Genomic DNA, 56852 nt, shown 5'->3' on the forward strand with positions numbered 1-56852 from the left:
CCCGCCGAAAACACCCGAGCAATTGCTGCAATGGTGCAAGGCGCATCCCGACAAGCTGATCTATGCGCGGCCGGCCAATTCCGGTCCGGGCCGCACGTTCCTGATGGGCTTGCCCTACATACTCGGCGACAAGGATCCGCAGGATCCGATTCACGGCTGGGACAAGACGTGGGCCTTCCTCAAGCAACTGAACGATTGCATTCCTTACTATCCGGGCGGCACGTCGGCGGTGATGAAGGAACTCGGCGAAGGCACGCGCGACATGACCGTGACGGTAACCGGCTGGGACATCAATCCGCGCGCGCTCGGTATCGTGCCCGCCGAATTTCGCGTACAGGCGTTCGACAACATGACGTGGGTGAACGACGCGCACTACATGGTGATTCCAAAGGGCGTGCCGAAGGAAAAGCTCGACGTGCTCTACAAGCTGATGAACTTCATGCTCGAGCCGGCGCAGCAGGCCATGACCTATGACGACGGCTATTTCTATCCCGGTCCTGCGATCAAGGGCGTGAGCGTCGAGCAGGCGCCCGCGCACAGCCAGGACGTGCTGAAGAAATACGGCCGGCCGGAGTACGCGAAACTGCTCGCCGAGCGTCCGCACGTATTGCCGCTGAATGCCGCGGCGATGGTCGCGGCTTTCAAGAAATGGGACACCGAGGTCGGCGCGCAGAAGACCAAGTAGCCTTCGCACCCGCCGTGCACGCACGCAGGCCGTCTCGATCCCACGCGATCTATGACGGCGCACGCCTCGCGCGTATCAGGAAACCGCCATGAAGCATCACTTTGAACAGTTGCGGCTCGATTCGGTGAGCCGCAGTTTCACGAATGCGGAAGGCCAGGCAATCGCGGCGCTGCGCGGCCTCGATCTGACCATTCAACGGGGCGAGTTCATCGCGTTGCTGGGGCCTTCCGGTTGCGGCAAATCGACGGCGCTCAATTGCATCGCCGGGTTGCAGCCGTTGAGCGGCGGCGGCATCTGGCTCGACGACAAACGCATCGACGTGCTGCCGCCGGAGAAGCGCGGCTTCGGCATGGTGTTTCAGAACTACGCGCTGTTTCCTCATATGAGCGTGCTCGAGAACGTCGGCTTCGGTTTGAAAATGCGCGGCGTCGCCAGGAGTGAAGCCATTCGCCGCGCGCGCGAAGCATTGCAGCTCGTGCAACTGGTCGGGCATGAACGTAAACTGCCTGGCCAGTTGTCCGGCGGCCAGCAGCAGCGCGTGGCGATCGCGCGCGCGATCGTGATCGAGCCGCCGCTGATTCTGATGGACGAACCGCTGTCGAATCTCGATACCAAGCTCCGAATCGAAATGCGCGCGGAGATTCGCCGTATCCATAGCCAGCTCGAGCGCGCAACGCTGTACGTGACGCACGATCAGGACGAAGCGCTATCCATGGCCGACCGCATCGTCGTGATGAGGGAGGGCGTGGTGCAGCAGGTCGCCACGCCGAAAGAGGTCTATACGCGGCCGCAGAATCTGCATGTCGCGCGCTTCATGGGCTATCGCAACGTGGCCGAATTCGAGCTCGAAGGCACGCAGGGCGAAGGCGTGCTGGTGAGCGCGAACGGTGTGCGACTGCTCGGCACGCCGATGGCCGGCTTCAACAGCAAGCGCGTGAGCGTCGCGCTGCGTCCCGAGGACATGGAGCGCGCCGTGCCCGGTGCGGAGAATACCTTCGACGCGTTGGTGACGACCGTCGAATACGGCGGCCGCGATTCGCTGCTGCGCGTGAAGACCGCGTTCGGCGATATCTGGGCGCGCGTCGGCGGAGAATTCGCGGAAGGCGAGCGCATCAGCTTGCGCGTGCCGCCCTCGCGCACGCTCGTCTACGACGCTGAGGCGGCATGAACACGCCCACGCTGTCGCCGCCGCTCGCGCCGCGCGACGCCAAGGCGTGGCTCGTCGCGCCGGCGTTGCTCTTCATTGTCGCGTTGTTCATCTATCCGTTCGCGTATGGTCTGGTGCTGTCGTTCCGGCCGATGAACGGCGGCGGTTTGTGGGCCAACTATCTGACGTTCTTCACCGACACGTCGATGTGGCCGACGATTCTCGTCACGCTCAAGCTCGCGGTGCCCGCCACGCTCATCAACGTGGGCGTCTCGGTGCCGGTGGCGTTCGCACTGCGCCGCTACTCGCGCTATCAGAAGTTCGTCACGACGCTGCTGGTGATTCCCGTGACCCTCGGCACCGTGTTGATCGCCGACGGCATGCTCACGTACTTCGGCCCGAACGGCTGGTTTCCGCAAGCGCTGCAGGGCCTGCATCTCTATACGCATGAAGTGCGCCTCACGCATAACTTCTGGGGCGTGCTGATCTCGCTGATCGTGTCGGGTTTTCCGTTTGCGTTTCTGTTGACGCTGTCGTATGTGACCGGCATCGACCCGACGCTCGCGGCCGCGGCGGCGACGCTCGGCGCGAGTCCGTGGCAGCAGTTTCGCCGCATCTATCTGCCGCTGCTGGTGCCGGGCTTGACGATGGCGACGTGTCTGTCGTTCGTGCAGGCGTTTTCGGTGTTTCCATCGGCGGTGCTGCTCGGCGCGCCTGCCGGCCCAACGCGGGTGATGTCGATCGCCGCCGCCGAAGCCGCGTTTGAAAGCTACGACTATTCGCTGGCGTCCGCGATCGCGATGGTGATGGGCTTCGTGCAGTTGCTGGTGGTCGCCGCGCTGCTCGGCGCGCGCCGCTTCTTCTACAGCGGTCCGGCAACGGGAGGCAAAGGCTGATGACGACCGAGCATCGCGCGGCGCAGCCATCGTGGTCGGCGAGCGCATCGAAAGATCAGGATGACGGCGCGCGTGAGCCGGACAAGCGCGTCAGGCAGCGCGCCAGCGTGCCGGGCCGCGTCTGGCGCGTGCTGGTGTGGGGCGCGATGGTGTTCTTCCTCGTCAACGTGGTGCTGCTGATCGCGACGGTCGCGGTCAATTCGGTGGCGACGCGCTGGTTCGGCACGTTGTTGCCGCAAGGCTTCACGCTGCACTGGTATGCGCAGGCATGGAGCGACTTCCAGTTGGCGAGCGTGCTGTGGGTGACCGTCGAAGTGGTCGGTGCAGTGGTGCTGCTGTCGGTCCTGCTCGGCGTGCCGGCGGCGTACGCGCTCGCGCGTGTGCAATTTCCAGGCAAGCGCATCGCCATGCTGATCTTCCTGTTGCCGCTGATGGTGCCGCCCGTGACCTACGGCATTCCCATGGCGACGGTAATGTACAAGGTCGGACTCGCCGGCACGCTGAGCGGCGTGATTCTTGCGAACCTCGTGCCCGCACTGCCGTTCGTGATTCTCGTGATGACGCCGTTCATCGAACAGATCGATCCCAATCTCGAAGCGGCGGCGCGCATTTTCGGCGCCAATACGTTCCGCTATTTCCGCTACGTACTGCTGCCGCTGCTCGTGCCCGGCATGCTGGCGGCGGCCTTGCTGGTGCTCGTGCGCACCATCGGCATGTTCGAGCTGACTTTTTTCACCGCGGGCCCCGCCACGCAAACGCTCGTGGTCGCTCTGTACTACGCTGTATTTTCAACCGGCGTGCGCGCGCCGCAATCGATCGATGCGATGGCGATGATCTACATGGCGATCACGCTGATCTGGGTGCTGATCGCACTGCAATTCGTGAGCCCGACGCAGATCGTGTCGCGCGTGAAGGAGCAGAAGCGCTGAAGCACGTCCCGAGGGAAGTCCCTTGAGGGACCGCGAAAAGACACCGTGGAGCAGACGTTGACGAAGAGAAAGAAACCCGAGGAACTGCGCAGCCACCGCTGGTACGGCGTGAACGATCTGCGCTCGTTCGGCCATCGCTCGCGCACCGCGCAGATGGGCTACGACCGCGAGGAGTACGCCGGCAAACCGGTGATTGCGATTCTCAACACGTGGAGCGAGATCAACGCGTGTCATACGCACTTCAAGCAGCGTGTCGAGGAAGTGAAACGCGGCATCTGGCAGGCCGGCGGCTTTCCGGTCGAGCTACCGGTGCAGACACTCTCCGAGCCGTTCCAGAAGCCCACCACGATGCTGTACCGCAATTTCCTCGCCATGGAAGCCGAAGAAACGCTGCGCTCCTATCCCGCCGACGGCGTCGTGTTGATGGGCGGCTGCGACAAGACTACGCCGGCTTTGCTGATGGGCGCGATCTCGATGGACCTGCCGGCGATCTTTCTGCCCGCTGGCCCGATGTTGCGCGGAAACTGGAATGGCGTGACGCTCGGTTCCGGTTCCGACTCGTGGAAGTACTGGGCCGAACTGCGCGCGGGAACGATCACGCAAGATGACTGGCAAGGTATCGAAGGCGGCATTGCGCGTTCGCCGGGGCACTGCATGACCATGGGCACCGCATCGACCATGACGAGCGCGGCCGAAGCGCTCGGCTTCACGCTGCCCGGTTTCGCATCGATTCCCGCGGCGGATTCCCGTCATGCGCAAATGGCGGCGAAAACCGGCATGCGCATCGTCGAGATGGTGTGGGAGGACCTCAAGCCTTCAGACCTGCTTACCGCCGGTTCCGTCGACAACGCCGTGACCACGTGCCTCGCGCTGTCCGGTTCGACCAACGCGATCGTGCACATGATCGCGCTCGCGCGCCGCGCCGGCATCGAACTGACACTCGATCGCTACGACGACATCTCGCGCCGCACGCCGGTGCTGGCGAACGTTCGCCCGACCGGCGCGTATCTGATGGAGGACTTTTTCTACGCGGGCGGTTTGCGTGCTTTGCTCGCCGAACTGGGCGAGTTGATCGACCGATCGCAGAAGACCGTCAACGGCCGCACGCTCGGTGAGAATCTCGAAGGCGCGGAGATTTTCAACGACGAGGTCATTCGTCGGCGTGACAAGCCGCTTCTGCCTAACAGTGGCCTTGCAGTGCTACGCGGGAACATTGCGCCCGACGGCGCCGTGATCAAACCCGGCGCAGCCGAGCCGCATCTGCTCGTGCACACCGGCCGCGCGGTGGTGTTCAAGGACTACAACGACATGGCCGCGTGCATCGACGACGAGACGCTCGACATCGACGAGACCTGTGTGATCGTGCTTCAGCATGCCGGGCCGGTCGGTGCTCCGGGGATGCCTGAATGGGGGCAGTTACCCATACCGCGCAAGTTGCTGCAAAAAGGTGTGCGCGATATGGTGCGTATATCGGATGCACGGATGAGCGGGACGAGCTACGGCGCGTGCGTGCTGCATGTCGCGCCGGAGTCGTTCATCGGCGGACCGTTTGCGCTGGTGGAGAGCGGCGACATGATCGAGCTCGACGTCCCGCAGCGCAAACTCAATCTACTGGTGACAGACGAGGAGTTCGCGCGCCGCAAGGCCGCGTGGGTCAAGCCGGCGCCGCGTTTCACGCGCGGCTACGGCGCAATGCATCAGGTGCATGTGATGCAGGCGAATCAAGGCTGCGATTTCGACTTCCTGCAACGCGGCGGCGCGCACACATCGCCGGATGCGGACGCCAGGGGCGAGCCGGAGATTCACTGAGTTACCGAGGCTGTCCGGAGAGTGACGCAGCCGCCGTAGAGCGTGACACCGCCGGGAAGGCCGCATCGCGTGAATTTCAATATCCCACGCGATACACGCGGCCGGTCTGCGCGCCTTCCACGCTGCGCAGATAGGCCATCGCCGCGCGCTGGGCTGTCACCGGTTCGAAGCCACGGAAGTAGGGCGCATAAGCGTCCATTGCTTCGGTGAGCACGGTCGGGCTCACCAGGTTGATGCGAATGCCGCGCGGCAATTCGATCGCCGCGCCACGCACGAAACCTTCGAGCGCCAGATTGACGGTGGTCGCGCTCGCGCCTTGCAGAATCGGTTCGTCTGCGAGGATGCCGCTCGTCAGTGTGAACGAGCCGCCGTCGTTCACGTACTGCTGAGCCGCGAGCACCACGTTGATCTGGCCCATCAGCTTGTCGCGCAGGCCGACCCAGAACTGTTCGATGCTCATGTCGGGCAGCGGACCGAAATGCACCTTGCCGGTCGTGGTGACGACGCCGTCCACTTTGCCGATCTCGCTAAAGAGCCGCTCGACACTCACCGGGTCGGTGCTGTCGACGTGATACTGCCCACGCGTTGCGCCCACTTCGATCACTTCATGGCGCGCTTTCAGTTCCGCGCTCACCGCCTGGCCCAGCGTGCCGGTGGCGCCGATCACGACGATCTTTTTCATTTGCTGCTCCGTTGAGGGTTGACGTGCCGTCGATTCTGCCCGCGTTCATCAGAAGGAAAAAGCCGCTTCCACGTTTAGGTCCTGCAACCCTGAGTTTCTAATCGGCGTAAAAGCGCGCACCGTGAGTCAAACGGTGCGCGCTTCGCAATACACGGATTAATTGGGGCCCGCGTATGAATTCAAACGCGAACCCAAATGCAGACACTGCGCAAATGTTTATTTCGCCCGATGTAATTCGATCAGACGGGTGGGCCGCAAATGATTAAGGGCGTAATGAATGCGGCCGCGTTCCTGACGACTGCCCACGGGGCGCGGATCGTCATACTGATGATCCGCTGAATACGCGCCCTGCGGCGCGACCATGCCTTTGTCGATCACCGTGTAGCCCGGCTCGAGCGCCAGCAGCAGATGGTTGCCGCCAACCCGGCTGTCGAAGCCGGCCATGCCGTCGAGCGACTCGGGCACGCTGTTCGTGAGGGTCGCATTGCTCGTGGTGATTTCGTCGGGCGAGATCGGGCTGTGGCCCGCAATGCGGGCAGCTTCGAGATTCTTGCCGTCGGTGTCGACGGTGCTGTCGTGGGTGCGGTCGTTGTGCAGTTCCGCCGAATGCGGGCCGCGAGTGGCCGATGTCTGGTTCGCGTCTGCTGGCTTGTTGATATCGCTGTTCATCATGCGTTCTCCTTTGAAGAGGACATGGTGTGACGTGCAGCAAAACCCGTTCCGCCTCGCACAAACCCTGATTCACCTGCTCGCACTGCGCTTTGTCCGCGGTTGCATGCGCAGTTGCATGTGAAGGTATTCGGCTGGCGATTGCGTCCGCGATTCTTTTCGTTTTTTTTTAATGGACGCGCATTTTCTACAGAGTATGATCTTACTCCGACGAGCGAAGCGCGTTTAAATTGACGACATTCGGTCCGACTATTTCTTGATGGTCGGCGGGCACCGTCTGCGCCACTCAAAACATTTTACGGGGCCGTCAGGGCGGGTGACACATGCACTTCGATGCTGCATTCACACATCGCGGCTATTTGTTGAATTGCGCGCCGGCGCGCGCGGTCGATGGCACTTGGCAACCTTACGTGGTCATCTCCCGCTCGAGCGACGGCGAACTGGTCGCCAACCGTTTTTTCCCCACTGACTTGCGCTTTCGCGACGAAGCGGCCGCCATCGCCCATGCGCGCGATTGGGCGGTGCGCTGGATCGACGCGAGCAGCGTGACCATCTGAGCGCCTCCGGCGCGCCATGCCGCATATGCCGCGCCGTCGCGCGGCGCTGCGCGAGCCGCGGCAAAACGCGGTAATCTCTCCACATAATCACTTCGAACCGTGCTCACTGCGCGGCGCTGTCCTTTTATGCCTAACGTGCCTTCCCAGAACTGGGGCCTCGAACAGATCGTCGCCGACCTGCGTGCATCACGCGAAGAATTGCATCGCACGCGGCATCCGCTCGGCATTCGTGAGCTGCCGTCGCGCGAGGCAGTGGTCAACATCGTCGCCGGCCTGCGCGCGGCGCTGTTTCCCACGCACTACGGCGCGCCCGATCTGACTGACGAAACCGTCGACTACTACGTCGGCCATACGCTCGAAAGCACATTGCGTGTGCTCGCGGAGCAGATTCGCCGAGCCTTGCGGTTCTTGCCCGAGTTCGGCGAAACACCCGATGCCGATCTGCAGGCGCGCGCGTTCGACGTCGCGCGTGAATTCGGCACGCAATTGCCGGGCATTCGCGCGTTGCTGGTCAGCGACATTCAGGCGGCTTTCACCGGCGATCCGGCTGCGCAGCACATCACCGAAATTCTGCTTTGCTATCCGGGCGTGTGGGCGATGACACATCATCGGCTCGCGCATGCGCTGCATCGCCTGGGGGTGCCGTTGCTGGCGCGTTTCATCAACGAGATCGCGCATTCGGCGACCGGCATCGACATTCACCCTGGCGCGACGATCGGGCCGAGCTTCTTTATCGACCACGGCACGGGTGTCGTGATCGGCGAGACCGCGATCATCGGCGAACGCGTGCGCGTGTATCAGGCCGTGACGCTCGGCGCCAAGAGTTTCGCCGCGGATCTCGACGGCACGCTGGTCAAGGGCAACGCGCGCCATCCGATCGTCGAGGACGATGTCGTGATCTATGCCGGCGCGACGATTCTCGGGCGCGTGACGATCGGGCGCGGCTCGGTGATCGGCGGCAACGTGTGGCTCACACACAGCGTGCCGCCGGGCAGCAGCGTGTCGCAAGGCAAGATCCGCGAAGGCGAGCGTACTGACGAGGGCCGGCAGTGATACGCGGCTTCGTCCGCGCAGCTTCGCGTGTCCTGATGCGCGAACTTCTCTTTCGCTGTTGAGCGATGACCATCCCGCGCGGCCGCGTTCACATGCCTCGCTGCGCGATTGCCGGCGTCGAAGCGACCGTGGCCGAAACGGCGCATGTGTTTCCGCGTCATTCGCACGATCGGTTCGGCGTCGGTGTGATGGTCAGCGGCGGGCATCGGTCGGCGAGTGGACGCGGGCTCGTCGAAGCGCGCGTCAACGACGCGATCATGGTCAATCCCGGCGAAGTCCACGACGGCAGTCCGCTCGATGAGCGCGGCCGCGCGTGGCGCATGTTGTATTTCGAACCGTCGATGTTCGTCACCGCCGCGAGTGAACTGACCGGCGCGGCGGCGCGCGAGATCGAACTCACGCGGCCGGTGGCGCGCGATTCTTTGCTGAAGCGTTTGTTCGAGCGGCTCTTCGACGTCGCGGTGAAAGTGCCTTGCCTGCCGGACGATCTGGCGCGCGAGGAGGCGTTGCTCGAACTGCTCGGGCATCTCGTCCGCGTGCATGCGGGCCGGCCAATACGAACGTGGTCGGCTCGCGCATTGGGTCCGATTGCGCGAGCGAAAGCACGCATCGACGATGATCCTTCCTCTGCGCTCACGCTGGCGGATCTCGCCGCCGATGCCGGCATGAGCCGGTTCCAGCTGTTGCGTGGCTTCGCGCATGAAATGGGATTGCCGCCGCATGCCTACAGAATGCAGCGTCGCGTGGTGCTCGCGAGGCAGTGGATCGCGCAGGGCGCGACGCTTGCGGATGCGGCGGCCGCAGCGGGCTTTGCCGATCAGAGTCACATGACGCGAGCATTCGTGCGCCTGCTCGGCGTGACGCCCGCGAACTACGCGGCCGCGCGGCGGTGACGGTTATCCGATTCGAAAATGCTGCAGCAAAGCAGCGCCATGCACGCCATGCAACCAGACGTGTTGCCCGATAAACCACGCCGCCGCCCACGAAGCCGCCACCACGATCAGATCGCAGTGCCCGCTATTCCAGAGATGCAACGAATGCCTGCCGGCAATCCACGGCACGCCTAATGGATTCGGCCAATCGGCGAACAGATGCATCAGGCCGCCGCAGGCAAATCCGAACGCCGGCGCGGCATAGACCGAATGCCCGAGCCAGTGAAACGACACCGCGAGCAACGCGAGCCATCCCACGCCCCAATGCGTCAGCGTGCGATGCGTGATCCACAGACGCCGCGCGCGCGACCACCAGGCGACTTCGAGCCAGTCCGGCGCCGTACTCCCTGCGACGCCGGTGATGAAACTCAACAGCACGCCGAGATGAAATGAGCCGCCGCCGCCAATGCGCGCGACGATCGCCGCCGCGATGACGCCGGCCGCAAAACCGGTAGCGTGATGTGCTTTGCTGGATGCCATCGAAACTCGCGGCGGAGCGCCGCATCAGGAACAAAGGGCGGCTATGTTCGCAGATGAGCGGATAAAAAAATAGCCGACACGCGAGTTAAAAAATCGCGTGTCGACATGGCCCTTCAAAACGCCAGCGTGTGACCGAAGCTCAGGTCGCGCAGCGTGCAATATCGAAGCGCATTTCCGGTTCCGGCGGATCGTCCGGCGCGTTCGCGGGATGCATCACCTTGATGATCGAGCCTGCGTTCGACGGCGTCAGCGTGACGAAATACGAGTTGTTCGAATCCGGGCCGACGGCGATCTCCGTCGCGCTGCCGACGCGCGACGTACGCACCCGTGACAAATGGCTTTCTAGGCAATCGGCGATATAGGCAGGGGCGCGTTGCGAAGACACGTAGATCATGGGCAGGGACGCGTCGCGGGCGGGGCCGCTGGAAGAACCGCAAGCGGCGAGAGCAGCGAGCGCGGCAGCAGCGGGGGCAAGCAGGAGAAGTCTTTTCATGGTCCGATCGTCGGCGTCCCCGGTCGTACGCGGGAACTTGAGGCGCGGGCGAAGCGCAACGCGATGCGGCGCAACGTCATGCTTCGCGACGAAGCCGCCGTTCAACCGCAACGACATCGCGATGTTGCGACGTTGCGGCAAGGAAGGCAGCCGCGCTCAGTATACCCACCGTGCATGCGCGTCGTCACTATCCGCGAACGTCGGCGTTGTGTCCAAACGTAAAGGCCATAAAAAACCCGCGACGTGATCGCGTCACGCGCGGGTTTGTCCGCAGAGCGAATCGATACATTCGATTCGCAAGTATCACCTGAAACCTAGAAGCGGTGACGCAGGCCGACGGCCGCTGCGAGCTGATTGCCGGTCGACGAAGGCGCCAGCGTGTTGATCGACGCGACGTTCGCGCCGAAGTTGCCGAGTTCGCCCGATGCATGCTGGTACACGCCTTCCACATACACGTCAGTACGCTTGCTCAGCGAGTAGTCGCCTTGCAGCGACACCGTGTGCCACTTCGGATCGCCCGAACCGTTCGAGCCGGACATCTTGCCGTCGGTGAACGTGTACGCGGCGGCGAGGCTCAGTGCCGGCGTCAGCGCATACTTGCCGTTCAGTTCGTAGTTATCCAGATGCAGGTTGGTGCCCGCGATGCCGGGCAACGTCGCGCCGCCGACGTCCACGCCGGTGATGCCGTCCAGTTGCGTATGCGTGTAGACGAAGCCGGCCGTTGCCGGGCCGTACGTGTAGTTGATGCCGGCGCCGTACGTGCGTTGCAGTTGGGCTGCGATCTCCGCGGTGCCGTCGCCTTGCGACACAGCGCCGCTCAGGTTCGAACTGCCCGAATTGTTCAGTTGCAGGTAAGCCGCGGCCACGCTCAACGGACCGTTGTCATACGAAGCGCCGGCGCTCCACGCGCGATTGTTCGAGAACTGGCCGGCCGAGTTGCTGAAGCCGTACAGGCCGCCGAACTTGAGGCCCGCGTAATTCGCACTGGTGTACTTCACGGCGTTCTTGATCGAGAACGAGTTGTCGAGGTTGTCGTTGTCGAACGGGTGGGCCGCGAGATTGTTGCCATAGCCTCCGCCGGCTTCGGACAGCGGCGCCAGGTAGTCGACCACCGAGTCGTATTGACGGCCGAGCGTCAGCGCACCGTACTGATCACTCTTCAGACCGACGAAAGCCTGACGATTGAACATCGTGCTGCTTTCCGTGTCCTTACCGCTATTCAGGTTGAAGCCGTTTTCCAACGTGAAGATCGCATGCAGACCACCACCGAGGTCTTCGCTGCCGCGCAGACCGAAGTAGGTGTTCGACACCGAGCCGCTGCTTTGTTGCCAGTTGCTATGGCCGCCCTGGTTGTTCGAATAGACGAGACCTGCGTCGAGCGTGCCGTACAGGGTCACGCTGCTTTGTGCGTGAGCGCTGATGGCAACGGCGCCGAGGAGGCCTGCTGCGATGAGGGTTTTTCTCATGGTTAGATAACTCCGAAACAGTGCATGGGGAATCGCATACCAGTGCTCACCGCCGATTGCGCCGGCGGGCTGACGATCCGCTGCGAAGTGTATTCCTGCTATTCGGATCTTGACTCGCATGTGACGCAACAATGAATTTTCGAATTCGGAATGGCAAATAGGTAATTGGGTAAGTGCGGATAAATAAAGAGAAAATCTGTTTGGCTGGAATTCATGGATGTCTGTCAATCCCTGCGTTGTTGCCGGATCGCGACGATCCGCCGCAAGTCATATCTGGTAAGGGTTGGCGGCTGTTTAGAGGTTCACCGGGATTCAGTCAGTTTTCTGCAACGCACTCTTCCCATTCACGATATCTATCCTCTTGAGTTACGGTTCTACAATTCGCCTTGCACCTCGACCAGGGTGTCTTTTTCATCTTTTATACGCGGCCCTCGGGCCGCGTTTTTTTTATGTTATTTTCCTAATTGATTTATAAGTTCCCGAGAATAAGGAAACAGATTATTTCGATTAATGAGACGCTCGCCCTGGCTTGTCCGTTCGTCAGAGGGACGCATTCGCCCTGCACGGGGCGGGTAGAATCGCATGCTTGAGATGTGTTTCCGCCCCCGCGAACGTGAGTGAACCTGTCATGACCGATACACCCCTTCCATCGTCCGACACCGCTGAAGATTTCACGACGGAAGGCTCGTCCGAACCGGGCGAAACCGTGCACGAAGCACGCCTGTGGCGCGACGACGGCTGGACCGCGCGCGTCATCAAGAATGAAGACGACGAAGGCTGGGCCGTCGAAATGATCAAAGACGGCGAAGCGGAACCCGCGCTCGTCGGCCCGTGGACGATGGGTCGCAACAAGAAGGATCCGAAGCCGCTGGACACGTCGGCGTTCAATACGCTGGTGAAGACCGCGTCTGAAGTGCTGCGGCGCCATGAGCAGCAACTGCGCGCACAACTCCATAAGGAAGTGCGGGTGGCGAGCGCGAACGGCAACGACGAACTCGACATCACGCTCGACATCGTTCCCGACGAAGACGAACCGTACGCGTTGCTGACCGCCCTCGACCCGTTCGGCGAACAGCTCGCGCAGGTGCAAGTCGCGGCCAACTTCAAGCTCAGCAAAGCGAGCGCAGCGGCGTGGGTCGAGAACGAGTTTCGCCGTCCGGGCTAGAAGCGGATTCCGCTTGCGCTGGCGACAGGAGCCAGCCGGCAGGTTTGCTGGCCAGCGGATAAGCTCAATATTACTAACGCCTGTCAATATACTTTCACATTCACTTCATAGAATCCTCGCGTCATAGCGGCGCGAGCGTGAACCATGTTGTTTTGGGTCTGAGTGCGTGCCGGCTGTGCATTCACCCACGCTACCCAAACACTGGATCACGACAACATGGCAGAACCGCTCGACCTTTCCCGCCGCAAGGCCCTGAAACTTCTCGTGGGCGCGCCCATGCTGCCGCTCGGCGGACTCGCCACGGCCTCGATGCTGACCGCTTGCGGCGGCAGCGACGAGTTGGCGACGCCGGTCAAACCGGTCGCGAACTTCGTCTCGGCGGCCTTCGCCAGCATGGCCGCGCCGACGCTGGCCGACCCCGCCGCCATGGCGAAGACCACGGTCGGCTCGACCTTGACGGTGCAACTGAGCGACGGCAGCAGCCGCGCGTTCAAGCTGGCCTACCAGCCGTTCTTCGTCACCGGCGACAGCGTACCGAATGTCAAGGGCGGGACGATCCTCGCGGGCGGCTATTTCGACATCAACAATCAGCCGATCGTCGATAAGTCGGTGGCGGGCAAGGAGCGCCAGTTCTACTCCGATTGCCCGGACGGCAGCTCGCTGATCCGTCTCGACAACCCCACGGTGAAGGGCCTCAAGGGCAACGCGGTGTTCGCCGTCGTGCAATTCGAATACGCGACGCGCGATCAGAGTCTGACGTCGATGTACGGCCAGCTGCCGTCGCCGATCGCCGTACTCACGCTCGATCAGGATCCCGCCACCGGCAAGCTCACGCTAGCGGGTTATTCCAACGTCGATACGTCGAAGGCGCATGGTTTGTGGATCACCTGCGGCGCGAGCCTGTCGCCGTGGAACACGCATTTGTCGAGCGAAGAGTACGAGCCGGATGCCACCACGATCAGCAGCAACAGTCAGTTCAAGGGCTTCAGCCGCAGCCTGTATGGCGATGAAACCACCGCGAACCCGTATCACTATGGCCATCTGCCGGAGGTCACCGTCAACCCGGACGGCACGGGCACGATCAAGAAGCACTATTGCCTCGGCCGCATCTCGCACGAACTGATTCAGGTGATGCCGGACAAGCGCACCGTCCTCATGGGCGACGACGCGACCAACGGCGGCCTGTTCATGTTCATCGCGGATCGCGAAGCCGATCTCTCGGCGAGCACGCTGTATGTCGCGAAGTGGACGCAGGTGTCCGCGAGCGGCGCGGGCGCCGCGACGCTGTCATGGATCAGGCTGGGCCATGCGAGCAGCGACGAAATCGAGGCGCTCGCCAGCCAGCTGCGCGCAAGCGACATCATGGACGTCGCGACCAAAGATCCGCTCGATCCGGCCTACACGAAGATCAACTACAACGGCACTTTCAACTGGGTGCGCATCAAGCCCGGCATGACGCAGGCGGCGACGTTCCTCGAGACGCATCGCTATGCGGCGCTGACCGGCGGCAGCATGGGCTTCACGAAACTCGAAGGCACGACGGTCAATATCAAGGACAAGGTGCTGTATTCGGCGATGTCGCGCATCGAGAAGTCGATGGTGCGCGGCAACGCCGCGTCCACCGACGTGGCCGTCGACAAGACCATCAACGCCGGCGCGGTCTACGCGCTGAACCTGAAGGGCGGCCAGCGCGACCGCGGCGGCGCCGCGATCGACAGCGAATGGGTGCCGGTGGACATGGCCGCGCCGGCGGCGCTGGTCGGCGAGGACCTGTCGGCGGCCGATGCGCTAGGCAACACGGCCAATCCCGAGCGCATCGCGAACCCGGACAACCTCAAGTTCTCGGAGAAGCTGCGCACGCTCTTTATCGGCGAGGACAGCAGCATGCACGTGAACAACTTCCTATGGGCGTACAACGTCGACACGAAGACGCTCGCGCGCGTGCTCTCGTGTCCGGCGGGCGCCGAGTCGACGGGCCTGCATGCGGTCGACGAAATCAACGGCTGGACTTACGTGATGAGCAACTTTCAGCACGTCGGCGATTGGGAAAGTCCGTTGCACGACAAGATCAAATCGACGCTCGATCCGCTCGTGCGGGCGAACTACAAGGACCGGTTCGGGGCGACGGTGGGGTATCTGACGGCGGATCCGGCGGGGATCAGGTTGTAAGGGGGTGAACCGGATTCGCGTATGGTTGAGGCGATCCGGCCTCAAGAAACAGGTGAGGCCTCACAAGGGGCCTCATAAATATCAGCCATTTCCACAAGCATGGCGACCGCGCGCCGCCTCAACTCCGCTTGCAAAAAATCGCCGTGATCAGCGGCGCCACGCGGTGCACGATCGCCGTGCTGCCGGTGCCGGCAATCGCATTGCGAACTTTGGCCTCGCTGCCGAACACCACGACGCCGTAGGCCGAACGCGCGACCGGCTCGCCGTCGCCGACGCGAAACATGGGATCGTCCTTTTCGTAGCCGACCACCGCGAACACATGGAAGCCGTATGCGGTCAGATCGGCGCCGGACGTCGGCGAGAAGGCGTTGATCGAATTACTCTCCACGCGCGTGGGCTTCGGGTCGATCATCTGTTGCTGAGCGAGGTCGGCGATGAACTGATGGCCGCTTTCATTGCAGGCGAGCGGCGCGTCGAGCGCGGTGGCGTAACTGGCGAGCGGCAGCGCGGCGGCCGCCAGAGCAGGGAGTGCAGACGAAAGAAAGCGTTTCATAAGCGTGGACGGCCACCTGATTCGATGTAGTGTGTTCGCAACGGGCGGTGGCGCGATCTCGAGACCCGCAAAGACGTTGCGCATCAAAATCTCCCGCTTGACAGGCGCAACTGATTTGCACTTTATCGCGATTCGGCAAATCTTGCTGTGCAGCCAGCACAGATCGGCAACGAACGAAGCGTAAAGAAACGTACAGTATGAAAGCAATCTTTTGCGATCCCGTATATATTTCCGGGTTATGAATTCGCGACCCCAACCTCCAATTAACGTTCCGCCGCCCAGAACATGGGACGCGCGGCTCGCCCGCCGCCTCGTGACTCCGCTCGTGGATACGTGGGTCACACCGAACCATCTGACCACGCTGCGCCTCTTGATCGGGCTGGCAGGCGCGCTGTGCCTCGCTCATGGCCAATTCGCGTGGGCCAATGCCGGCGCCTTCCTGATCGTGCTGTCGAACTTCGTCGACCATACAGATGGCGAACTCGCGCGCATCGGCGGAAAGTCGAGCCGGATCGGTCATTTTTACGACCTCGCTTGCGATGCGCTCGTCACCGTCATGTTGTTCGTCGGCATGGGCGTGGGAGCGGGCGCTACGCACATCGCCGGATTGAAATTCGCGCCGGGCGTGCTCGGCGCCGTAGCCGGCGTGGCGATCGCGCTGATTTTCTTCCTGCGCATGCGCATCGAGGAAATGGCCGGCAAGGCGGGCACCAAGCAGGCATCCGTCGGCGGTTTCGAAACGGAAGACGTGTTGTATCTGTTGCCGATCGTCACGCTGACGAGCGTCGTGCTGCCCTTCGTCGTGATCGCGTCGATCGGCGCGCCGCTTTTCGCTGTTTGGGTGGTGGTCGACTACTGGCGCGCTGCGCGCCGTGCCGCTCGCCCCGCGCCCGTTGCCGCCGGGACCTCCGAAACCCGTCAAGTGTGGGCCAGCGAATGAGTACGCAGGCCGAAAACGACGTCATCGCGCGCGTTCCCTTGGAACGTTCTCCGGCTGCATCGCCCGCACCGAATGCCGACCGCGCGGTCGCGAGCCGCACGCGCGGGTTCGACAACCCGCGTCTGCGCAAGGATTTCGCGGAGCAGGGCGCGTTCCTTTATCTGGAAGACTTTCTCGCGCCCGAGGTCACGGCGCAGCTCGTCCACAGCGCACGTTCGCTGCTCGACGAGGTGAACCGCAACTATCTGCCGGGTCACAAGCAGGGCGGCAGCGTGAGCCGCCATACGATCGACCGCCTCGCGCCGTTCATCGCCGAGCTGTATCGCTCGAAGGAGTTGATCGGCTGGCTGGAGCAACTGAGCGGCGACAAACTGCAGCTTTCGCCCGCCGACGATCCGCATGCGTACGCGCTGTACTACTACACGCGGGCGGGCGACCACATCGGCTGGCACTACGATACTTCGTACTATGACGGGCGCCGCTACACGCTGCTGCTCGGCGTGATCGACGAATCCTCGTGCCGGCTCGACTACGAACTCCATACCCGTAATCCGGATGTCGCGGATCAGCCGGGCTCGGTGCAGATTCCGCCGGGCGGTCTGGTATTTTTCGACGGCGACAAGCTGCGCCATCGCATCACGCCCGCCGGCGCGAACGAAATGCGCGTGTCGCTCACCTTCGAATATGTGACCGATCCCAACATGCGGCCGTGGCGTCGGTTCATCTCGAACATGAAGGACGCGATTGCGTACTTCGGCTTCCGCCAGGTTTTTCGCCAGATGACCCAGCGCGGGAAGGACCCCGCATGAGCCGCGCGGCCCTGATTCTGCTGTCGATCGGGACGGCGCTGTTTGTCGGCCTGCTTGCGTGGCAGGGTTTCGGCACGGTTGCCTCGACGCTGTTAGCGGCAGGCTGGGGACTCGCGCTCGTCGCGGCGTTCCACCTCGTGCCGCTGATTCTCGATGCCGGCGCGATCTCGGTCTTGTTCCATCCTCGTCGTGACGGCATCCACCACGATCTGACATGGCGCGATGCGTTGTTCGCGCGCTGGATCGGCGAATCGGTGAATAGCCTGTTGCCGGCCGGCCAGATCGGCGGCCCGGTCGTCATGGTGCGGCAGTTGTCCCAGCGTGGCATGCGCATGCGCGATGCGGCCGCCGCCATCACGGTCAGCACGACCGCACAGGCGCTCGCGCAAATCATTTTCGCGCTGGGCGGCCTGCTGTTGTTCGGCGCGTACGCCGCGCACGGCGCGCTGCACGACCTGCAAACCGCCACGCTGATCGCCACCGGGGTGCTGGGCGCGATGATCGTCGGGTTCTACTGTGCGCAGCGGCGTGGTCTGTTCGGCCGGCTGCTCGGCGTGGTCTCGAAGCTATTCGGCAAGCGCGACTGGTCTTCGCTGATGACGCGCGCCGAAGCCGTCGACGCCGCGGTGCAGGCCATGTACCGCGAGCGCGGCCGCGTGGCGGCGAGCTTCGCGATGAGCCTCGTGGGCTGGATCGTCGGCACGGTGGAGGTGTGGCTCGCGCTGCGTTTTCTCGGTCATCCGGTCGACTGGGTCGACGCATTGCTGCTCGAAAGCCTGGGCCAAGCCATTCGCGGCGCGGCGTTCATGATTCCCGGTTCGCTCGGCGTGCAGGAAGGCGGCTATCTGCTGCTCGCACCGCTGGTCGGTTTGCCGCCGGATGCGGCGTTGGCTTTGTCGCTCGCCAAGCGCGCCCGTGAAATCCTGCTAGGCTTGCCGGGGCTATTGGTTTTGCACTTCAGCGAACGAAGCTGGCAACGGCGCCGCGCTACGGGGCGCGTGCCGGTTGTCGATTAAACTCCGTATTTTTTCAAAGGACCGCGCATGCGTGCCATCATCCTCGCAGCGGGCCTCGGCCTGCGTCTCCAGCAACCGCCGGAAGCACAATTCCCGAAGTGTTTGTTGCAATTCGACGGCATGAGCCTGCTCGAACGGCATCTGCACATGCTCGACAGCGCCGGCGTGACCGAAGTCGTGCTGGCGCTCGGCTTCCAGCCGGAATCGGTGCAGGCGGAACTGGAACGCATCAACTGGCCGCACAAGGTGGAAACGGTGTTGAACACGCGTTACGACCTGGGCAGCGTGCTGACGGTGCACACGGTGGCCGAGGCGCTGACGCGCGGCGGCGACGTGCTGCTGATGGACGCCGACGTGCTCTACGACGAGCGCATTCTGAGCGCGCTTGTGGCGGGCGAGACGGTCAACCGCCTGTTGATCGACCGTGATTTCGAAGCCGGCGACGAACCCGTCAAGCTGTGTCTGAAAGACGGTGTGCCGGTCGAGTTGCGCAAGCAGCTCGCCGTCAATCTCGAGTACGACACCATTGGCGAATCGGTCGGGTTCTTCCGCTTCCGTCAGGAAACCGCGCAACGCTTTGCGCAGATCGTGGCCGGCTATGTGGACAGCGGCCGGGCCAACCTGCCGCACGAAGAAGCGGTGCGCGATCTGCTGCTGGAGCGCAGCCAGGTGTTCGATACCGCCGACGTGACCGGCGCGCCCTGGATCGAAATCGACTTTCCGAACGACGTGGCTCGCGCGAGCACCGAGATCCTGCCGCAGTTGCAGCCGCTGGTCAGCGCATCGCGCTAAGCCGTCCATCAGCCTCTTCGCTGACGTATCGAAAGTTGAGCCGGCTGAATGCCGGCTCAACTTTTTTTGCGCTTGGCCCGCGAACTCCCGCATTGCCCAATCTTCGTTGCACGCGCAACCATCGCACGTGAGGCGCGAGCATGGCGCAAGCACGCATGCGCACGAAAAGACCTCGCGCAACAACATCTGTTGCCGTTGCGATGCCATAATCGACGCTTTACACCGACGGCCTCGCAACCTGTCGCCATGCCAATGCCTCTCGCTTTAGGCACTTTCATTGTTCCGTTAATCGTCGCGTGTGCGATGTTCATGGAAAACGTGGACGGCACGGTCATCGTGACGTCGCTGCCGGTTCTGGCGCGCGATCTCGGCCAGGACCCCATCACCCTCAAGCTCGCCGTGACCGCGTATGTCATCGGCCTCGGCGTCTTCATCCCTATCTGCGGCTGGGTCGCTGACCGCTTCGGTTCGCGCACCGTGTTTCGCACGGCCATCGGCGTGTTCATGGCCGGCTCGCTGATGTGCGCGGCCTCCACCTCGCTCGGCACGTTCGTGGTCGCGCGCTTCGTGCAAGGAATTGGCGGCGCGATGATGGTGCCGGTGGGCCGCATCATCATTTTCCGTTCGGTGCCGAAGTCCGACTTCATTCGCGCAGTCAACTATCTGACCGTGCCGGCTTTGCTCGGACCGGTGGTCGGGCCGCCGCTGGGCGGTTTTATCACCACTTATCTGCATTGGCGTCTGATCTTCTTCGTCAACATTCCAATCGGCCTGCTGGGCATCTGGCTCGCGAACAAACACATCGCCAACGTGCGCGAAGCGCATCCGGGCAGGCTCGACTGGACCGGCTTCTTTTTGTCCGCGAGCGGGGCGTCGCTGTTCATGCTGGGGCTTTCGCTGGTGGGCGGCGAGTTGGTGTCGAACACGGTGTCGGTCAGCATGTGCGTGGTCGGCGTGGTGCTGCTCGTGATGTACGTGGTGTACGCGAGCCGCGTCGAATTGCCTGTGCTCGATCTGCGCCTGTTGCGCATTCCGAGTTTTCACGCAAGCGTGGTGGGTGGCTCGCTGTTTCGCATCGGCCTTGGCGCCGTGCCGTTTCTGTTGCCGCTTGCATTGCAGGAAGGCCTCGGCATGACGGCGTTCAAGTCGGGGTCGATCACGTGCGCGTCCGCGTTCGGTTCGATCTTCATGAAGGCGGCCGCGTCACGCATTCTCGAGCGCTTTGGTTTCCGCACTGTGCTGATGTTCAACGCGGGCTGTGCGGGCCTCGCCATTGCGGTCTACGGTCTGTTCTTTCCCGGCACGCCGCACTGGCTGATCTGGTGTGTGGTGCTGTTCGGCGGCTTCTTTCCCTCGCTGCAGTTCACGTCGTTGAATACCTTGGCGTACGCGGACATTCCGAGCCGCGACGTGGGCCGCGCGACGAGCGTCGCGAGCGTGATCCAGCAGATTTCGTTGGGCCTCGGCGTGACGATCGCGGGCATCGTGCTGCAAATTTCGCATAACGTGCAGGGTCATTCGACCATCGTGTTCTCCGATTTCTGGCCGGCGTTTCTCGTGGTCGGTCTGTTCTCGTTCATGTCGATTCCCATCACCGCGCGGCTCCCGCATGGCGCCGGCGATGAGATTGCACGCGGCAGTCGCGGCCGCGCGTGAGCAGGACGCATGTTGCGCCGTCCCGCGCGGTATGCGCTTTGCTGAGCACCTCTGTCTCGGGCGTTTGAGCGCGAATTCGTGTCATCGAATCCAGCATTTTTGTGTGCCGCAACATAAGCTCTATGACATCTAGCGGCTTCGCAAGCGAGCGGTCACATGTTATAAGCCCAAAGCAGCGTTTGTTATCATCAGATGAAACAGTCGTCCTGGGGGATAAGCAATGAGATTGTTCCGCAACGTTAAATCGTCGGCCAGCGGGTTTGCGCTGGTCGCACTCGTCTCTGTTTCAACCGGTTTTCTCGAAGCCACGCCGGCGCTCGCGAAGCCGCCCGCGAAAGCCCAGCCGGCCGTACTCACTGCCTCCGCGATCGCGGTGGCGGACAAGTTCAGCGCCGACGCCGCCGAGCAGATCTTCAAGGAAGGCGGCAACGCGGTCGACGCCGCCGTAGCGATCGCCTTCACGCTTGCCGTGACCTATCCGGAAGCGGGCAACATCGGCGGCGGCGGTTTCATGACGCTCTATGTCGACGGCAAGCCGTACTTTCTCGACTATCGCGAGCGCGCTCCGCTGGCCGCAACCAAAAACATGTATCTCGACGACAAGGGCGAGGTCATCAAAGGCATGAGCCTGTTCGGTTACCGTGCTGTGGGCGTGCCGGGAACCGTCGACGGCATGTGGCAGGCGCAGCGCCGCTTCGGCAAGCTCAAGTGGAAGCAGGTGCTCGCACCGGCCATCCACTACGCACGCGATGGTTTCGAGGTCAGCCAGCAATTGCAGGAACGCCGCGACGATGCCGCGAAAGAATTCGCCGGCAAGACGAACTTCGATACCTACTTCGGTAATCTGAAGCAGGGCGTCAACTTCAAGCAACCGGATCTGGCGGCTGTGTTGCAGCGCATTTCGGATCAGGGCGCCAAAGACTTCTATCAGGGCAAGACGGCCGATCTGATCGCCGCATCCATGCGCGGTCATGGTCTGATCACCAAGGCCGATCTGCAGCAGTACAAAGCGGTGTGGCGTGAGCCGATCCAGGCCGACTGGAACGGCTATCGCGTCTACACGGCGCCGCCTCCGAGCTCGGGCGGTATCGGTCTCGTGCAACTGCTGAAGATGAAGGCCGACATTGCGCCCGACTTCAAAGATGTGACGCTCAATTCCGCGCAATACGTGCATCTGATCGCGGAAATCGAAAAGCGCGTGTTCGCCGACCGCGCGCAGTACCTCGGCGATCCTGACTTCTACAAGGTGCCGGTCGCGCAATTGACCGACGACGCGTATATCGCCAAGCGCGCCGCTGAAGTGAATCCGAATGCGCCTTCGGACACGAAGAGCATTCAGGCGGGCCTCGGCACATCGATGCCGGAGAAAGCGGAAACCACGCACTTCTCGGTGATCGACAAATGGGGTAACGCCGTGTCGAATACGTACACCATCAACGGCTATTTCGGTTCGGGCGTCGTGGCGGACCGCACGGGCATCGTGCTGAATGACGAGATGGACGACTTCTCCGCGAAGCCGGGCGTTGCGAACATGTTCGGCGTGGTGGGCAGCGACGCGAACTCGATCGAACCGAAGAAGCGCCCGCTCTCCTCGATGAGCCCGACCATTCTGACAAAGGACGGCAAGGTGTCGCTCGTGATCGGCACGCCGGGTGGCTCGCGCATCTTCACGTCGATCTTCCAGGTGATCAACAACGTCTACGACTACAACATGCCGCTGCAGCAGGCTGTCGCCGCGATGCGTTTCCATCATCAGTTGCTGCCGCCGAACACGATCTTCTGGGAGCCGTACAAGCCGATCAATGGCGAACTCGCCAAGCAGATCGAAGCCAAGGGCTACACGCTGAAGGGGCAGGATTTCAGCGGCGATATTCAGGCGATCAAGGTCAACGGCGATACGCCGGAAGCGGCGGCCGATCCGCGCGGCCGTGGTGTGACGCGCGTGATCCAGTAAGCGTATTTGCAGGGAATTGGGCGGCGCAGCCTTGAAAGGAGATGCGCCGCCGGGTGATAAAAAGGCCTCGCGTTCAGCCGAACGCGAGGCTTTTTGTTGAGCGAGGGCGTGCTGGCCAACCTTGCTTCAGCTAACCTGCTCGACCGGCGTCAACATCAACTCGAGCCGCTGCGCGCCGCGCAACACCGTCACGTTGACGGGTCTGTCGATCCGCGATGCGTCGAGCGTGCGCTGCAAACTATCCACGTCCTGCACGGCCTGCGTATCGATCGCGATGATCGTATCGTCCGTGCGCAGACCGCCGAGCGCCGCCGGGCTGCCTTTGACGATCTCCATGACATGCACGCCGCTTTCCGAGCTCAAGCCGAAGTAGCGCTGCACGCGGCGCGACAGCGGCCTGGTGGTGCCCGCCACGCCGACATAGGCGCGCCGCACGCGGCCATACGCGAAGATCTGCATGATCACCCACTTGGCCGTGTCGATTGCCGTGGCAAAGCAGATGGCCTGCGCGCCGGGAATGATCGCGGTATTCACGCCGATCACCTGGCCCGCGGAATTGATCAGCGGACCACCCGAATTGCCGGGATTGAGCGCGGCGTCGGTCTGGATCACGTCGTAAATCATGCGGCCAGAATTCGAACGCAGCGAGCGGCCGAGCGCCGACACCACGCCCGTGGTCACGGTTTGCGCGAGGCCGAGCGGATTGCCGACCGCAATCGCGATCTGCCCGACCCGCAGCTTCGACGACTCGCCGAGTTCGACATGCGGCAGCGGCTCCGGCGAGCCGATCCGCAAGACCGCCAGATCGTTGCCGGGATCGTCGCCGACCAGATCGGCGTCGAATTTCGCGCCATCGGCGAGCGTTACCGTGATGTGGGTGGCGCCGTGCACGACGTGGCTGTTGGTGAGCAGATAACCGTCGGGCGTGAACAGAAAGCCCGAGCCGGTGCCGCCGCGCGAGCCGCGGCCGGACGGCTCGCCTGGCAGGCGGCGCTCGACGGCAATGAAAGCGACCGCCTGCTGAACGCGTTCCAGCGCGCCGATCACGGTGCGGGAATAGGCGTCGAGCAGGGCGTCGTCGGATAGAGGAGTGAGTGTCTCGGGCCCGGGGGCGTCGGATGCGGCGCGCGACAGGTCATCGACGAAGCGTGGGCGGCTTCCCATGGCGATGCTCCGGATAAACGGAAACGCAGATGCGGGGCTTCGCGCGGGTTTTCAAGTGCCTGCGAGGCGCGCCGCGGCGGCGCGGCCTGTGAGACACTTTCCGAACCAAGCCAGCCCATGGGAACAGCGCGGCCAACTGCACGGCCAACAGCGCGGCATGCACCGTGCTGCGCACGTGAGACGCCTGCCGCGCCAAGGAGACAGCCGCCATGAATTCACCCGCCACGTCAGCCTCGTCGAATGCGCCCGCCGATCCGCAAATCGAATCGATCAGCGCCATCACCCTGGCCACCCGAGATATGCCGCGCGCAGTGCTGTTTTACGAAGCGCTCGGCTTTCCGATGAAATTCGGTGGCCCGCAGGAGGCGTTTACATCGTTTGCGTTCGGCGGTTCGTATCTGAACCTGATCGTCGATACGCGCGCGCCGGTCGCGTGGTGGGGCCGCGTGATCATCTATGTGTCCGACGTCGATGCGATCTACCGCAAAGCGCTGGCGGCGGGGCTAAAGCCGTCGCTCGAACCGTCCGATGCGCCGTGGGGCGAGCGCTATTTCCACATCAGCGATCCGGACGGCCACGAACTCAGTTTCGCCAAACCGCTGCAGCAGTGACATTAGCGCCGGGCGGCCGGGCAAAACTCGCTATCATGAACGTCGATAGGGCGCGGGCGCGCCGGTAACACGGCTGACACCTGGCGCTTCGATAATCGAACGCGTCCGCGTCACGCTTGCCGCCGCGCGCCTAACTATTTCCGTTGCCAGGAGAGCCGCAATGAAAGAGCAGGATCCGAGACCCGATGCCGAATTGATGGCCGAGCGGCAGCGCCGTTTCGAAGAGGACCTGATCGACGCGTACGATGAGGAACTCGAGATGGAGGTCGACGACCGCATCATCGACGGCGCGGAGGGCTTCACGCCCGAGCATCGCGAGGCGCGCAAGATGTACTTCCGCGAACTGTTCCGGCTGCAGGGCGAACTCGTCAAACTGCAGGACTGGATCGTGCAGACCGGCCACCGCCTCGTGGTCATTTTCGAGGGACGCGACGCGGCCGGCAAGGGTGGCGCGATCAAACGCATCACGCAACGGCTCAATCCGCGGGTGTGCCGCGTGGCGGCGCTGCCCGCGCCGAACAACCGCGAACGCACGCAATGGTATTTCCAGCGCTACGTGTCGCATCTGCCCGCCGGCGGCGAAATGGTGCTGTTCGATCGCAGCTGGTACAACCGCGCGGGCGTCGAGCGCGTGATGAATTTTTGCAGCGACGAAGAGTACGAAGAGTTCTTCCGCTCGGTGCCGGAATTCGAAAAGATGCTGGCGCGCAGCGGCGTGCAGATTCTCAAGTACTGGTTTTCGATTACCGACGAAGAGCAGGAAATCCGCTTTCAGAATCGTATTCACGACCCGCTGAAGCAGTGGAAGCTGAGTCCCATGGACCTCGAAAGCCGACGCCGCTGGGAAGCCTATACGCAGGCCAAGGAAGTGATGCTGCAGCGCTCGCACATTCCCGAGGCGCCGTGGTGGGTCGTGCAGGCGGTCGACAAGAAGCGCGCGCGCCTGAACTGCATTCACCATTTGCTGAGCCAGGTGCCGTATCACGAGATCGAGCATCCGACTATCGAATTGCCCGCGCGCGTCTATCACGACGAATACAGCCGCCAGCCGGTGCCGGCGTCGATGATCGTGCCCGAGCTGTATTGATCGGCGAGAGAGTACGGGTCGACGAAATGAAAAAGCGCGGCAAGCCGCGCTTTTTCTATGCCGGTTGCGGGCGGCGACCGGCTGTGGAACCGGCCGCCGCGTGGGCTTAGAACACCGCTCGGAACACCCAGTACAGGCCGGCTGCCAGTGCGATCGAAGCTGGCAGCGTCAGTACCCAGGCAAGGATCAGGCTGCGCACTGTGCCCCATTGCAGGCCGGAACCGTTGGCCGCCATCGTGCCGGCCACACCCGAGGACAGCACGTGCGTCGTGGAGACCGGCAGGCCGTACATGTCGGCGGCGCCGATCGTCAGCATCGCCACCAGTTCAGCCGATGCACCCTGTCCGTACGTCAAATGCTGTTTGCCGATCTTCTCGCCGACCGTCACGACGATCCGCTTCCATCCAACCATCGTACCGAGACCGAGGGCGATCGCCACCGCGACCTTGACCCACGTCGGAATGAACTTGGTGGCGTGATCGGTTTGCGCCTTGAAGTTGCCGATCGCTTTGGCGTCTTCGGGCGAGAATGCCGGTTGCTTGTTTTTTGCCATCAGGCGAATCGCTTCGGAGGCCACGTACATGTTGTTGCGAACGTTGTCGACGATGCTTTGCGGCACCGCGGCCATCGAGCCTGACGACCTGACCTGGCCGGCAATGATGTCGGTCAGTTGCTGCAAGGCCGGCAACGTGGCGGGCGTCAACTGGTGAGTGCGCACGTAGGCCTCGACATCGCCACGCGGATTGGCCGAAGGCGTGGCGCCTTGGGTGTATTTGGCAAGCGTCGTCGAGGTTTCATGCGCGACGGCGAGGAACGTTTGCGTTTCCGCGGGCGTCACCGCCTTGTTCAGCGCGTAGGCAGTGGGCACCGTGCCGATCAGGATCAGCATGATGAGGCCCATGCCTTTCTGGCCGTCGTTCGAGCCGTGCGCGAACGAGACGCCCGTGCAGGTCAGGATCAGCAGGCTGCGGATCCAGAACGGCGGCGGCTCCTTGCCCTTTGGTTCGGCGTACAAAGCGGGAATGCGCACCACGGCTTTCAGGATCAGCAGCAGCAAGCCCGCTGCGAGAAAGCCCACCAGCGGCGAAAACAGCAGGGACTTGCCGACGCCGAGCGCCTGATTCCAGTCCACGCCGCTCGTGCCGTTGGCGCCGTGCATCAACTGATTCATCAGGCCGACGCCGATGATCGAGCCGATCAGCGTGTGCGAACTCGACGATGGCAGTCCGAACCACCACGTGCCGAGATTCCAGATGATCGCGGCGATCAGCAAGGCGAAGACCATCGCGAAACCCGCGCTGCTGCCGACCTGCAAGATCAGTTCGACGGGAAGCAGTTGCAGAATGCCGAAGGCGACCGCGCCGCTCGACGTCAGCACGCCGAGAAAATTCCAGCCGCCTGACCACACCACGGCCAGGTTCGGCGCCAGCGAATGCGTGTAGATCACGGTCGCGACCGCGTTCGCCGTATCGTGAAAGCCGTTGACGAACTCAAAACCCAGCGCGATCAGCAGCGCGATGCCGAGCAGCAGGAAAGGCATTGCCGAGCTTTCGCGAACGGATTGCAAATCGTCCATCAGGTGCACTGCGCAATAAACCGCACCGACCAGTATCACGGCGAGGAAGATGACGAGGCTGACGTTGCGCCCCTTTCCGCTAGCAGTGCCTGGCTGTGGATACGAAAGTTCCGGCATGACGTGAGCCCCAAGAGTTGGTCGCGGAACTTCCGATCCTGCGGGGCCTGTGTGTCGTATTGATGACAGTCGCGTGACGCCGACGCGAGGCGCGATGGCGCAGGCATGCGCGCTGCCGCCGGCATGCGCATGGCTTCGATGCATCGTTTCGGATTGTCGGATTCCGATGCTCAGACGTCCGAAAAGAACTGAGACAAACGGCGAGCTATAAACCGGAGCGCACTTCGCCGCTTGCACTGCCGCCGAACGGATAAAGAAGCACCGGCGTGCAGTGAGGCGCGCGGCTCGCGTGTCGGATCGTGCGCGCGAACCACGGAAAGGGACGCAATGGCCCCACGATTTTCCGTCAGGCACTTTTTTTTGCTAGTCTGTCTGTAAGGCGTTCTCAAGGGACTCTAATGAAGCGCGATAGCCTGAATGTCGATAAACGACCCGCCGATAGCGATCCAGCCGCCGGCGCGCACTCTGCGCAAGAGGCCTTCGCGTCGTATGCGGCGCCCCTCGTCGATCATGCGATCGAATACGCCAGCGCGCTGCGCGAAGACGCGTCGCCGGAAGCGCTGCACAAATTGCGTGTCTCGCTGCGCCGTTTGCGCTCCTTATGGTGGGCCTTCGAGCCCTTGCTGGAAAAAGGCGAGAACACGCGGCAACGTGCGTTGTACAAGTATCTAGCCACGGCCGCCGGCAAAACGCGCGACTGGGACATCCTGATTGAATTGCTGACGTCCGACGATAAGGGCGCACGCGGCGGCATGGGCGAGATAGCACCCAAACTTCAGGACGCTCGCGGCGCCGCGTTGACGACAAGCCGCGAAACGCTTTCGAACGCCGACGTCAAACATCTGCTGCGCGAAGCCTTGTCCAGCGCGTCCAAAGAATTGAATACCGCGCACGATCGCATGCCGCTGCGCAAATTCGCCGAGCAACGTGTGGCTGCTTCCGAGCGTTCGTTAAAGAAACGGATGAAACGCGCGCGTCGTGCGAAGCGCTCCAACTACGTTGCCTTTCACAATGTGAGGAAGGCGGGAAAGAAGCTGCGCTATTTGCTGGAGTTCTTCGAACCCGTCCTGAGCGGCGGACGCAAACGCACGCTCAAACGTTTGAAGCAGATCCAGAAACGTTTCGGTACGCTGAACGATGTGGTCGCGAGCGAGATGTTGCTGCGCGACAATGCGCCTTTGCTCGCCGGCTCCGGCGACGCCGAGGCAGCGCTTCACTGGCTAGGCAAGGAGCGCAAACGCCGGATGCGCTCGGCGGCCGGACTACTGCGCAAACTATGATGCGCCGCTCATCCTGAGGCGCGACCGGCGCCGCTCAGGTGCCTTGCGTGCTGCGCGGGGCGAAGCCGCGCAGCGTGATCGCCCCGCGCGCGTCGCTGCGCGGTTCCGGCGCGCGGTTGCCGGTGCTCAGCTCGTCGGCTGATGCTAGCGGCTCAACGGGAAAGCCGCGCCGCTGCCAGGCGTCGAGGCCGCCCCTCAGCGCGCGAATCCGCGTGTAGCCGTTGTGACGCATGCGTTGCGTGATTTCGACGGCGGTCGCGCTGTCCGGGCAAATGCAATAGATCACCATGTCGTAGGTCCGCAGTGCGCCGTCGATCTGTTCCTGGGAATTCGGATCGAGCGCGAGCGCGCCGGGAATGCGGCGCGGCGCCTCGAGCGAGGGCGCTTGCGGGCGGGCATCGAGCACCTTGGGCGGCGCGATGCGGCGCCAGCCGCCGGCGGCTGCCCGCGCTGCCGCGGCATCCGCGAAACGGCGGCGTGCGCGGCGTCGTTGCTGCAGACGGAACGCCAGATAGACAAGCGCGGTGGCCAGCAAAACATCGACGACAGTGCCGCCGCGGGCTTTGACGAAGTCGAGCAGCATATGCAGTTGCCGTTCCGCGGCGGCGCCGCCGAGCAGCCAGAAGGCGGCCCACGCGAAGGCGCCGGCAAAATCCCAGGCCGCGTAGATGCGCGCGTCGACGGCGGTCGTGCCCATCAGCGGCGGGGTAATGAGTGCGAGCCCGGGGACGAACTTCGAGATCGACACGAGCGGCACGCCGAAGCGCTCGAACAGCGCGCGCGCTTTGTCCACCTTGGAATCGACGGCGGGCGAAAGCCGGCCGAGTGCGGCGATCAGCTTGCGGCCATACAGGCGGCCAGCCGTGAACCATGCGCCGTCGCCCATCAGCGCGCCGAGCACCGCGGCGCCGAGGACCGGCCAGAAGGACAGGGTGCCGGCGGCGATCGCGGAGCCCGCGAAGAGCAGTATCGGCACGGCGGGAATCGGCACGCCGAGGCGCGTCAACAGAACGTTGACGAACACGACCGCGCCGCCCCAGGTCGACACCGCCGAAGACGGAAATTCTACCAATTGAGGAACTCCTGTTTTTTGCGGTTGAGCCGGCCTGCTTCGGGGGCTTTTCCAGGCGGTTGCAAAGCGTGTACCCGAGCGGCCTGATTGTCGGCTTTCATCCGGGCGGCATTCCGTTTACTCAGAATACTCGATGGGTTTGGCGCGGGGTGATCCGACTGACCGGGTTGATTGACTCGCTCCTGTTGTGCAATTTCGTTCAAGACTGCCGCTCGCCGCGCCTCTACTCTGAGTGCTCGCTCCAACGACGAGGGCAGCGCCATGAACTCGCGGTATGCCGGATATCTGTTTTGCGCGCTGGCCATGATCGGGGTCGGCAGCACGGTGGTGGTCAGCAAATCGATTGCGGTGGGACTTCCGCCGTTCAGCGCGACCGCGCTGCGCTTCGCGATTGCCTTCCCCCTGTTCGTGCTGGCGATGCGTTGTCTGGGTGTGCGCTGGCCGCGTCTGGACCGCCGCGATGCGTTGCTCGTGATCGCCCAGGCGGGCGCGGGCAGCGTCGGCTATACGGTGTTGCTGATCAGCGGGATGAAACTCGCTTCGGCGGCCGATGCCGGCGTGATTGCCGGCACCTTGCCCGCCGTGTCGGCTGGCGTCGCCATGCTCTCGCTCGGGGAGCGTCCCGCGCCCGCGTTGCTCGGCGCGATCCTGTTAGCGACGGCGGGCGTGCTGGTGTGCACCGTGCATCCCGGCGAGTTCAGCGCGCCGCACGCGGTGAGTTCGCTGGCGGGCAACGCGCTCGTGTTCCTCGCGATCGTCTGCGAGGCGCTGTTCATTCTCCTCAATCGCAAGCTGCGCACGGCGGTGGCGCCGCTGCCGCTGTCGGCGTTGATGTGCGGCATCGGCTTCGCGGTGGCGATCGTGCCGGCCTGCTTCGAAAAACCATGGGCCTTGCCGGTCGATGCGAGCGCACTCTGCGGCGTGCTGTATTACGCGCTGGTGCCGACCGTGGCGGGCTTCGTGCTCTGGTATGCGGGGGCGGCGCGAATCAGCGGCGCGGAAGCGGGGTTGATGACCGCGCTCGTGCCGGTGAGCGCGGTGGCATTGGCCGCGATGGTGTTGGGCGAACCCGTCAGTGCGGCGCAACTGGCCGGTGTCGCATGCGTGCTGGGCGCGGTGCTGCTGGCCACTTTCGGCCAGATGCGCACGGGACGCAGCGCTGCATGAGGCACCGCTGTCGCGCTTGCCGCGCCTAGGTATTGGCGATCGCCACAACGCCCGGATTGCCGACGATCGACAGAAACTCGCGACGTGTCGACGGGTCCGTGCGGAACGTGCCGAGCATGCGCGAGGTGACCATCGTCACGCCGGCCTTGTGCACGCCGCGCGTCGACATGCATTGATGCGCGGCTTCGAGAATCACGCCGACGCCTGCCGGTTGCAGCACATCGTTCAGGGTGTCGGCGATCTGCACCGTCATCTTTTCCTGGATCTGCAGGCGTTTGGCGAACGCATCGACCAGCCGCGCGAGCTTGGAGATGCCGACCACGCGATGCCCCGGCAGATACGCCACATGCGCGCGCCCGATGATCGGCACCATGTGATGTTCGCAATAGCTTTCGAAGCGGATGTCTTTCAGCACGATCATTTCGTCGTAGCCGTCTACTTCGGAGAAGGTGCGGGCAAGGATCTCGCGCGGGTCGACCTGGTAGCCCGCGTAAAACTCCTCGTAGGAGCGCACCACGCGCGCCGGCGTATCGATCAGGCCTTCACGCGCCGGATCGTCGCCGGCCCAACGCAGCAGCACACGAACCGCTGCTTCAGCTTCCTCGCGGCTCGGGCGCTCGGGTGCGGCCATGGGTTTGCTTTTCTTCGCCTTGCTGCTGGTCATCCGTCGTTCCTCCGGGATCGCGCGTTGGCGCTGCACGGAGCGCCGGGTTCAATGAGTGCGGCCATTGTTCCATGTTTTGCACCCTGTCGTGCCAATGCCCCTTATCGCCGTCATGGCGCGCTGATCGGACGCCGCTCATTTGGGCCATTCGTCCATTGCATCGTTGAACAGTTCCGCGACCATGCCGCGCAGCCAGCTCCCGCGCGGATCGTTATGAAACTTGCGATGCCAATGCTGCCGCAGATCGAAATGCGGCAACGGCAGCGGCGGCTCGACCAGCGTGATCGACGCATGCTCCGAGACGTACGCGAAGCCGATCGCGTGCGGCACGGTCGCCAGCAGGTCGGTGCGCGCGAGGATGAACGGCAGGCTCATGAAGTGAGGTGTTTCGAGTACGGCGCGGCGCTTGATGCGTTTCTTCTCGAGGTATTGCTCGAGGACTTCCTGGCTGCGTCCTTCGGCACGCACGACGGCATGACCCGACGCCACGAACTGCGCCAGCGTGAGCGGCGCCTTCGCCAGAGGATGGCCCGTGCGCATCAGGCAGATGAAGCGATGCGTGAAGAGCCGTTGCTGGAAGAAGTTATTGCCCGACAGATCAGGGAAATAGCCGATGGCAAGATCGACATCGCCCGATTCGAGCCCGCGTTCCACCTGCGACGGCGAGACCGACACCGAGCGCAGATTCGCGAACGGCGCGCGTTCGGCGAACAGTTGCAGAAGCCGCGGCAGAAACACGATCTCGCCGACGTCCGATAGCGCGATCGAGAAAGTGTGAGTGCTGGTGGCCGGGTCGAATTCCTGCACGTCGAGCATGCCTTTCTCGATGCGCAGGAGCGCGTCGCGCGCGGCGGGCAGGATGGCGAGCGCGCGCGGCGTGGGCTCCATGCCTTTCGACGTGCGCACGAAGAGCGGATCGTCGAAGTATTCCCGCAGTTTTCCCAGCGCGGTGCTCACGCGCGGCTGGCTCACGCCGAGTTGCTCCGCAGCGCGGCTGACATTGCGCGTGTCTTCCATCGCGACCAGATAGGGGATCAGGTTCAGATCCAGGTTTGTCTCAGACATGCTCGGTGACCTGCGGTGCGGGTGGCGTATTTGATATGTAGATAGAGGTTAGCCCAACAATCTCATGTTTGGATAGTGAGATTGTCCGCTTCAGCCGGCCGACCGGCATAACAACCGGCATGGCACGCAGCGAGAACCTATGATTAAGGGGAATTCCCTGCCTTGACAACGTGCCCGAACGACAACCATAATCGCCTCAGCGTTCGCTAAACGAATCCATGTTCATATATCGAACAAATTTGGAGCGAGCAAACCATCGGCGCCTGCCCGCATCGCACCTGGCGAGCCGCCGCCGGCATCGGCCCGGAGACCGTCCCGCTCAAGCCCTGCCCTAAGGCAGCACGTCTGGCGGCACGCAGCGCCCTCAAGGAAATTCGACATGATCAACAAGATTTTCGAGTCACTTCAATCGGCGGTCGCCGACGTCAACGACGGCGCGACCGTCATGATCGGCGGCTTCGGCACGGCCGGCATGCCGTCCGAGTTGATCGACGCGCTCATCGAACAGGGCGCGCGCGAACTCACCATCGTCAACAACAATGCCGGTAACGGCGACATCGGGCTGGCTGCGCTGCTCAAAGCCAAGCGCGTGCGCAAGATCATCTGTTCGTTCCCGCGTCAAACCGATTCGTATGTGTTCGACGCGTTGTATCGCGCCGGAGAGATCGAACTCGAACTGGTGCCGCAGGGCAATCTGGCTGAGCGGATTCGCGCAGCGGGCGCGGGCATCGGCGGCTTCTTCACGCCGACCGGCTACGGCACCAAGCTGGCCGAAGGCAAGGAAACCCGTTTCATCGACGGCAGGCACTACGTGCTGGAGGCGCCGCTGCACGCGGACTTCGCGCTGATCAAGGCGTACAAGGGCGATCGCTGGGGCAATCTCACCTATCGCAAGACGGCGCGCAATTTTGGACCGATCATGGCAAGTGCGGCGAAAACCGCGATCGTGCAGGTGTCGCAAGTCGTGCCGCTCGGCGCGCTCGATCCGGAAAACATCGTGACGCCCGGCATTTTCGTGCAGCGCGTGATCGAAGTGCCGCAAGCCGCACACGCCCCGCTGCCCAATCCTCACGACGCTGCCGCCTGATTCGGAGACCGACATGAAAAAACTGACCCGCGATGAAATGGCCAGGCGCGTTGCGCTGGATATCCCCGAAGGCGCCTACGTGAACCTCGGTATCGGTGTGCCGACGCTGGTGGCCAACCACCTCGCCGCCGACAAGGAAATCTTCCTGCACAGCGAGAACGGCCTGCTCGGCATGGGCCCGGCGCCCGCCAAAGGCGAGGAAGACGACGAACTGATCAACGCCGGCAAGCAGCACGTCACGCTGCTCACGGGCGGCGCGTACTTCCACCACGCCGATTCGTTCGCGATGATGCGCGGCGGCCATCTGGACTTCTGCGTGCTCGGCGCCTTCCAGGTGTCGGCCACGGGCGATCTGGCAAACTGGCATACCGGCGCACCCGACGCGATTCCGGCAGTTGGCGGCGCGATGGATCTGGCGATCGGCGCGAAGCAGGTCTACGTGATGATGGAACACCTGACCAAGCAGGGCGAGAGCAAAATCGCCGCCGAATGCACGTACCCGGTGACGGGCGTAGGATGCGTCAACCGCATCTATACTGACCTGGCGATGATCGATGTGACCGATCAGGGCCTCGTGGTGCGCGAGATTTTCTCGGACATCGATTTCGACGCATTGCACAAGCTGACCGGCGTGCCGCTGATCGACGGCACGCAAGCGGCGCGCGCGGCTTAACCAGCCCGCAAGGCGCGGCGCAGGCGCCGGCTAGCGTGCCGGCGTCGCGCGGCGCAAACTTCACTTCCGATACCCTCGATCATCGACGTCATCATGCTCGAATCCAGCGCCCGTCTGACCGGCCTTCTTTGCGGCACGCAGCCGATGAACGACATCTGGGCGCCGCGTGCCACGCTGCAACGGATGCTCGACGTGGAAGCGGCGCTCGCGCGCGCTTCGGCCGAGCATCGCGTGATTCCGCGGACGGCGGTCGCCGCGATCGAAGCGGCGTGTCAGGCCGACCAGCTCGATGCCGACGCGCTCGCACGCGACGCCGCGCTCGGCGGCAATCTCGCGATTCCGCTCGTCAAGCAACTCACCGCGCGCGTCAAGGCGGCCGACGCCGAAGCGTCGAAATACGTGCATTGGGGCGCCACGAGCCAGGACATCATCGACACGGCGACGGTGCTGCAATTGCGCGACAGCTTCGATCTGCTCGACAGCAGCCTGCAATCCACCTGCGACACCGTGGCAAAGCTCGCGGCCACGCATCGCGCTACACCGATGATCGGCCGCACCTGGTTGCAGCAGGCGCTGCCCATCACGCTCGGCCTGAAATTCGCGCAGTGGCTCGACGCGCTGCTGCGTCATCGCGAGCGGCTCGATGCGCTGCGCGCTCGCGTGCTGGTGCTGCAATTCGGCGGCGCGGCGGGCACGCTGGCGAGCCTGCGCGATGCCGCGCCGCAGGTCACGCAGTCGCTCGCAAAAGAACTCGGCCTCGCCGTGCCGACGCTGCCATGGCATACGCAGCGCGATCGCATTGCCGAAACGGCGTCGCTGTTCGGCATGCTGATCGGCACCTTCGGCAAGATCGCGCGCGACATCTCACTGCAGATGCAAACCGAAATCGACGAACTGGCCGAACCGGCAGCGGCCGGCAAGGGTGGTTCGTCGACCATGCCGCACAAGCGCAATCCGGTCGGCTGCGCGGCGGTACTGACGGCTGCCACGCGTGCGCCGGGGCTTGTCGCCACGGTGTTCGCGGGCATGGTGCAGGAACACGAACGCGCGCTCGGCGGCTGGCAAGCCGAGTGGGATGCGCTGCCGGACCTCGCGCGCCTTGCGGGCGGCGCGCTTGCCAACATTGAACAGATCGCCGCGGGACTGAACGTGAACGTGCCGCGCCTCGCCGCCAATCTCGACGTCACGCATGGCCTGATTCTCGGCGAAGCGGTGATGCTCGCGCTCGGCGACAGCATCGGCCGGCTCGATGCGCATCATCTGGTGGAGCGCGCGTCGAAAGCCGCGATCCGCGACGGCCAGACGCTGTTCGACGTGCTTGCCGCGGACCCGGCCGTTACCGCACATCTTCCGCTCGAGCGCCTGAAGCAACTGCTCGATCCGGCTCAATACGTCGGCCAGGCGCACGCATATGTGGACGCCGCGCTGGCACTTCACACCACGCGCTCGCAGCGCGACCATTCCAGGGAGTAACCGGCATGCCTTACGCCGCAGTCAACGGCACCGAGCTTCATTACCGAATCGACGGCGACCGTCACGGCAACGCGCCGTGGATCGTGTTGTCGAATTCGCTCGGCACGGATCTGTCCATGTGGACGCCGCAAGTCACGGCGCTATCGAAACATTTTCGCGTGCTGCGCTACGACACGCGCGGCCATGGCCACTCGGAAGCGCCAAAAGGCCCGTACACCATCGAACAACTGACCGGCGACGTGCTCGGCCTGATGGACACGCTGAAGATCACCCGAGCGCATTTCTGCGGAATTTCCATGGGCGGTCTGACTGGCGTTGCACTGGCCGCGCGTCATGGCAACCGTTTCGAGCGAGTCGTGCTGTGCAACACGGCGGCGCGTATCGGTTCGCCGGAAGTGTGGGTGCCGCGCGCCGCGAAAGCACGCACCGAAGGCATGCCCGCGCTGGCCGCCGCCGTCCTGCCGCGCTGGTTCACGGCTGACTATATCGAGCGTGAGCCGGTGGTGCTGGCCATGATCCGCGACGTCTTCGTGCATACCGACAAGGAAGGCTACGCCTCGAACTGCGACGCCATCGACGCCGCCGACCTGCGTCCCGAAGCGCCGGGCATCAAGGTGCCGGCGCTGGTGATCAGCGGCACGCACGATCTCGCCGCGACACCGGCGCAAGGCCGCGAACTGGCACAGGCAATTCCTGGCGCGCGTTATGTGGAACTGGACGCCTCGCACATTTCCAACATCGAGAAAGCCGACGCTTTCACGAAGACTGTGATCGATTTCCTGACGGAGCAGAAATGAACGACGAAGATCGCTATGAAGCCGGACTCGGTGTGCGCCGCGCGGTGTTGGGCAGTGCGCACGTCGACCGGTCGCTTGCGAACCGTACTGAGTTGACGGAAGAGTTTCAGAATTTCATCACGCGCTATGCATGGGGTGAAATCTGGACGCGAGATGGCTTGCCGCGTCATACGCGCAGCCTGCTGACCATCGCCATGATGGTCGCGCTCAATCGCAGCGAAGAACTCGCACTGCATCTGCGCGCCGCGAAGAACAACGGCGTGACGCGTGAGCAGATCAAGGAAGTGCTGCTGCAAACCGCGATCTATTGTGGCGTGCCGGCGGCGAATTCGGCGTTTCACCTTGCGGATAAGCTGTTCCGCGAAGATGACGCGGCGGCGCAGCCCTAAGCCACGCTGTCCAGGATGACGAAACGCGCGCCGCCAACCCGGCGCGCGTTTTTTTATGCGGCGCCGCGCTCGTGTTCGCGTTTGCTTTCACGCCGGTCCAGCGCCGCCGCCGTCCCCGCCACCGGCAAACCCGACCGCACCGCGCGCAACACCGTATCCTTGATCACCTCGCGCCAATGCGCGAGCGCCGCCTTGTCCATCATCGGCTCGCCGAGAAACGCGCCCAACGTGTACTGATTGGCGTTATAAAAATAGCCGAGCGATGCGATCATCAGATACACGTCGCGCGCTTTGACGTCGGCGCGAAACACCTGTTGCGCGTGGCCCGCGTCCAGTAATTTTTGCACCACCGAAATCGCGTAGCCGGAAATCTCCTTCAGCTTCGACGATTTCTTCGCGTGCTTGCCCTGGTGCAGATTCTCGCTTGAGAGAAGCGTGACGAACTCGGGGTGATCGAGGTAATACTGCCAGACGAATTCGACCATCTGTTCGAGTCCATGCACCGGATCGGCCAAGTCGAGATCGAGCTTGCTTTCCGCCTCGTTGAATTGCGTGTAGATCGTCTCCAGAACTTCGACGAACAACTGTTCCTTGCTGCCGAAGTAGTAGTAGATCATGCGATCGTGCGAGCGCGCCGCCTTCGAAATACTCTCCACGCGCCCGCTCGCATAGCCCTGCTTGGCAAAGACCTTGATGGCCGCTTTGAGAAGTTTGGCGCGCGTGTCCTGCGCCTGTTTCGCACGGATGCCGGTAGCGCCCGGCTTGCGGGCGGCGGTGGGACTCATGGCGGTCTCGGATCTCTTGTTAGCGTCGGGGTGAACGGCATGCGCCGCGGCCGGCGAGGCCCAGGCGCGCCTTCATCATACAACCCGCACGGACTGCCGCGGCATGCGCTGCGCGATGATTCACTTCGGCGTAGATTGAAGTGTGACTCGCGCGTCGATAAAGCGGCAATGTGGCATTGCACCAATCACGCGCACGCCGGTAAATACGTTGCGCAGACTAAATTGATCGAGTAGATTTCTAACGAGTTTGGTGTAGCGGATACTACACGAAAGGTGAGTGGCCGCAACATGAAAATCGGCAGATCACGCGAAAGTGCCTGAAAACAGGCACTATTCGTCAGCCGGAGCGGGACCGATTGTAATGTCGTCGTATGGGAACCCCACCATGACAGAACATACGAAGGTCGATTTCGGTGCGGACAGCGTCGACGGCGAAACCGCCTCGACGCCGGGTCCCACCGTGCTCGAGAAGGCGGCGCCGCGTAGTGAGCGGATGGCGTCGAACAAGATCGAATGCAATGCCTGCCCGGTGCTGTGCCAGATATCCGAAGGGCGCACCGGCGCGTGCGATCGTTATGCGAATGCGGACGGGCGGCTGATTCGTGTCGATCCAGTGGTGTTCCTGTCGCGCGCGCCTTCAACTCCGACGCCCGAAGCGAACGCCGCGATCGAATTTGGCGCATCTCCTGAAGTACAGGACCCCGCTGCCGAACAGGCATTGTTCGTGACCGGCGTCGGCGCTTCCTCCACCTATCCCGACTACAAGCCCGCGCCTTTCATCGTGGCCTCGAAGCTCGACGACGTCGACATGATCACTGTCGTCACGGAAGGCATCTTCAGCTATTGCAGTTTCAAGGTGAAGATCGACACCGACCGCTTCCTCGGGCCGGAGCAATCGAACGTGCGTTGTCACGGCGAGATCGTCGGCCATGTGACGACAGCCGAATACGGCTCGCAGATGCTGAGTCTCGGCGGCGTGCATCATCTGACCGGCGGCAGCAAGAAAGAAGGTCGCGTGACGTGCGACATGATGCTCGCGCTCGGCAACAAGGAAGCGGTGGAGTTGAGCATCGACGGCGGCGCGAGTCTGGTGATTCGCGCGGGCGCGGCGCCGATCGTCGACGGCGTCGAGGAGCAGCGCATGCGCGTGGGCTGCGGGTCGGCCACCATCGGCATCTTTGCGAAGCAATGGTTCGGTCACGCGGACGAAGTAGTGGTCGTCGACGATCACATTACCGGCGTGCTCACCGAGCATCAGGCCGGGCGCTGCCTCGGCATGACACGCTCGGGTGTGAAGATTCGCGGACGCAAGTCGACGCCGGGCCGTTATTTCCAGGTGGCGAATCCGGGAACCGGCTGGGGCGGCACCGACATTCAGGACCCGCTCGCGATTGTCGAGGGCTTCGACCCCGCCGTCGCCAAGCCCGGCATGCGCTTGTTGATGGTGTCGACCACCGGCGAACACGCGCAGTGGTACGAACTGGATCACGATCTCGTGCCGCGCATCACAACGATGCCGGATGCGGTGCGCCGCACGGTCGAGCGGATTGGCGAGAACTGCGAACCGTCGCTCGCCACGGTGCTGTTTCTCGGCGGCGCGGGCGGCAGCCTGCGAGCGGGCGCCACGGAGAATCCGGTGCTGCTCACGCGCGCGATCAAACAGAAGCTGGTCAACGTGACTTGCGGCGGCGCGCCGGCCTATGTGTGGCCGGGCGGCGGGATCACGGTCATGGTCGATGTCTCGCGCATGCCCGACCGTTCGTTCGGCACGGTGCCGACGCCCGCGATCGTCGCGCCGATCGAATTCACCATGACGTACGACGCGTATCGCGATCTCGGCGGTCATCTCGACGCGGTGCGGTCATTGGAGAGCGTGCTGGCGAACGGACCGGAGCATACGGAAGGCGCGCCGCTCGCCCGCCGTACGTTGGCGCGCAATCCCGACAATCCGTGGCCGCCCGCCATGCCGCCGATGCTCGGCTGACACGCGAAGAGCGCCACTGCAACTCACGAAAAAACGAACGCAACGGACACGATGAACCCCACCCGCACCCGACTCGATGCGACCCGCTGGCACTGGCAGCACGGGCCGATCGATCTGATCCTCAACGCCGACGGCACGCCCCAGGCGGTGCAGGCCGCGTATGAGGCGTGCTGGGCGCGCTTTGTCGATGTGTTGCCGGAGTTGGTCGGTGAACTGAAGCGGCTTCGTCAACCCGTGCCGGCCGAAGCCGCGTTGAACGACACTGAATTGCAAGGCCCGGTTGCCCGCCGTATGTGGTTGGCCTGTCATCCGCACCGCGCGCGCTACATCACGCCGATGGCCGCGGTTGCGGGCAGCGTCGCCGACGAACTGATCACCGCGTTCGCACGCAAAGGCATCTCGCGCGCCTTCATCAACAACGGCGGCGACATCGCGCTGTATCTGACCGAAGGGCGGCAATACCGCGTCGGCGTGTTCGCGGACCTGGCGTCGTTCTCAACCGTGCGGCTATCGCGCGATCAGGCGCTCGACGCCAATCTGACGCTCGATGCCAGTCTGCCGGTTCGTGGCATTGCGACGAGCGGCTGGCGTGGCCGCAGCTTCAGCCTCGGCATTGCCGACAGCGTCACCGTGCTCGCGCGCAACGCCGCCGCCGCCGACGCCGCCGCGACGATGATCGCCAACGCCGTCGATCTGGATCATGCCGGTATTCTGCGGCGTCCGGCTTCGTCGTTGAAAGACGATAGTGACCTTGGCGATATGCTCGTCACCGTCGACGTGCCGTCCTTGCCGCAGCCACTGATCGATTTCGCGCTGGCGCGTGGTGTCGAAGCCGCGCAGCGTCTGCTCGAACAAGGCTTGATCGAAGGCGCCGCGCTATTCCTGCAAGGACGAGTGCGGGTCGCCGGCATTCGTGACACAAGCGGTCTGCTCTCGCAGAGCGCGCAAACTAGAACGGAGGCTCCGTGTTCGAAATACGCCGCGTGCTGACGCACGTCGAAGATATCTTCCACGAGTTCGGCCCCGCGCCAACGCAGCCGCTCAGACGCGGCGCGATTGCCGCGGTGATGACGAACCCGTTCGCCGGCCGCTACGAAGCGAAAATCGAGCACGCGATGGAGGCGCTCAAGCCCATCGGCTTCGATATGGCGCAACGGCTGCTGGCGGCGATGGCGGTGCCGCATACGTCGATCGAAAGTTACGGTAAAGGCGCGATTGTCGGCGCGCGCGGCGAACTGGAACACGGTGCGCTATGGCATGTGCCCGGCGGCTACGCGATGCGTGAGTTGCTGGAGAAGAATGGGGTGCCCACCAACGCCATTGTGCCGTCCACCAAGAAGGTCGGCGCGCCGTCCACCGCGCTCGATGTGCCGCTCACGCACGTCAACGCGAGCTACGTGCGCAGCCATTTCGACGCGATCGAAGTGCGCGTGCCCGGCGCGCCCGCCGCGGACGAGCTGGTCTATATCCTCGTGATGAGCACCGGGCAGCGCGTGCATGCGCGCGTCGGCGGCCTCGCGAAAGAGGCGATCGTGGGCAAGGACGGTTTGCGCTGAGCAGCGCCCGATTGGCGCATCGCGCTGAAGCATGGAAACGAAGCAGAGCAGGCATCGAAACTCGGAGAGCGAAATGGCAATCAAGCTTCGCAAGCTGGTCGTGCAGGTGGATGAAACACGCATTGAAATGGGCCAGGCGGTCGAGCCGCCGGCGCGCCGCGCGGTCGCGATCGCGGTGATCGACAATCCGTATGCCGGCCGCTACGAGGCCAAACTCGACGCGCTGATCGAAGCCGGCGAAGAGTTGGGCGCGCTGCTCGGCAACAAGTGTGTTCAAGCGCTGGGCATCGCGCCGGGCGAGGCGCAAAGCTATGGCAAGGCCGCCATCGTCGGCGAGGCGGGCGAACTGGAACATGCCGCGGCGATCCTGCATCCCAAGCTCGGCGCGCCGCTGCGGGTGGCGGTCGGGAAGGGCGCGGCGCTGGTGCCGTCGGCGAAGAAAATGGGCACGCTCGGCACCGCGATCGACGTGCCGCTCGGCCATAAAGACGCCGCGTTCGTGCGCAGTCATTTCGACGCGATCGAAGCGCGCGTGTCGGACGCGCCGCGCGCGAACGAGATCGTGGTGGCCGTCGCGGTGACGGCGTCCGGGCGGCCGCTGCCGCGCATTGGCGGCTTGCAGGTGAGTGAGATCAAAGGCGAAGACGGTTTGCGCTGAGTTTTGTATGCAGCGATTTCGCCGGCGCTCCAAAGGACCTAAGGGACTTTCTTCGGGGCGTATTGTATTGTCCTGCCGTTGACGCGTGCGCGCATGGTGCCGCACGCGCTGCAATGTCTGCCGATCGCGTTGAATGCGCCCAAGCCGCGCATGCGCCGTTCAGCACACTGCCAAGGGTCGTGATGCTTTCGAATTTGCTGGTACAGCTGGTCAACGGACTCGCCGACGCGTCGACGCTGTTTCTCGTCGCCGCCGGCTTGTCGTTGATCTTCGGCGTGACGCGCATCGTCAACTTTGCGCACGGCTCGTTCTATATGTTCGGCATCTATGTCGCGTACAGCATAGCGAGCCGTTTTGGACACACGGCGGGCGGCTTCTGGCTGTCGGTGCTGGCGGCGGCGCTGGTGGTCGCGGTGCTGGGCGCGCTGGTCGAGATGATCGTTCTGCGGCGCATCTATCAGGCGCCCGAGCTGTTTCATCTGCTTGCCACGTTTGCGCTGGTGCTGATCTTTCGCGATGCCGCGCTGTGGCTGTGGGGTCCGGAAGACCTGTTCGGACCGCGTGCGCCGCATCTGGCGGGCGCGGTCGATTTCCTCGGCCATCCGCTGCCCACCTATGACATCGCGCTGATCGTGATCGGGCCGGTGGTGTTGCTGCTGCTTTGGTACGCGCTGACACGCACGCGCTGGGGCACGCTGGTGCGCGCCGCGACGCAGGATCGTGAAATGCTCGGCGCGCTCGGCATCAATCAGGCGTGGCTGTTTACCGGTGTGTTTTTCGTCGGCGCGTTTCTCGCCGGCCTGGGCGGCGCGCTGCAAGGGCCGCGCATGTCGGCGAATCTGTCGCTGGATCTGGAGACGATCGGCAACGCGTTCGTCGTGGTGGTGGTCGGCGGCATGGGGTCGATTCCGGGTGCGTTCATCGCCGCGCTGATCATCGCGGAGATCAAGGCGCTGTGCATCGGCATCGGCCATGTGACGATCTTCGGCGTCGGTCTGTCGTTGAGCCGGTTTACGCTCGTCGCCGAGTTTGTCGTCATGGCGGTCGTGCTGGTGGTGCGGCCCTGGGGTTTGCTCGGCCGCGCGAGCGCCGCCGTGCGTGGCATGGCCGCGCCGGAAACGCCTTTGCGTCCAGCGGGCAAGCGCCTCAAGTGGCTGGCCGCCATTGCGTTGCTGATGCTCGTGCTTGCGCCGCTTGCGGCCAACGCGTTTCCATACATGCCGGTGTTGCTTGTCGAGATCCTGATCGTCGTGCTGTTCGCCACGAGTCTGCATTTCATCATGGGACCGGGCGGTATGCATTCGTTCGGCCACGCCGCGTACTTCGGACTGGGCGCATACGGCGCCGCGCTGTTCCTCAAAGTGCTGAATCTGCCGATGGAAGCCGCCCTGCTGCTCGGACCGCTATTGGCGGTGGCCGGCGCGCTGGTGTTCGGCTGGTTCTGCGTGCGGCTCTCCGGCGTCTATCTCGCTATGCTGACGCTCGCGTTCGCGCAGATCGTCTGGTCGGTCGTGTTTCAGTGGGACGACGTGACGGGCGGCAGCAACGGCATTCTCGGTTTGTGGCCGTCGAACTGGTTGTCTTCGCCGGTGGCCTTTTATTACGTGACGCTCGTCTGCGCCGTGGTCGGCGTGTGGCTATTGCGCAAGATGCTGTTCTCGCCGCTGGGTTACGCCATGCGCGCCTCGCGCGATTCCGTGCTGCGCGCCGAAGCGATCGGCATCGACGTGAAGCGCGTGCAATGGGCCGCGTTCGTGATCGCATCGCTGTTCTGCGGGCTCGCCGGATCGCTCTATGCGTTCTCCAAAGGTACGATCTCACCGGAGGTGATCAGCGTGAGCCGTTCCGTGGATGGCCTCGTGATGGTGCTGCTCGGCGGCTTGCAGACCCTCACCGGGCCGATTGTGGGCGCGGCGGTTTTCACGTGGCTGCAGGACACCGTCGCGCGGCAAACCGACTATTGGCAGGCGCTGCTAGGCTTCGCGATCCTGCTGCTGGTGATCGCGTTTCCGCAGGGGATCGTCGGTTTCATTCGCGAGCGTTTTGGCGACGACAGCGTTGAACCGGCGGACAAGAGCGCGGTGTCGCCTTCTCGACGTACTGCAATCAAGGAGGGGCTATGAGCTTGCTGCGCGTCAGCGGTCTCTCCAAATCGTTCGGCGGCCTCAAGGCGGTCGACGATGTCTCGTTCGATCTCGAAGCCGGTCAATTGCTGGCCTTGCTCGGACCGAACGGCGCGGGCAAGTCGACCTGTTTCAACATGGTCAACGGACAGTTGCCGCCTTCGTCCGGATCGATTCGTCTCGACGGTCACGAACTGGTCGGCATGCGTCCCCGCGACATCTGGCGTCTGGGCGTGGGCCGCACGTTTCAGATCGCCGCGACCTTCAATTCCATGACCGTGATCGAGAACGTGCAGATGGCGTTGGTCTCGCGCGAGCGCAAAACTTTCGGCCTGTGGAAATCCGCGGGGTCGCGCTACGCCGATGAAGCCCTCGCGCTGCTCGAACAGGTCGGCATGGCCGCGGATGCGAACCGCGCTTGCGGCGTGCTCGCTTATGGCGACGTGAAGCGCGTCGAACTCGCGATCGCGCTCGCCAATCGCCCGAAGCTGCTGCTGATGGATGAGCCCACCGCCGGCATGGCGCCGAAGGAGCGCAATGAATTGATGGCGCTGACCAAGCGTCTCGTCACCGAGCACAAGATCGGCGTGCTGTTTACCGAGCACAGCATGGACGTTGTATTCGCCTACGCCGATCGCCTGATCGTGCTTGCGCGCGGCAAGCTGATCGCCGAGGGCGACGCCGATACGATCCGCAACGACCCGCGCGTCCAGGAAGTCTATTTCGGCACCGGCAAGACCTTCCAGCCGCACGCGCCGCTGCACGAAACGGCGGGCGGGCATGGCGGCCAGCAAGGACAGGGAGCGCTGCAATGAGCGAGCCGATGCTGAAAGTCTCCGGCCTCAACGCGTTCTATGGTCGCGCGCATATTCTGTTCGACGTCGGCCTCGAAGTCGGACGCGGCGAAGTCGTGGCGCTGATGGGCCGCAACGGCGCCGGCAAATCGACCACGATGAAAGCGGTAATGGGTCTGCTGCCGCGCCGCCAGGGCGAAGTGAATTTTCGCGGGCAGAACATCACGGCGTTGCCGCCGTACAAGATCGCGCGCATGGGCATGGGCTTCGTGCCCGAGGATCGGCGCGTGTTCGCGGATCTGACCGTGATGGAAAACCTCGACACCGGCCGTCAGCCGCCGCGCGACGGTGCACCGCAATGGACGCCTGAAAAGCTGTTTCGCCTCTTTCCCAATCTCGGCGAAATGCCGCAACGTCCGGGCGGCCAGATGAGCGGCGGCGAGCAGCAGATGCTCACCGTGTCGCGCACGCTGATGGGCAATCCGTATCTGGTCCTGCTCGACGAACCGTCCGAAGGCGTGGCGCCCGTGATCGTCGAACAGATGGCGAACATGATTCTCGAACTCAAGCGCGAAGGGCTGTCGATTCTGTTGTCCGAACAGAACCTGCACTTCGCCGAGCTGGTCAGCGACCGCGCGTATGTGCTCGAAAAAGGGCAGATCCGTTTTAGCGGCACGATCGGCGAACTCGCACAGAACGAAACAGTGAGGCGCGCTTATCTGAGCGTGTGATTCCTTCCATCGGTGCGCGATGTGCACGCTGTGGCACTTCGTGAGCGCCTGGCAGTCGTTGCGAAAGGAGAGGCAGATGGCAGCAGAGACGTTGACAGGCTTGTCGGGCAAGGTCGCGGTGACCAATATCGGGCTGCTGTTATCCGGCGACATCGATCAGCCGATTCTCGACGCGGACACGCTCGTGATCGACGATGGCGTGATCGTCGCGGTCGGAAAGGAAAAGGACTGCGATCTCGAAGGCGCGCGCACGACGATCGATTGCAAACGCACGACGGTCGCGCCCGGATTGATCGACTCGCATGTGCATCCCGTGTTCGGCGACTGGACGCCGCGCCAGAATCAGATGGGCTGGATCGAATCGAACCTGAACGGCGGCGTCACCACGATGATTTCTGCCGGCGAAGTGCATTTGCCCGGCCGCCCGAAAGACGTGCTCGGCGTGAAGGCGCTCGCGATTACCGCGCAGCGTTCGTTCGAAGGCATGCGTGGCGCGGGTGTCGGCGGCGGCGTGAAGGTGATGGCGGGCGCGCCGGTGATCGAGAAAGGCATGGTCGAAGAGGACTTCAAGGAACTCTCGGAAGCGGGCGTCAAGTTGCTCGGCGAAGTCGGCCTTGGCAGCGTGAAGGGCGGCGAGGAAGCCGCGCAGATGGTCGCGTGGGCGCGCAAGTACGGCATTCAGAGCACGATTCACACGGGCGGTCCGTCGATTCCCGGCTCGGGTCTGATCGATCGCGACGTGGTGCTCGCCGCCGACGCGGACGTGATCGGCCACATCAACGGCGGACATACGTCGCTCTCCTACCGGCATGTTTGCGATCTGTGCGAGCAGTCGAGCCGCGCGCTGGAAATCGTTCACAACGGCAATGAACGGATCGCCTTGCTGACCGCGCGTCATGCGATCGAATTGAAGTGCCCGCACCGGATCATTCTCGGCACCGATAGTCCAGCGGGTTCCGGCGTGCAACCGCTCGGCATTTTGCGGATGATCGCGCTGATTTCGAGCCTCGCCGATGTGCCCGCGGAAATCGCCTTCTGCTTTGCAACGGGCAACACCGCGCGGCAACGCAATCTGCGCCAGGGGCTGATCGAAGTGGGCCGTCCCGCCGACCTCGTCTTCATGGACCGCGCGCAGCACACGGCGGCTGATACACTGCTCGAAAGCGTGCAACTCGGCGATATTCCGGGCGTGGGCATGGTGATGATCGACGGTCTGATCCGCTGCCGGCGCAGCCGCAACACGCCACCGGCCACCGAAGTGCCGGTGGTGCTGTGAACGCCTATCGTACGGCCGGCAAAACGAGGCCGGCACGAACATGAACCGCCCCGCGCCTCTTTCGCTGAAGGTGAATGGCGCGACGCATCTCGTCAGCGCCGCCGCCGACACGCCGCTGCTCTACCTGCTGCGCAACGACCTCGCGCTGAACGGTCCGAAATTCGGCTGCGGCCTGGGCGAATGCGGCGCGTGCACGGTTCTGCTCGATGGCATGCCGACGCGTGCCTGCGTCACCACCGCGAAGGTTGCATTGGGCCGCGAGATCACCACACTCGAAGGACTGGGCACGCGCGCCGCGCTGCATCCGGTGCAGCAGGCGTTCATCGAAGAACAGGCCGCGCAATGCGGCTATTGCCTGAACGGCATGATCATGACGGCCAAGGCGCTGCTCGATCGCGATCCGCATCCGAGTGTCGAGACGATCCGGCGCGAGCTGTCGCGCAATCTGTGCCGCTGCGGCACGCATGTCGAGATCGTGCGCGCGGTGCAGCGTGCCGCTGACTTGCTTGCCGCTCAAGCGGCGGCGCAATCAGCCGTGCACGAAGGAGTGCGCGCATGACCGGACCGGATTTCAGCGTCGATCGACGCAGCGCGCCGCCGTCGCGTCAGCAACTCTACGACGCGCACAGCGTGCTGATCGTCACGCGGCCGCCGCAAGCACCGGTGAAGCCGGCGATCGGTCAGCCGGGCTCGCGTTCATCGTTCGTGCCGACCGAGGCGGACATGTTCCTCGTGGTGCGCGACGACGGCAGCGTGGTCGCGTTCAACGGTCACGTCGATCTCGGCACGGGCATCGGTACGGCACTCGCGCAGATCGTCGCGGAAGAACTGGATGTGCCGTTGACGCGCGTGTCGATCGTGCTCGGCCATACGCGCGAAGCGCCGAATCAGGGGCCGACGATTGCCAGCGCGACGATTCAGATATCGGCGGTGCCGTTAAGGCACGCCGCGGCGCAGGCGCGCCAATTTCTGCTGGCGGAAGCGGCTGCGCGATTCAACGTGGGCGTCGAGCAACTCGATGTGCGTGATGGAGTTGTCTGTCGATCTGACGACAATACTGGAGCGCAAGGCATCGGCTACGGCGAACTGATCAGCGGAAAACGCGTCGAATTGCAGCTCGCCACCGACGCGCCGTTGAAGTCGCCGGACACGTACAGGATCGTCGGCAAGAGTGCGCCGCGCGTCGATATTCCCGCGAAGGCCACTGGCGAGTTGAGTTTCGTCCACGACGTACGTGTGCCGGGCATGTTGCATGGCCGCGTGGTGCGGCCGCCGTACGCCGGCGTCGCGCAGGGCGACTTCATGGGCAACAGTCTGCTGCACGTGGATGAAGACTCTGTTAGCGATTTGCCCGGCATCGTCAAAGTGGTGGTGATTCGCGATTTCGTCGGCATTGTGGCGGAGCGTGAGGAAGTCGCGCAGCAGGCGGTGAAGCGGCTTCGCGTGCAATGGAAGGCGGTCGACGGTTTGCCGTCGCTCGAAACCAGCGAGGAAGTGGAAGCGGCCTTGCGCGCGAATCCTGCGAAGCGGCGCGATCTGGTGATCGAAGGCGATGTGGATGCGGCGCTCGCGCAAGAATCGGCTCGCACGCTGGAACGCACCTACGTATGGCCGTTTCAGATGCATGCGTCGATTGGACCTTCCTGCGCGGTGGCCGACTATCGCGAGGGCGCGTTGAAGGTCTGGTCGGGTACGCAGAATCCGCATTCGCTGCGCGCCGATCTCGCGTTGCTGATGAGCATGGACGAAGCGCGCATCGAGATCGTGCGAATGGAAGCGGCGGGCTGCTACGGCCGCAATTGCGCGGACGATGTCGCCGCCGACGCCGCGCTCCTCTCGCGTGCCACCGGCAGCCCGGTGCGCGTGCAACTCTCGCGTGAAGACGAGCATGCGTGGGAGCCAAAAGGCGCCGCGCAGTTGATGGACGTGCGCGGCGCGTTGAATGCCGAGGGTGAACTGGCTGCGTACGACTTTGCGACGCGCTATCCGTCCAACGACGCGCCGACGCTGGCGCTGCTCCTGACCGGCACGATCTCCGCGCAGCCGCAAGTGTTCGAGATGGGCGACCGCACGGCCGTGCCGCCGTACGACTATCGCAGCATGCGGATCGTCTGCGACGACACGCCGCCGATCGTGCGGGCGTCGTGGTTGCGCGGGGTGTCGGCGTTGCCGAACACGTTCGCGCACGAGTCCTTTATCGACGAACTGGCGGCGCAAGCGGGCGTCGATCCGGTCGAGTTTCGCCTGAAGCATCTGACCGATCCACGCGCGACCGAACTCGTTAAAGCGGTGGCGGAAAAGGCCGGTTGGGAACCGCGCAACGCCGAGCGTAAAGATGAGGAAGGCGACATCGCGCGCGGACGCGGCATCGCTTACGCCCGCTACGTGCACAGCAAATTCCCCGGCTTCGGCGCGGCATGGTCAGCGTGGGTGGCCGACGTCGAAGTCAATCGCAAGAGCGGCGAACTTGCGGTGACGCGCGTGGTGGTCGGCCAGGATACCGGCACGATGGTGAATCCCGACGGCGTGCGTCACCAGATACATGGCAACGTGATCCAGGCGACCAGCCGTGCGCTGAAAGAGCGCGTGACGTTCGGCGAGAACGCGGTGACGAGCCAGGAGTGGGGCGCGTATCCGATCCTGACCTTCCGCGAAGTGCCGGTGATCGACGTGGTGATGATGCCGCGTCACGGCGAGCCGCCGATGGGCGCGGGCGAATCCGCGTCGCTGCCCGGCGCGGCGGCGATCGCCAATGCGCTTTTCGACGCCACGGGTGTGCGTTTTCGCCGGCCGCCATTCACGCCGGAAACGATCCGCACCGCACTCGCCGACGCGCAAGCCGAAGACAAGGCGGCGCGCAAGAAGAAGCGCTGGCGTCTGGGTTTTCTTGGCGCTTTCGCGGCGGGTGCAGCGGGTTGGCTCGGTGCGTTGTCGCTCGCGCCTCACGCTATTGCATCGATCACGCCGCCGCCCGCAAGCGCGTTCGCGCCGGATCTGGTGGCGCGCGGCAAACTGCTGGCATCGCTCGGCAATTGCGCGGTTTGCCATACGGCGCACAACGGCGTGCCGAACGCCGGCGGCAAGCCGCTCGATACGCCCTTCGGCACCGTCTACAGCACCAACATCACGCCGGACGGCCAGACCGGCATCGGCAACTGGTCGCTCGAAGCCTTCGTGCGGGCGATGCGGCAAGGCATCAGCCGCGATGGACATCGACTCTATCCGGCCTTCCCGTACACGTCGTTCCAGAACACCTCCGACGACGATCTGAAAGCGCTCTACGCCTACCTGATGGCGCAAACGCCGGTGCGCTCACGTCCACCGGAAACCAGGCTCGCGTATCCGTTCAGCGTGCGTCCGCTAATGGCCGCATGGAACGGTTTCTTTCTTGGACGCACGGCCTTCACCGCCAGCGCGACGCAAAGCGCGCAATGGAATCGCGGCGCGTATCTGGTGAACGGACTCGGTCATTGCAGCGCATGCCACACGCCGCGCAACGCATTCGGCGCCGAAAAAACCGGCGCGGCGTTCATGGGCGGCGGCATGGCGGACGGCTGGGAAGCGCCCGCCTTGTCGACGCTCTCGAACGCGCCCGTGCCCTGGAGCGAGGACGAACTTTTCCGCTATTTGCGCGACGGCCACGCGCCGCTACACGGCGTCGCGGCCGGGCCGATGGCGCCGGTCGTCGGCGATCTGGCGGCGCTGCCCGACAGTGATATCCGCGCGATGGCGACGTATCTCGCGTCGCTCAATCCGCTGGAACCGAACGCCGATCCCGCAGCGGTGGCGCGTCAGTATGAACAGGCCAGCGCGATTTCAGGCACGCCGGTGGGCCTCGGCGCGCGGCTCTTCGACGGCGCGTGTGCCGCCTGTCATCACACGGGCAGCGGGCCGCAGCTGTTCGGCGCGCATCCTTCGCTGGCGCTTAACACGAATCTGCACAGCACGACGCCTGATAACCTGATTCGCGTGATTCTCGACGGCATCGGCTCGCCTGCGCGACCCGAACTCGGTACGATGCCGGCGTACCGCGACAGTTTCAACGACGCCCAGGTCACCGAACTCGTGTCGTACCTGCGTCAGCAATTCGCCGGCGGCAAGCCGGCATGGCAGGACGTCGCGGCGAGCGTCGCCCGGATTCGCGCGACGCCGCGGGCCGACTGAATCGCGAGCCGCTCGAACGAGCGATAACAACGACCGCATTCCCGCAATTCTTTTGATAACGGAGAAACGCATGACCACGCGCGCAGGATGGATCTCTCGCCTGATGGTGCCGACAGTGCTCTCGCTCGCCGCCTTGAGCGCGAACGCACAGCAGACCATCAAGATCGGCGAGATCAACAGCTACAAGGCGCAGCCCGCCTTTCTCGGGCCTTACAAGAACGGCTGGAATCTCGCGCTCGAGCAGGTGAATGCCGCGGGCGGCGTGCTCGGCAAACAGCTCGAAGTGGTGTCGCGCGACGACAACGGCAACCCGGGCGACACGATCCGTGTTGCGCAGGAACTGATCGCGCGCGAGCAGGTGCAATTGCTGTTCGGCGGCTTCCTCTCGAACACCGGGCTCGCACTGACCGACTTCGCGAAGCAGAAGAAGATTTTCTTCCTCGCCGCTGAACCGTTGACCGACAAGATCGTGTGGGCCGACGGCAACAAATACACGTACCGTCTGCGGCCTTCCACGTATATGCAGGTGGCGATGCTGGTGCCGGAAGCGGTCAAGCTGAAGAAGAAGCGCTGGGCTCTGGTGTATCCGAACTACGAGTACGGGCAATCGGCGGTGGCGACCTTCAAGAAGCTGCTGACGGCGGCGCAGCCCGACGTGCAGTTCGTCGCCGAGCAGGCCACGCCGCTCGGCAACGTCGATGCGGGCGCGGTGACGCAGGCGATCGCCGACGCCAGGCCGGATGCGATTTTCAACGTGCTGTTCGGCGCCGACCTCGGCAAGTTCGTGCGTGAGGGCAATACGCGCGGGCTCTTCAAGGATCGCAGCGTGGTGTCGTTGCTGACGGGCGAGCCGGACTATCTCGATCCGCTGGGCGCTGAAGCGCCGACCGGCTGGATCGTCACGGGCTATCCGTGGTATTCGATCGATACGGCGGCCAACAAGAAATTCGTCGACGCGTACCAGGCCAAGTATCACGACTATCCACGGCTCGGCTCGGTGGTGGGCTATTCGGCGTTGATGTCGATTGCGGCCGGCATCAAGAAGGCGGGGTCGGTCGAGCCGGACAAGCTCGCCGCGGCGTTCAAGGGACTCGGCGTGGACACGCCGTTCGGGCCGGTCACCTATCGGGCGCAGGACAATCAGTCGACCATGGGCGCGTATGTCGGCGTGACGGGTTTGAAGGACGGCAAGGGCGTGATGACCTCGTACCGCTATATCGATGGCGCGAGCGTTCAGCCGTCGGATGCCGAGGTCAAGAAGCTGCGGCCTGCTGAATAAGGTGTTGATGCCTGCGGCGCACGCGTCGCCGCAGGCATGGGGAGACCAACGAACGTGGCCGCCGTATGGCAACGGAGGGCGACAATCGGAGAACTACTCCTCCGCGTCGTGCTCGATCACGAATCGTTTCAGATAAGCCAGCACGGCGGCTTCGACCGCGCGATGGTCCGCGGTGCTTTTGGAGCCCGCGTTCTCCTCGTCGCCGAACAGGGTGGAAGGCGCGTTGTGCACATCCACTTCCTGGCCTTCGCGAAAGACGCGAATCTCATGAACGTCTTCGGCGTACTCGGCGATCCAGTGCACGCCTTCGATATGCGCGCCGGCACGTACGGTAGGTATCTTCATGGACGTCTCCCGTCGGGCCGGACCACACGCCAACCCTTACCACCACCATACGCTGTACAGGAGTGTGGCGCGAGTCCCGTTGTTCGTTTTCCGAAGTTTTGCTGCGATGCAGCGCGTTTCTCGAATTTGCATCGGACATTCGCAGTAGACGACGCTTCCACCGGTATTCACTCGCGCAACGGCGCGCGGCACAGCCATTGCTGCATGACACAGGCCACAGTCAACCGGAGAACCGTCATGCCTGAAAAGAAAACTCTCGAGCGCGCTCACGCCGACAAACGCGCCGGTAAGGCATCGAGCACGCAAGCAGGTGAATTCGTCAAGGAACAGGTCGATAAGGTGCGGGCCGGCAAGCACGGCGTGCGCTCGGCGAAGCAGGCAATCGCGATCGGCCTTTCGGAAGCGCGCCGTGCGGGCGTCGCCGTGAAGTCGCCGAAGAAGGGCGCGGCAAGCGAGGCTACCCGCAAGAAAGCCGCGACGGACAACGCCGCGGGCCAGCACAAGAGCGCCACGAAAAAGAGCACGGAATCGACAGCGAAGCGCTCACGCGCCGCCACCGATGCGTTGAAGCGTGAGGGTAGCGCGGGCGCGTCGCGCACGGCGCTGTCCAGGCAGACGAAGGCGGCCGCGGCCAAACGCCCGGCCGCCAGCCGTTCAGCGGCAGCGAAGAAGGCTGCGGCGACGAAGGGCGCTGCGGGCCGTTCGGCGGCAGCCAAGAAGGCGGCTCAAACACGGGCTTCGCGCACGCATCATTGAGCCGACGGCGCGCGGTCGAAAAAAAGGCGGCGCACGTTACGCGCGCCGCCTTCGTGCTGCTCTTTTGCAGGCGGGTTACTGTACCGTCGCCAGCACGTCGCCCACAGTCTTGAAGATGTGCGCGATCTGCTCTTCGTTGATGATGAGCGGCGGCGAGAACGCCAGGATGTCGCCCGTGAAGCGCACCAGCACGCCCGCTTCGAAGCATTTGACGAACGCTTCGTACGCCCGTGCACCCGGCGCGCCGTCGCGCGATTCGAGTTCCACGCCGGCGATCATGCCGAGGTTGCGCACGTCCTTCACGTGCTTCGCGCCGCGCAGCGAATGGGCGGCGGCCTCGAACGTCGGCGCGAGCGTCGCGGCGCGTTCGAACAGGCCTTCACGCTTGTAGAGGTCGAGCGTGGCGACCGCGGCTGCCGTTGCGGCCGGGTGCGCTGAATACGTGTACCCGTGGAACAGCTCGATCGCGCCTTGCGCGCCGCTATTCACGATGCTGTCGTGGATCGTGCGGCTGGCGGCCACCGCGCCCATCGGAATCGCGGCATTGTTGATGGCCTTCGCCATTGTGATCAGGTCCGGCGTCACGCCGAAGTATTCGCTGGCCGTGGCCTTGCCGACGCGGCCGAAACCGGTGATCACTTCGTCGAAAATCAGCAGGATGCCGTGCTTCGTGCAGATCTCGCGCAGCTTCTGCAGATAGCCTTGCGGCGGAATCAGCACGCCCGTCGAGCCGGCCACCGGTTCGACGATCACCGCGGCGATGGTGGACGCATCGTGCAGCGTGACGATGCGCTCGAGTTCCTCGGCGAGATGCGCACCCCAGGCCGGCTGACCTTTGGAGAACGCGTTGTGTTCGAGGTTGTGCGTGTGCGGCAGATGATCGACCGCCGGCAGCAGCGCGCCCGAAAAGGTCTTGCGGTTCGGTGCGATGCCGCCGACCGAGATGCCGCCAAAGCCCACGCCGTGATAGCCGCGCTCACGGCCGATCAGGCGCGTACGCTGTCCTTCGCCGCGCGAACGGTGGTACGCCAGCGCGATTTTCAAAGCGGTGTCGACCGATTCCGAACCGGAGTTCGTGAAGAAGATGCGATCGAGGCCCTCCGGCATGAGTTCCGCGACTTTCGTGGCCGCTTCGAAGGCGAGCGGATGACCCATCTGGAAGGTCGGCGCGAAGTCGAGCGTCGAGAGTTGCTGGGTGATCGCCGCGACGATTTCCTCGCGGCCGTGGCCGGCATTCACGCACCACAGACCCGCGCAACCGTCGAGCACTTCGCGTCCGTCGGTGCTGCGGTAGTACATGCCCTTGGCCGATTCCAGCAGGCGCGGCGCGGCCTTGAACTGACGGTTGGCGGTAAAGGGCATCCAGAAAGTCGACAGGTCGTCGATGACGGGGCGCGAAGTCATGAGTATCTCCTTGAATCGAAGTAGTCCCCCGCAAGGACCTCCTTCGGGGCATGGCGAAACTGTAGCGTTCGCGGTTTAATGGCGGCATAAACAGTTGACGCAGTGTGGCGCTAACTGTGTTGGTGGATTTGCGCCAACTGTGTCGATGCTTGTGGTGGCTAGTCGTCACGCTCGCCCGCGCCACATTGCGCACGTACTCATACGCTCAGCCGCCCTGCGCGGCCTGCTTTTTCGTCCTGACCATGATCGAACTACAACTCGAGCGCGACCGGCGCGCCGCTCCCACGCTCGTCGAGCAGGTGGTGCAAGGCTTCGCGCGCGCCATCGAGGGGCAATCGCTGCGCGCGGGCGCGCTGCTGCCGTCGGTGCGGCAACTGGCGCACAGCCACGACCTGAGCACCTTCACGGTCACGGAGGCCTACAACCGGCTGGTGTCGATGGGCCTTGTGGTCGCGCGGCGCGGTTCCGGCTATCGCGTGGCGGCGCGCTCGCAGTCCGCGCGGGTCGCCGCTACCGACTGGCAGCCGCCGAGCCTCACCGCGACCTGGCTGCTCTCCGACGTGTTCGCCGACCATTCGGTGCCGATCAAGGCGGGCGGCGGCTGGCTGCCGAACGAATGGATCAACGAGACCGGTTTGCAGCACGCGCTGCGGGCCATGAGCCGGGTGCCGGCGGCGCGCCTCGGCGACTACGGGCATCCGTACGGATTCGCGCCCTTGCGCGAACGGATCGCCGAGCAACTCGACCGGCGCGGCTTGCCCGCCGATGTGTCCAACGTCCTGCTTACGCAAGGCGCGACGCAAGGGCTGGATCTGATCGTGCGCACGCTGCTGCGCGCGGGCGACGCCGTGATCGTTGAAGATCCCGGCTATTGCAATCTGCTGCAGATTCTCAAGCTGGCCGGCCTGGTGGTGCATGGCGTGCCGCGCACGCCGGCGGGCGTCGATACGGACGTGCTCGAAGCGCTGGTCGCCGAGCACAAGCCGAAGGCGATCTTCGTCAACACGACGCTGCAGAATCCGACCGGCGCGACCTTCGGCATGTCGGCGGCGTTCCGCTTGCTGCAGATCGCCGAGCGTCAGCGCATGTGGGTAATCGAAGACGATGTGAGCCGCGAACTCGCGCCGTCGGGCGCGCCGCTGTTCGCGGCGATGGAGGGGTTGCAGCGCGTGCTGTACGTCGGCGGTTTTTCGAAGACGGTGACGCCGGGGCTGCGCTGCGGCTACGTGGTCGCCGAGCGCGCGGTGCTGCGCGAACTGGCGCGCACGAAGATGGCGGTGGGATTGACGTCGTCGGAGGCGATCGAGCGGATCGTCGACAAGGTGCTGCTGGAGGGGCGCTACGCGCGTCATGTGGAAGCCGTCAACGAGCGTCTCAAGCTCGCGCACGCGACCGTTGAAGAGCGGCTCGATTCGCTCGGTCTCGAACTGTTTCACCGGCCGCGCGCCGGGCTGTTCCTGTGGGCGCGCTTGCCGGTCGAAGCGCAGCGGGCCGGCGAAGTGGCGACAGCGGCGCTCAGCCACGGTATCTGGCTCGCGCCGGGCTCCTACTTCCGTCCCGACGATGCCCCGAGCGCCTGGTTCCGCTTCAACGCGCCGTATTCGACGGACGATGCGTTGTGGCGGTTCATCGAGCGGGTGGGGCAGGGGACGCTGTAGCCGGACCTCTTCACGCGCCCTGGCCGAGCAGCTTCAGCGCGATCGGATACAGCGACAGCACCAGCAGCAGCGCCATTGCCACATTGAAGACGCGCAGCCGCTTCGGGGCCGACAGCACTTGTCGCATGGCAGTGCCGAAACCCGCCCACAGACAGATGCACGGAAAGCCGATCACGTAGAAAATCACCGCCATGGCGATGGCGTTCATGCTGTAGCTCTCGCTGAGATGGATCGTGGTGGCCGCGGTCAGCACCATCATCCACGC

The 56852-nt window shown here is 63.8% G+C and carries 53 protein-coding genes (2 of these 53 running past the window's edge); 38 read left to right on the forward strand and 15 right to left on the reverse strand.

Annotated features, from left to right (window positions below):
- From RI103_RS22550 to araD, 5 genes are all read left to right on the forward strand, one after another.
- Window positions 1–685, forward strand: the 3' portion of a protein-coding gene (locus RI103_RS22550) for an extracellular solute-binding protein (protein WP_310817731.1). The gene continues 485 nt to the left of window position 1, outside the view; only the last 685 of its 1170 coding nucleotides appear in the window; its start codon lies off the left edge, out of view; its stop codon occupies window positions 683–685.
- A gap of 88 nt (window positions 686–773) precedes the next feature.
- A complete protein-coding gene (locus RI103_RS22555) occupies window positions 774–1853 on the forward strand; it encodes an ABC transporter ATP-binding protein (protein ID WP_310817732.1) in 1080 nt (359 codons plus the stop codon).
- Window positions 1850–2728, forward strand: coding sequence for a sugar ABC transporter permease (locus RI103_RS22560; RefSeq protein WP_310817733.1), 879 nt, complete (start codon window positions 1850–1852; stop codon window positions 2726–2728). The genes RI103_RS22555 and RI103_RS22560 overlap by 4 nt, the downstream gene beginning before the upstream one ends.
- Window positions 2728–3657 (forward strand): ABC transporter permease, encoded by a 930-nt coding sequence (locus RI103_RS22565; protein WP_310817734.1) that lies wholly within the window; start codon window positions 2728–2730, stop codon window positions 3655–3657. The genes RI103_RS22560 and RI103_RS22565 overlap by 1 nt, the downstream gene beginning before the upstream one ends.
- A gap of 57 nt (window positions 3658–3714) precedes the next feature.
- On the forward strand, window positions 3715–5466 hold the full coding sequence (gene araD / locus RI103_RS22570) for an L-arabinonate dehydratase (RefSeq protein ID WP_310817735.1): 1752 nt from the start codon (window positions 3715–3717) through the stop codon (window positions 5464–5466).
- Between the two features lie 76 nt (window positions 5467–5542).
- Here the strand turns inward: araD and RI103_RS22575 are convergent, their stop codons facing one another.
- Both RI103_RS22575 and RI103_RS22580 read right to left on the reverse strand, forming a co-directional pair.
- Window positions 5543–6148 carry a short chain dehydrogenase gene (locus RI103_RS22575; protein ID WP_310817736.1) on the reverse strand — a complete coding sequence of 202 codons (606 nt, stop codon included), beginning with the start codon at window positions 6146–6148 and terminating at the stop codon, window positions 5543–5545.
- Window positions 6149–6364: 216 nt separating this feature from the next.
- Window positions 6365–6817, reverse strand: coding sequence for a DUF3005 domain-containing protein (locus RI103_RS22580; protein ID WP_310818542.1), 453 nt, complete (start codon window positions 6815–6817; stop codon window positions 6365–6367).
- A gap of 323 nt (window positions 6818–7140) precedes the next feature.
- Between RI103_RS22580 and RI103_RS22585 the strand changes: the two genes are divergently transcribed.
- The 3 genes from RI103_RS22585 (at window position 7141) to RI103_RS22595 (ending at window position 9320) form a co-directional block, all read left to right on the forward strand.
- Window positions 7141–7374 (forward strand): hypothetical protein, encoded by a 234-nt coding sequence (locus tag RI103_RS22585; RefSeq protein WP_132378249.1) that lies wholly within the window; start codon window positions 7141–7143, stop codon window positions 7372–7374.
- A 126-nt stretch (window positions 7375–7500) separates the two neighbouring features.
- Window positions 7501–8427, forward strand: coding sequence for a serine O-acetyltransferase EpsC (gene epsC / locus RI103_RS22590; RefSeq protein WP_310817739.1), 927 nt, complete (start codon window positions 7501–7503; stop codon window positions 8425–8427).
- A 65-nt stretch (window positions 8428–8492) separates the two neighbouring features.
- Window positions 8493–9320 carry an AraC family transcriptional regulator gene (locus RI103_RS22595; protein WP_310817740.1) on the forward strand — a complete coding sequence of 276 codons (828 nt, stop codon included), beginning with the start codon at window positions 8493–8495 and terminating at the stop codon, window positions 9318–9320.
- A 3-nt stretch (window positions 9321–9323) separates the two neighbouring features.
- On the opposite strand, the gene RI103_RS22600 is transcribed toward RI103_RS22595, so the two are convergent.
- From RI103_RS22600 to RI103_RS22610, 3 genes are all read right to left on the reverse strand, one after another.
- Window positions 9324–9839 carry a metal-dependent hydrolase gene (locus RI103_RS22600; RefSeq protein ID WP_310817741.1) on the reverse strand — a complete coding sequence of 172 codons (516 nt, stop codon included), beginning with the start codon at window positions 9837–9839 and terminating at the stop codon, window positions 9324–9326.
- Between the two features lie 139 nt (window positions 9840–9978).
- On the reverse strand, window positions 9979–10449 hold the full coding sequence (locus tag RI103_RS22605) for a hypothetical protein (RefSeq protein ID WP_310818543.1): 471 nt from the start codon (window positions 10447–10449) through the stop codon (window positions 9979–9981).
- A gap of 197 nt (window positions 10450–10646) precedes the next feature.
- Window positions 10647–11798 carry a porin gene (locus RI103_RS22610; RefSeq protein ID WP_310817742.1) on the reverse strand — a complete coding sequence of 384 codons (1152 nt, stop codon included), beginning with the start codon at window positions 11796–11798 and terminating at the stop codon, window positions 10647–10649.
- 628 nt (window positions 11799–12426) lie between these two features.
- Here RI103_RS22610 and RI103_RS22615 point away from each other — a divergent pair.
- The gene (locus RI103_RS22615) at window positions 12427–12963 is read left to right on the forward strand and encodes a hypothetical protein (protein ID WP_310817744.1); all 537 of its coding nucleotides are present in this window, start codon (window positions 12427–12429) and stop codon (window positions 12961–12963) included.
- A 216-nt stretch (window positions 12964–13179) separates the two neighbouring features.
- Entirely contained in the window at window positions 13180–15132 is a 1953-nt protein-coding gene (locus RI103_RS22620) for an alkaline phosphatase PhoX (protein ID WP_310817746.1), read from the forward strand.
- Between the two features lie 118 nt (window positions 15133–15250).
- Here the strand turns inward: RI103_RS22620 and RI103_RS22625 are convergent, their stop codons facing one another.
- Window positions 15251–15685, reverse strand: a complete 435-nt coding sequence (locus tag RI103_RS22625) for a hypothetical protein (RefSeq protein ID WP_310817747.1) — start codon at window positions 15683–15685, stop codon at window positions 15251–15253.
- A gap of 238 nt (window positions 15686–15923) precedes the next feature.
- On the opposite strand from RI103_RS22625, the gene RI103_RS22630 reads away from it, so the two are divergent.
- From RI103_RS22630 to ggt, 6 genes are all read left to right on the forward strand, one after another.
- Window positions 15924–16625, forward strand: coding sequence for a CDP-alcohol phosphatidyltransferase family protein (locus RI103_RS22630; protein ID WP_310817749.1), 702 nt, complete (start codon window positions 15924–15926; stop codon window positions 16623–16625).
- Complete coding sequence (locus tag RI103_RS22635; protein ID WP_310817750.1) at window positions 16622–17434, forward strand: 2OG-Fe(II) oxygenase; 813 nt, start codon at window positions 16622–16624, stop codon at window positions 17432–17434. Before RI103_RS22630 ends, RI103_RS22635 begins: the two co-directional genes overlap by 4 nt.
- Complete coding sequence (locus RI103_RS22640; RefSeq protein WP_310817751.1) at window positions 17431–18450, forward strand: lysylphosphatidylglycerol synthase domain-containing protein; 1020 nt, start codon at window positions 17431–17433, stop codon at window positions 18448–18450. Before RI103_RS22635 ends, RI103_RS22640 begins: the two co-directional genes overlap by 4 nt.
- Before the next feature lie 27 nt (window positions 18451–18477).
- Window positions 18478–19242 (forward strand): phosphocholine cytidylyltransferase family protein, encoded by a 765-nt coding sequence (locus RI103_RS22645; protein WP_310817752.1) that lies wholly within the window; start codon window positions 18478–18480, stop codon window positions 19240–19242.
- Window positions 19243–19494: 252 nt separating this feature from the next.
- Window positions 19495–20898, forward strand: coding sequence for an MFS transporter (locus RI103_RS22650; protein ID WP_310818544.1), 1404 nt, complete (start codon window positions 19495–19497; stop codon window positions 20896–20898).
- Window positions 20899–21118: 220 nt separating this feature from the next.
- Window positions 21119–22852: a gamma-glutamyltransferase gene (gene ggt / locus RI103_RS22655; protein WP_310817754.1), complete on the forward strand. Its 1734-nt coding sequence runs from the start codon at window positions 21119–21121 to the stop codon at window positions 22850–22852.
- 126 nt (window positions 22853–22978) lie between these two features.
- Here ggt and RI103_RS22660 read toward each other — a convergent pair whose 3' ends face one another.
- Window positions 22979–24016, reverse strand: coding sequence for a trypsin-like peptidase domain-containing protein (locus RI103_RS22660; protein WP_310817755.1), 1038 nt, complete (start codon window positions 24014–24016; stop codon window positions 22979–22981).
- Window positions 24017–24225: 209 nt separating this feature from the next.
- Here RI103_RS22660 and RI103_RS22665 point away from each other — a divergent pair, with 209 nt between their 5' ends.
- Together RI103_RS22665 and ppk2 are read left to right on the forward strand one after the other, a co-directional pair.
- Entirely contained in the window at window positions 24226–24627 is a 402-nt protein-coding gene (locus tag RI103_RS22665) for a VOC family protein (protein WP_310817757.1), read from the forward strand.
- A 160-nt stretch (window positions 24628–24787) separates the two neighbouring features.
- Complete coding sequence (gene ppk2, locus RI103_RS22670; RefSeq protein WP_310817758.1) at window positions 24788–25714, forward strand: polyphosphate kinase 2; 927 nt, start codon at window positions 24788–24790, stop codon at window positions 25712–25714.
- A gap of 106 nt (window positions 25715–25820) precedes the next feature.
- Here ppk2 and RI103_RS22675 read toward each other — a convergent pair whose 3' ends face one another.
- A complete protein-coding gene (locus RI103_RS22675; protein ID WP_310817759.1) occupies window positions 25821–27407 on the reverse strand; it encodes an inorganic phosphate transporter in 1587 nt (528 codons plus the stop codon).
- 398 nt (window positions 27408–27805) lie between these two features.
- Between RI103_RS22675 and RI103_RS22680 the strand changes: the two genes are divergently transcribed.
- Window positions 27806–28687, forward strand: coding sequence for a CHAD domain-containing protein (locus tag RI103_RS22680; RefSeq protein WP_310817760.1), 882 nt, complete (start codon window positions 27806–27808; stop codon window positions 28685–28687).
- Between the two features lie 34 nt (window positions 28688–28721).
- On the opposite strand, the gene RI103_RS22685 is transcribed toward RI103_RS22680, so the two are convergent.
- Window positions 28722–29759 carry a VTT domain-containing protein gene (locus RI103_RS22685; protein WP_310817761.1) on the reverse strand — a complete coding sequence of 346 codons (1038 nt, stop codon included), beginning with the start codon at window positions 29757–29759 and terminating at the stop codon, window positions 28722–28724.
- A 261-nt stretch (window positions 29760–30020) separates the two neighbouring features.
- On the opposite strand from RI103_RS22685, the gene RI103_RS22690 reads away from it, so the two are divergent.
- On the forward strand, window positions 30021–30926 hold the full coding sequence (locus RI103_RS22690; RefSeq protein ID WP_310817762.1) for a DMT family transporter: 906 nt from the start codon (window positions 30021–30023) through the stop codon (window positions 30924–30926).
- 25 nt (window positions 30927–30951) lie between these two features.
- Here RI103_RS22690 and folE read toward each other — a convergent pair whose 3' ends face one another.
- Window positions 30952–31590, reverse strand: coding sequence for a GTP cyclohydrolase I FolE (gene folE / locus RI103_RS22695; RefSeq protein WP_310817764.1), 639 nt, complete (start codon window positions 31588–31590; stop codon window positions 30952–30954).
- 135 nt (window positions 31591–31725) lie between these two features.
- A complete protein-coding gene (locus tag RI103_RS22700) occupies window positions 31726–32655 on the reverse strand; it encodes a LysR family transcriptional regulator (RefSeq protein ID WP_310817766.1) in 930 nt (309 codons plus the stop codon).
- Between the two features lie 379 nt (window positions 32656–33034).
- Here RI103_RS22700 and RI103_RS22705 point away from each other — a divergent pair, with 379 nt between their 5' ends.
- The 5 genes from RI103_RS22705 (at window position 33035) to pcaC (ending at window position 37074) form a co-directional block, all read left to right on the forward strand.
- Window positions 33035–33742, forward strand: coding sequence for a 3-oxoacid CoA-transferase subunit A (locus RI103_RS22705; RefSeq protein ID WP_310817767.1), 708 nt, complete (start codon window positions 33035–33037; stop codon window positions 33740–33742).
- Window positions 33743–33755: 13 nt separating this feature from the next.
- A complete protein-coding gene (locus RI103_RS22710; protein WP_310817768.1) occupies window positions 33756–34415 on the forward strand; it encodes a 3-oxoacid CoA-transferase subunit B in 660 nt (219 codons plus the stop codon).
- A gap of 93 nt (window positions 34416–34508) precedes the next feature.
- Window positions 34509–35888 carry a 3-carboxy-cis,cis-muconate cycloisomerase gene (locus tag RI103_RS22715; RefSeq protein ID WP_310817769.1) on the forward strand — a complete coding sequence of 460 codons (1380 nt, stop codon included), beginning with the start codon at window positions 34509–34511 and terminating at the stop codon, window positions 35886–35888.
- 5 nt (window positions 35889–35893) lie between these two features.
- Entirely contained in the window at window positions 35894–36685 is a 792-nt protein-coding gene (pcaD, locus tag RI103_RS22720; protein ID WP_310817770.1) for a 3-oxoadipate enol-lactonase, read from the forward strand.
- Window positions 36682–37074 carry a 4-carboxymuconolactone decarboxylase gene (gene pcaC, locus RI103_RS22725; RefSeq protein ID WP_310817771.1) on the forward strand — a complete coding sequence of 131 codons (393 nt, stop codon included), beginning with the start codon at window positions 36682–36684 and terminating at the stop codon, window positions 37072–37074. The genes pcaD and pcaC overlap by 4 nt, the downstream gene beginning before the upstream one ends.
- Window positions 37075–37127: 53 nt before the next feature.
- Here pcaC and RI103_RS22730 read toward each other — a convergent pair whose 3' ends face one another.
- Window positions 37128–37859 (reverse strand): TetR/AcrR family transcriptional regulator, encoded by a 732-nt coding sequence (locus RI103_RS22730; RefSeq protein WP_310817772.1) that lies wholly within the window; start codon window positions 37857–37859, stop codon window positions 37128–37130.
- Between the two features lie 385 nt (window positions 37860–38244).
- Here RI103_RS22730 and RI103_RS22735 point away from each other — a divergent pair, with 385 nt between their 5' ends.
- The 11 genes from RI103_RS22735 to RI103_RS22785 all read left to right on the forward strand — a co-directional run bounded on the left by RI103_RS22735 (window position 38245) and on the right by RI103_RS22785 (window position 52424).
- On the forward strand, window positions 38245–39843 hold the full coding sequence (locus RI103_RS22735; RefSeq protein ID WP_310817773.1) for a 6-hydroxynicotinate reductase: 1599 nt from the start codon (window positions 38245–38247) through the stop codon (window positions 39841–39843).
- Between the two features lie 51 nt (window positions 39844–39894).
- Window positions 39895–40833 carry a UPF0280 family protein gene (locus RI103_RS22740; protein WP_310817774.1) on the forward strand — a complete coding sequence of 313 codons (939 nt, stop codon included), beginning with the start codon at window positions 39895–39897 and terminating at the stop codon, window positions 40831–40833.
- Window positions 40809–41399 (forward strand): amino acid synthesis family protein, encoded by a 591-nt coding sequence (locus RI103_RS22745; protein ID WP_310817775.1) that lies wholly within the window; start codon window positions 40809–40811, stop codon window positions 41397–41399. Before RI103_RS22740 ends, RI103_RS22745 begins: the two co-directional genes overlap by 25 nt.
- A 73-nt stretch (window positions 41400–41472) precedes the next feature.
- Window positions 41473–42057: an amino acid synthesis family protein gene (locus RI103_RS22750; RefSeq protein WP_310817776.1), complete on the forward strand. Its 585-nt coding sequence runs from the start codon at window positions 41473–41475 to the stop codon at window positions 42055–42057.
- A 182-nt stretch (window positions 42058–42239) separates the two neighbouring features.
- A complete protein-coding gene (locus RI103_RS22755; RefSeq protein ID WP_310817777.1) occupies window positions 42240–44180 on the forward strand; it encodes an ABC transporter permease in 1941 nt (646 codons plus the stop codon).
- Window positions 44177–44995 carry an ABC transporter ATP-binding protein gene (locus RI103_RS22760; protein ID WP_310817778.1) on the forward strand — a complete coding sequence of 273 codons (819 nt, stop codon included), beginning with the start codon at window positions 44177–44179 and terminating at the stop codon, window positions 44993–44995. The genes RI103_RS22755 and RI103_RS22760 overlap by 4 nt, the downstream gene beginning before the upstream one ends.
- Window positions 44992–45705, forward strand: coding sequence for an ABC transporter ATP-binding protein (locus RI103_RS22765; protein ID WP_310817780.1), 714 nt, complete (start codon window positions 44992–44994; stop codon window positions 45703–45705). The genes RI103_RS22760 and RI103_RS22765 overlap by 4 nt, the downstream gene beginning before the upstream one ends.
- A gap of 76 nt (window positions 45706–45781) precedes the next feature.
- On the forward strand, window positions 45782–46981 hold the full coding sequence (locus RI103_RS22770; protein ID WP_310817782.1) for an amidohydrolase family protein: 1200 nt from the start codon (window positions 45782–45784) through the stop codon (window positions 46979–46981).
- 40 nt (window positions 46982–47021) lie between these two features.
- Window positions 47022–47540, forward strand: coding sequence for a 2Fe-2S iron-sulfur cluster-binding protein (locus tag RI103_RS22775; protein WP_310817783.1), 519 nt, complete (start codon window positions 47022–47024; stop codon window positions 47538–47540).
- The gene (locus RI103_RS22780; protein WP_310817784.1) at window positions 47537–51145 is read left to right on the forward strand and encodes a molybdopterin cofactor-binding domain-containing protein; all 3609 of its coding nucleotides are present in this window, start codon (window positions 47537–47539) and stop codon (window positions 51143–51145) included. Before RI103_RS22775 ends, RI103_RS22780 begins: the two co-directional genes overlap by 4 nt.
- Before the next feature lie 70 nt (window positions 51146–51215).
- Window positions 51216–52424 (forward strand): ABC transporter substrate-binding protein, encoded by a 1209-nt coding sequence (locus RI103_RS22785; RefSeq protein WP_310817785.1) that lies wholly within the window; start codon window positions 51216–51218, stop codon window positions 52422–52424.
- Between the two features lie 93 nt (window positions 52425–52517).
- Here the strand turns inward: RI103_RS22785 and RI103_RS22790 are convergent, their stop codons facing one another.
- Complete coding sequence (locus RI103_RS22790) at window positions 52518–52769, reverse strand: hypothetical protein (RefSeq protein ID WP_007178046.1); 252 nt, start codon at window positions 52767–52769, stop codon at window positions 52518–52520.
- Window positions 52770–53006: 237 nt separating this feature from the next.
- Between RI103_RS22790 and RI103_RS22795 the strand changes: the two genes are divergently transcribed.
- Window positions 53007–53525: a DUF6496 domain-containing protein gene (locus RI103_RS22795; protein WP_310817787.1), complete on the forward strand. Its 519-nt coding sequence runs from the start codon at window positions 53007–53009 to the stop codon at window positions 53523–53525.
- Between the two features lie 75 nt (window positions 53526–53600).
- Here the strand turns inward: RI103_RS22795 and RI103_RS22800 are convergent, their stop codons facing one another.
- Window positions 53601–54929: an aspartate aminotransferase family protein gene (locus tag RI103_RS22800; protein WP_310817788.1), complete on the reverse strand. Its 1329-nt coding sequence runs from the start codon at window positions 54927–54929 to the stop codon at window positions 53601–53603.
- A 242-nt stretch (window positions 54930–55171) separates the two neighbouring features.
- Between RI103_RS22800 and RI103_RS22805 the strand changes: the two genes are divergently transcribed.
- Window positions 55172–56587 carry a PLP-dependent aminotransferase family protein gene (locus RI103_RS22805; RefSeq protein ID WP_310817789.1) on the forward strand — a complete coding sequence of 472 codons (1416 nt, stop codon included), beginning with the start codon at window positions 55172–55174 and terminating at the stop codon, window positions 56585–56587.
- 10 nt (window positions 56588–56597) lie between these two features.
- Here RI103_RS22805 and RI103_RS22810 read toward each other — a convergent pair whose 3' ends face one another.
- On the reverse strand, window positions 56598–56852 hold the end of the coding sequence (locus tag RI103_RS22810) for a LysE family translocator (RefSeq protein ID WP_310817790.1). It continues 369 nt past the right edge of the window; 255 of the gene's 624 nt are visible here — the last part of the coding sequence; the start codon falls outside the window, past its right edge; its stop codon occupies window positions 56598–56600.

This window comes from Paraburkholderia sp. FT54, assembly GCF_031585635.1.
In the GTDB taxonomy this organism is placed as follows: Bacteria; Pseudomonadota; Gammaproteobacteria; order Burkholderiales; family Burkholderiaceae; genus Paraburkholderia.

Excerpts from the sequence above, each read along its gene's own strand:
- RI103_RS22555 (WP_310817732.1), top strand. The coding sequence starts at position 774 with ATGAAGCATCACTTTGAACAGTTGCGGCTCGATTCGGTGAGCCGCAGT.
- RI103_RS22560 (WP_310817733.1), top strand. The coding sequence starts at position 1,850 with ATGAACACGCCCACGCTGTCGCCGCCGCTCGCGCCGCGCGACGCCAAG.
- RI103_RS22565 (WP_310817734.1), top strand. The coding sequence starts at position 2,728 with ATGACGACCGAGCATCGCGCGGCGCAGCCATCGTGGTCGGCGAGCGCA.
- RI103_RS22575 (WP_310817736.1), bottom strand. The coding sequence starts at position 6,148 with ATGAAAAAGATCGTCGTGATCGGCGCCACCGGCACGCTGGGCCAGGCG.
- RI103_RS22580 (WP_310818542.1), bottom strand. The coding sequence starts at position 6,817 with ATGAACAGCGATATCAACAAGCCAGCAGACGCGAACCAGACATCGGCC.
- RI103_RS22585 (WP_132378249.1), top strand. The coding sequence starts at position 7,141 with ATGCACTTCGATGCTGCATTCACACATCGCGGCTATTTGTTGAATTGC.
- epsC (WP_310817739.1), top strand. The coding sequence starts at position 7,501 with ATGCCTAACGTGCCTTCCCAGAACTGGGGCCTCGAACAGATCGTCGCC.
- RI103_RS22595 (WP_310817740.1), top strand. The coding sequence starts at position 8,493 with ATGACCATCCCGCGCGGCCGCGTTCACATGCCTCGCTGCGCGATTGCC.
- RI103_RS22600 (WP_310817741.1), bottom strand. The coding sequence starts at position 9,839 with ATGGCATCCAGCAAAGCACATCACGCTACCGGTTTTGCGGCCGGCGTC.
- RI103_RS22605 (WP_310818543.1), bottom strand. The coding sequence starts at position 10,449 with ATGTCGTTGCGGTTGAACGGCGGCTTCGTCGCGAAGCATGACGTTGCG.
- RI103_RS22610 (WP_310817742.1), bottom strand. The coding sequence starts at position 11,798 with ATGAGAAAAACCCTCATCGCAGCAGGCCTCCTCGGCGCCGTTGCCATC.
- RI103_RS22615 (WP_310817744.1), top strand. The coding sequence starts at position 12,427 with ATGACCGATACACCCCTTCCATCGTCCGACACCGCTGAAGATTTCACG.
- RI103_RS22620 (WP_310817746.1), top strand. The coding sequence starts at position 13,180 with ATGGCAGAACCGCTCGACCTTTCCCGCCGCAAGGCCCTGAAACTTCTC.
- RI103_RS22625 (WP_310817747.1), bottom strand. The coding sequence starts at position 15,685 with ATGAAACGCTTTCTTTCGTCTGCACTCCCTGCTCTGGCGGCCGCCGCG.
- RI103_RS22630 (WP_310817749.1), top strand. The coding sequence starts at position 15,924 with ATGAATTCGCGACCCCAACCTCCAATTAACGTTCCGCCGCCCAGAACA.
- RI103_RS22635 (WP_310817750.1), top strand. The coding sequence starts at position 16,622 with ATGAGTACGCAGGCCGAAAACGACGTCATCGCGCGCGTTCCCTTGGAA.
- RI103_RS22640 (WP_310817751.1), top strand. The coding sequence starts at position 17,431 with ATGAGCCGCGCGGCCCTGATTCTGCTGTCGATCGGGACGGCGCTGTTT.
- RI103_RS22645 (WP_310817752.1), top strand. The coding sequence starts at position 18,478 with ATGCGTGCCATCATCCTCGCAGCGGGCCTCGGCCTGCGTCTCCAGCAA.
- RI103_RS22650 (WP_310818544.1), top strand. The coding sequence starts at position 19,495 with ATGCCTCTCGCTTTAGGCACTTTCATTGTTCCGTTAATCGTCGCGTGT.
- ggt (WP_310817754.1), top strand. The coding sequence starts at position 21,119 with ATGAGATTGTTCCGCAACGTTAAATCGTCGGCCAGCGGGTTTGCGCTG.
- RI103_RS22660 (WP_310817755.1), bottom strand. The coding sequence starts at position 24,016 with ATGGGAAGCCGCCCACGCTTCGTCGATGACCTGTCGCGCGCCGCATCC.
- RI103_RS22665 (WP_310817757.1), top strand. The coding sequence starts at position 24,226 with ATGAATTCACCCGCCACGTCAGCCTCGTCGAATGCGCCCGCCGATCCG.
- ppk2 (WP_310817758.1), top strand. The coding sequence starts at position 24,788 with ATGAAAGAGCAGGATCCGAGACCCGATGCCGAATTGATGGCCGAGCGG.
- RI103_RS22675 (WP_310817759.1), bottom strand. The coding sequence starts at position 27,407 with ATGCCGGAACTTTCGTATCCACAGCCAGGCACTGCTAGCGGAAAGGGG.
- RI103_RS22680 (WP_310817760.1), top strand. The coding sequence starts at position 27,806 with ATGAAGCGCGATAGCCTGAATGTCGATAAACGACCCGCCGATAGCGAT.
- RI103_RS22690 (WP_310817762.1), top strand. The coding sequence starts at position 30,021 with ATGAACTCGCGGTATGCCGGATATCTGTTTTGCGCGCTGGCCATGATC.
- folE (WP_310817764.1), bottom strand. The coding sequence starts at position 31,590 with ATGACCAGCAGCAAGGCGAAGAAAAGCAAACCCATGGCCGCACCCGAG.
- RI103_RS22700 (WP_310817766.1), bottom strand. The coding sequence starts at position 32,655 with ATGTCTGAGACAAACCTGGATCTGAACCTGATCCCCTATCTGGTCGCG.
- RI103_RS22705 (WP_310817767.1), top strand. The coding sequence starts at position 33,035 with ATGATCAACAAGATTTTCGAGTCACTTCAATCGGCGGTCGCCGACGTC.
- RI103_RS22710 (WP_310817768.1), top strand. The coding sequence starts at position 33,756 with ATGAAAAAACTGACCCGCGATGAAATGGCCAGGCGCGTTGCGCTGGAT.
- RI103_RS22715 (WP_310817769.1), top strand. The coding sequence starts at position 34,509 with ATGCTCGAATCCAGCGCCCGTCTGACCGGCCTTCTTTGCGGCACGCAG.
- pcaD (WP_310817770.1), top strand. The coding sequence starts at position 35,894 with ATGCCTTACGCCGCAGTCAACGGCACCGAGCTTCATTACCGAATCGAC.
- pcaC (WP_310817771.1), top strand. The coding sequence starts at position 36,682 with ATGAACGACGAAGATCGCTATGAAGCCGGACTCGGTGTGCGCCGCGCG.
- RI103_RS22730 (WP_310817772.1), bottom strand. The coding sequence starts at position 37,859 with ATGAGTCCCACCGCCGCCCGCAAGCCGGGCGCTACCGGCATCCGTGCG.
- RI103_RS22735 (WP_310817773.1), top strand. The coding sequence starts at position 38,245 with ATGACAGAACATACGAAGGTCGATTTCGGTGCGGACAGCGTCGACGGC.
- RI103_RS22740 (WP_310817774.1), top strand. The coding sequence starts at position 39,895 with ATGAACCCCACCCGCACCCGACTCGATGCGACCCGCTGGCACTGGCAG.
- RI103_RS22750 (WP_310817776.1), top strand. The coding sequence starts at position 41,473 with ATGGCAATCAAGCTTCGCAAGCTGGTCGTGCAGGTGGATGAAACACGC.
- RI103_RS22755 (WP_310817777.1), top strand. The coding sequence starts at position 42,240 with ATGCTTTCGAATTTGCTGGTACAGCTGGTCAACGGACTCGCCGACGCG.
- RI103_RS22760 (WP_310817778.1), top strand. The coding sequence starts at position 44,177 with ATGAGCTTGCTGCGCGTCAGCGGTCTCTCCAAATCGTTCGGCGGCCTC.
- RI103_RS22765 (WP_310817780.1), top strand. The coding sequence starts at position 44,992 with ATGAGCGAGCCGATGCTGAAAGTCTCCGGCCTCAACGCGTTCTATGGT.
- RI103_RS22770 (WP_310817782.1), top strand. The coding sequence starts at position 45,782 with ATGGCAGCAGAGACGTTGACAGGCTTGTCGGGCAAGGTCGCGGTGACC.
- RI103_RS22775 (WP_310817783.1), top strand. The coding sequence starts at position 47,022 with ATGAACCGCCCCGCGCCTCTTTCGCTGAAGGTGAATGGCGCGACGCAT.
- RI103_RS22780 (WP_310817784.1), top strand. The coding sequence starts at position 47,537 with ATGACCGGACCGGATTTCAGCGTCGATCGACGCAGCGCGCCGCCGTCG.
- RI103_RS22785 (WP_310817785.1), top strand. The coding sequence starts at position 51,216 with ATGACCACGCGCGCAGGATGGATCTCTCGCCTGATGGTGCCGACAGTG.
- RI103_RS22790 (WP_007178046.1), bottom strand. The coding sequence starts at position 52,769 with ATGAAGATACCTACCGTACGTGCCGGCGCGCATATCGAAGGCGTGCAC.
- RI103_RS22795 (WP_310817787.1), top strand. The coding sequence starts at position 53,007 with ATGCCTGAAAAGAAAACTCTCGAGCGCGCTCACGCCGACAAACGCGCC.
- RI103_RS22800 (WP_310817788.1), bottom strand. The coding sequence starts at position 54,929 with ATGACTTCGCGCCCCGTCATCGACGACCTGTCGACTTTCTGGATGCCC.
- RI103_RS22805 (WP_310817789.1), top strand. The coding sequence starts at position 55,172 with ATGATCGAACTACAACTCGAGCGCGACCGGCGCGCCGCTCCCACGCTC.